Here is a 49,090-nt window from a genome sequence, read left to right as displayed (position 1 = left end):
TGACCTTATAGGTCTTTAACTGCTCTTGCGACAAAGTGATCCATCCTTTTTTCATATTTTCAGTTTAATAGAATGTGACATTTTATCAAGTGAATCTAAAGGTGACATTATCACAAGTTAACAACAAATATACATGCGTTAGATTTGACCCGATGATAAATATATGTTAAACTGATAAATGACTGACAGTCAGTCACAAGGAGGAGTTATGACTTTAACATCAAAAAAAGATTTGTTGCTTAATGCTGCAATATCATTAATACAAAAGAACGGTTTTGAAAAAACTTCTGTTTCTCAAATCGTAAATGAAGCCGGTGTGGCTCAAGGAACTTTTTATCTTTATTTTAAAAGCAAGAACTCATTAGTTTCGGCTATAGCAAAGATGATCTTCGAAGAGCAATTATCAAATATTAAGGATGCTTACTCAGAATTAGACAAGGATCTGAACAAACTGTTGAAAACAATGATACACACCACATTTGACATAACAGAAAAATACAAGGATATGATCAGCTTTCTTTATTCAGGATTTGCTTATGACAAAACTTTTGATACATGGGAAGAAATTTATAGGCCTTACTATACCTGGGTCGAAGAAATTCTGTCGGATTTCCAATCAGAAAATTGGATACATAGCAAATGCAGTGTCAGTAATTTGGCCAATTTCGTAATAGGCTTGATAGAACACGGAGCCGAAAATTTCTTTATGACAACTTTAGGTTCAAACAGCGTAGAAACGGTTAAAAATGATCTTTTGATTTTTCTAACAGATTCATTGAATGTCAATGCATCAAAATAATAAGGAGTTATTTATGTTTACAACTAAATTTTCAAACGAAAATAAAATTTTAAAGTTTTCAACCTACAGTACTTTGTTTTTTGCAATATCAGGAATACTTATAGGAGCCTATTCCGGCTCTCATATAATAATCTTTGACGGACTATATTCTTTAATCAGTGTAGCTTTATCACTTATGTCCCTGTTTGCAACAAAATTTATGTTTAAAAAAGATAATAAACGATATCCATTCGGCAAAGATATCGCCGAACCTCTTACAATAATAATCAAATACTCAATATTGATTATTTTAGTAGGATATTCATTTATTTCAGCATTGTCGACGATATTTTCAGGCGGCAGCGAAATATCTTTGGGCCCTGCACTCGTTTATTCGGTTATCGGAAGTTTCATCTGTCTATTTGTATACGTAGCTTTGCGATTCATATCAAAAAAAAGCAACTCAGCATTGGTAAAAGCGGAATCAACTCAGTGGTTCATGGATACACTGATAAGTTTTGGAGTTCTGGCTGGATTCTTGATTTCTCTTGTAATATTATATTATTTTGATTCTTTAACGTGGTTGATTCCATATTTTGATTCTATAATGGTCATTATAATGTCAATATATTTTGTAAAAACACCTATTTTAGAAATCAAAAAATCATTAAGAGAGGTGTTTGAAATGACCCCAGAGGGTACTATCTCAGATGAAATTAACAACAAGGTAAAAATCATGGAAAGCCAATACAATATAGACGAGTCATTTGTCAGGATAGCAAAAGTAGGAAGAACACTCTGGGTCGAAATCGATTTTGTGGTGAATGGTTCAACGAAAATCAAAAGCATTTCCGATCAAGACAAACTAAGACAAGAAATATCCGACTGTATCAATCCCAGGTATAAAGGCAATTGGCTTACAGTCTCATTTACAAACAATAGAAAGTGGGCGGTCTGATTATTTTTATCGAGTACCAACCAAAATTGAAAGGATGCACAATAATATGACAAAACGAATTCCATTGATGGTTCTAATAATATTATTTTTGATTTTTATTGCCGGGTGTTCCAAGACAACGGTAAAAAATAAAAATGACCAAAACAACGATTTTCTGATTCAAAACGAAATAATGAATTCAAACATGAAGACAGATGACAATATAAGAAAAAAAATTGCAGATTCCGACTATACTCCTGAAAACCCACTAGTCATTTTGAATCCATACGAAGTATCTCCATTAACAGCAGTAGTCGGCTTTAAAACTCTCGAACCTGTTGAAATTATCCTAACTATTCCTGGAGATGTGGAAGAGGACACTTTGACTTTTAAATTCCCCGAAGATACGAAACATTATATTCCTGTCTTTGGTTTGTATCCTGGCAGAAAAAATCAAATAAAAATTCAAACTTTATCAAACGGGAGTTTGATTTCTACCAATACGATTGAAATTCAAACAGATGGTTTGCCTGTTGAATTGGAAAATGCCGTAACTGTAACAGACTCATCTGATACTTCCTATGGTGGATTAACATTAGTATCAGGTGGTTTCTACAGAAATCTATACGCTTTTGATTCTTTGGGCAATATCAGATGGTATCTAAATACTGAAACGGATGCTCATGGCTACTTCCCAATGGAGAATGGCAGGTTTATGCTCATAAGTGGCTATTCTATGATAGAAACTGAAACCAGAGATTACGCACGATATATTTATGATATGGATCTTTTGGGAAGACTTCACAAGGTTTACGATATACCCACCGGTATCCATCATGAAATTATTGAAAAAAACAAAAACGGAAACCTTTTGATGCTTGGCAACTCTCTTGATGGTCACGTGGAAGATACTATCTTGGAAGTAAATCGATCTACAGGTGAAATTTTAAAAGAATTGAATCTGGAATCGCTGATTTTTGACACTAAATACAACGATCGATACGACTGGGCCCATATGAATTCCATCTCATATGATAGAAGTGAAAATACCCTGATAGTTTCCGCCAGAGACTTAAGTTCTTTAATCAAAATCGATTGGGCTACAGATGAAATCTTGTGGATACTATCCGATCCACAAATCTGGAAAGAAACAGCTTATATCGATCATGTTTTGAATCTTGAAGGCAGTTCCTTCTGGCACTACGAACAACATGCAGCTTTTGAGTTGGAGGAAGATCTGGATAGTGATCCGGAAACCTTGGACTTGATGCTCTTTGACAATAGGGTCATACGAAATGAAACAATGCAAATTACCATCAAAGAGGATTCTGGCAGATCGTCGGTCACTCAATATGCAATAAATGAAAATAACGGAACTGTAAAACAAGTCAAACGTTTCCCGAACAGCAGTGCTTTCATCACCTCAAATTTTGAATACTTTTCTGATAGAGATTTACTGATCGCCTACCATGGGAGTCTTAAGGAAACACCTGAGAGTCCAATTAATACCATGTGGGGAGAAATCTATGAATACAACTATTCGAGTGGTGAATTGGTCCATTCATTCAAACTAAAATACGGATTTTACAGAGCGCATAAATTATCACCAAACCTTTTGGATTTGGTTGTTCCCATTGAAAGACCGTCAAAATAAAAATGACCAATCGATTTTAAATCGATTGGTCATTTTTCATTTTACTTCCTTACTTCTATAATCTTTTATTGCCGCTTTGATTGCCTGTTCCGCTAAAACGCTACAATGAACCTTTTCCTGAGGCAAACCACCCAGTTCATCAACAACCATGCTATTTGTTAATTTTTCAGCTTCTTCAAGGGTTTTTCCCATAATCATCTCTGTGGCAATGCTACTTGTTGCTACAGCTGCTCCACAACCAAAAGTTTTAAACTTCACGTCAACAATCACATCATTCTCTATCTTAAGAAACATTTTCATGATATCGCCGCAGGCAGGGCTCCCAACTTCACCTACTCCGTCAGCATCTGCAAGTTCTCCAACATTTCGTGGATTTTGAAATTGATCTATTACTTTATCTGTATACATAATATTCCTCCTTTAAGAATTGTATAGAGGGGACATATCCCTCAATCTTTGAATGATCGCCGGTAATTTTTCCAGTACAAAATCTACTTCTTCTCTAGTAGTATCTTTCCCAATTGAAAATCTAAGGGAACCGTGGGCAATTTCATGGCTTAATCCGATTGCCAACAAAACATGTGAAGGATCCAGAGCTCCAGATGTACACGCAGAACCGCTTGAAGCAGCTATTCCAATCAGATCCAAACTTAAAAGAATAGATTCACCTTCGATATATCTAATACTTACATTTACATTGCCCGGCAGTCTTTCTGTCGGGTGACCGTTAAGTCTTACTTCATCAATATTTTCCAAAATATTTTTAATCATGTAATCCCGTAATTCGATAGCCTTTTCAGCTGATTCTTTCAGATTTTCTGTAACGAGTTCACAAGCTTTGGCAAATCCGACTATTGCAGGGGTATTCTCAGTTCCTGCTCTTTTTTTTCTTTCTTGACCTCCGCCGTGAATTAAATTGTCAATTTTTACCCCTTTACGAATATACAGAGCTCCAATACCCTTTGGCCCATATATCTTATGTCCGGAGATGGACATCATGTCCACGTTTAAATCTTTTACATCTATTTCGATGCTTCCGAAGGCTTGCACCGCATCAGTGTGAAAATATACATCGTTCTCTCTGGCGATTTCACCAATTTTCTTAATAGGCTGGATCGTTCCTATCTCATTGTTTGCATACATGACAGTTATCAGAATAGTGCTTTCCTTTATGCTATTTCTTACATCCTCAGGATCAACCATCCCATATTCATCTACCGGTAAATATGAAACTTCAAATCCATGTTTTTCAAGATATTTACACGTATGAAGTACGGCATGATGTTCGATTGAAGTGGTTATGATATGATTCCCTTTATTTTTGTTGGCAAAAGCCGTACCTATTATAGCCCAGTTGTCCGCTTCAGTCCCACCGCTTGTGAAAAATATCTCTTTAGGTTCCGCATTTAAAACACGAGCCACCGTATCCCTTGATTCATCTATTGATTTTCTGGCTTCTCTACCGAAAGAGTACACACTTGAAGGATTGCCAAAGTTATTTTCAATCTGTGGGATCATAACTTCAAGTACCCTTTTGTCAATTGGGGTCGTTGCAGCATAATCAAAATATCTTCTTTGCAAATATATCAACTCCTTTGTCCGATTTTGCTATTTTTGTTTTTATTTAATAAATCACCTAAAGTAATATTGTCTATCACTTGATTTATACTATCATTGACCTGTTCCCATATATCCTTAGTCACACAAAATCCAGATTTGTCACAATTGTAATTTTCACTTCCGCCAACACAAGATGAAAATTCTATGGGTCCCTCCAAAGCTCGGATCACATCTCCTACAGTGATTTTATCAGGATCTTTTGACAACCTATATCCTCCTTTTGGGCCCCTATGACTTGTCACAAGTCTTTCTTTTTTTAAAGTGGCAAACATTTGTTCAAGGTAAGCATCGGAATAGTCCATCTTTTGAGCTATATCCTTGATTGAAATGGTTCCGTTCTCGTAATTTAAAGCTAATTGATACATGGCCATTACACCATATCTGCCTTTTGTGGATAGTCTCATGTTAAAACCTCCATTTTCTATACCCTACTATTCCACTCGGAATATCTTTATATTAACACACAACCTTTTTTTATGTCAATACTTCATATCAATCAAATTTGAAAATAATTTCTGGATTTTCTCAAAAAATAAAAAAAGGTGCAGACGCACCCTTAATCGTAATTAGTTTTCTTATTAGCCTTTACCAGCTCAATTTGACTTTCAAACAATTGATTTTGTAGATCCAAAATAGTTTTTCTGCTTTCCTCGATATCGTATTTATACTGTTTGATCTTCTTATTGTACTGATTTAAATTCTCCCTGGCGTTATCCAGTTCTTCTTTTAATTTATCGTTTTCCAAGGAAAGCTCTTTGTAAATTTCGTTATTTCGGTCGGCGTATTCCTTATAAATCTTTATCTGTTCTTTTAGCTCGTCAACACTTTCCTGATTTCCTACCTTTTGTATCAACTCTTGATTCTTCAAATTCAAATTTTTGATCTCTTCTGACAAATTTAAAGAACATAGAAGCAATGCCAAATTTTTGTTCATCAGAGGATCGGATTTTTTTATGTCGGCCAGCATCTCATTAACAGTTTTGCAAATTTCGTCCATGTGCTCTTGTGTCAATTCACCCACAAGAGAATATTCTGCTCCTTCTACTCTGGCTATAACCTTGTTTTTTATTTCCATTGTCATCCCTGCCTTAAATGAACTTTTTAAGTATTATACATCATTTTTCAAAGATTCTCTTGTTTCTACCATCTTTTGAATCTGCAAGCATAATTCTTCCATTTCCTCTTGATTCAATAATAAACCTTTTTCCCACTGATTGTAAACCGTCTTACCTAAAAACCTGAATTTATCTTTAATATCTAACTCTATCTTCTGTATTTCAATCTTTTTTCTTCCCGCATCTAAAATTTCTTCCGACTTTTCTCCAATTATCTTGGCCGCCTCTTCAGCTTTTTTACCGAAATCATCCAGTATGCCCATTTAGAAACCTCCTCCGCCTGAGCCACCGCCACCGCCTCCACCGCCGCCGGAGCTAAATCCTCCACCGCCGCCGGTTGAAGATGAATGCTGTGTGGTGGCCGATTGAACTGCACTTCTTGTAACATTGGTCAAAGAAGTATTCAACGAGTTCACAGCCATAATACCGCCATAACCATATGAACCTCGAATAAAAGTAAGACCGGGATCATTAAAGTCTGATTCTTTCAAAACAATTTGCATAGTGTTGATAACTTTATCGGCAATCCCCAATGAAACCGCATATACGAGATAATGTTCCCATAATATTATAGAAGGAACGACGGCATCATCCAACTTGCTGAAATCAGTAAGAAATTCGCTGAATGCTTTCCATTTGACATAATCTTCGTTTCCTGTTTTAGTTCTTTTTTTGATCCTGGCAGAAAATATCATCACGCCGATAGCCAACGGAATATTGATAAGTGCGATGTAAACTCCTAAAACTGCAATAAATATGCTTATACCTAAACCAAAAAATCCAAGTAAAATCCCAAGTATGACCCCGGTATTGGCTTTTTTGTCAAAAAAGTCGTATTTTAAAGCATCTCCTTCTATAATGGTTCTCCATATGTCATAGTCATCGTAGAACTCAAGAGCGTTTTTTCGGTCTTTTGAGTATTCCTCAATATCGTCGAATGTAGTTGATTTTCCATCTCCAATTTTATTGATCAGCCAGTATTTAAGATGTTGTTCCTCACGTGTGAGGCTCCTGTTTATGTTATTGGAATTATCAACAATAGTGTAAACATCCTCTTCTTTTGAACCAAACAAGAACTTTTTCTTTTGAATTTTTTTTACTTCAAGAACAAAGACTTTTTTTCGAATAGCATTTAAAATTGTTGCTGTCAAATCTCTAGGAGAAATCCGTTTAAAATAATAGTTATAGCTCATAACTGCCGGTCCGTAATCAGCCGGCAATTCCCTATAATATTTCCCCTTGAATTCAGATTTCTTTTCTCTGTCAAATTTCAAGTAAATCCATATGGTTCCAAAAATCATGGCCAGAAAGATAAATATCGCCAAACCAGTAAACATGGCATATGTTCTTTCAATTTTATCTCTCTCAGCGTTAGCTTCGTCTGCTTTGATTTTTTCTACTCTCAATATTTCATCGAGTGCATTGACATTTGTAGTCTTGGCCACTTCTTTTAAAATTTGTTTTTCAAACACGAGTCTGGCATCCAGCATTTCACCAGGATACATTTTTTCGATCTGCAATCTCACATGCGTGTCATCTACGATTTCGGAGACACCTTCCAATGGTCCATGTGCAAAAATTCTTAATTCTTCACTTGCCTCAGGCAAATAAATATTGATATCAACATCATTAAGAACATCTTCCCACCCTGGACCTATGAAATTCCAGTAAATTTCAGCTACATCATTATGTTCCACAACTACATTTTTGAGGGTATACTCTATCAGGATACTTTTGTAATCGTCATACGTAGGAGAAAATATTTTCAACTCTGCTTTGTTACCATCTATGTTCCCCTCATAAACTCCGGAATCACCCGCATTACCGGAGCCTGGAGAAATCGCTTCGAGTTCAATTAAATTGTCCTCGACGATAAAACCGTGGGGTTCTTTGAGCACAAATACTCTTAAACCAGTCATTTCATGGGCATTGTACAATGGAGAGTTGCCTTCTATATCATCCAATGATCCGACAAATGTTTTATCCCCTCCAGGGGCGTACTCCAAATTCCAAAATTGACCGTTAAAGCTACCGTCATAGGTCAACATTTCCCTTACATGCATGGATCCATCATCTTGAATAAATGCATCGATTTTATAACCCGCAATATCAAAATCCACATCGGATACAGCCCCTTTTACCGGGCATGGAAATAGGATCAGAGTTACAACTATCAAGGATAAAAAAATTCTGAGTCTTTTCATGATTCTATCAAAAGGTGACATTTGGCGTCTCTCTGGCGCTATCTTCAACTTCGAAGAATTTTTCTTCCGTAAATCTAAAAATTCCTGCTACTATATTACTTGGAAACATTTGAACCTTATTGTTATACATCAATACGGTGTCATTATAAAATTGTCTGGCAAAACTGATTTTATCCTCAGTATTTGATAATTCTTCCTGCAAATTCATAAAGTTCTGGTTTGCCTTCAAATCAGGATAACTTTCTGCCAAAGCAAACAACCTTGATAATGCGGAAGTAAGTTGATTATTGCTTTCCATCTCTTCTGCAGGAGTTGAAGCCTGAGTAAACCTGTTTCTTGCATTAATTACGGCTTCTAATGTTTCTTTCTCGTGAGCCGCATAGCCTTTTACAGTATTTACCAGGTTAGGGATCAAATCAAATCTTCTCTTTAACTGCACATCGATTTGAGCCCATGAATCCTTGACCCGATTTCTCAAAGAAACAAGAGAATTGTAAATTCCCGCTACAGCCAATGCTATGACTGCCAATACACCTAACAAAATAATCCATTCCATTAAAATCACTCCTTAATCAAAATATGGTTCATGATTTATATCTACATAAAACTCATGCATCATTTCCAGTTGTTTTTTTGTTACTCTGGGAATTGAAAGTTCCGGCAGTTCATCCAATCCAAAATATCCCACATCAAGAGTTTCCGAGCCAGGTTTTTCGACCCCACCGATTTTTTCGCACAACATGAATATTGTATACAAATAATACAACGTTTTTGGGTGATCGTGTTTTGCCTTGTCCAAAACTCCCAGCAACTTTACTGGCTTGACATCAATTCCGGCTTCCTCCCAGGTTTCTTTGACTGCAACCTCTCCTGGAGTAAAACCAACGTCGCAAAAACCACCGGGGAGTGTCCATTTCCCGTCTACCTTTTCCTTTACCATCAAAAACTTTCCTTGATCGTTAAAAACCACTGATCTTAAATCCACCTTGGGGGTAACATATAAAGTCTCACTGTGAAATGCCATACTGATGATTTCCGGGTTATGAGAACTCAATGTCGAAATAATGTTAACCGTGGCATCCATAATCTGCATGTATCGTTCTTTTTCATAATCGCTATCAACGAAGTGAAGGCCTGTTTTAGCCTGAGCTTGAATTAATTTTGCCAATTCAAAAATGTCGTCTTTCATTACTATCTCCCTATTTCTGTAATATATTCGAAAATCTATAATAATAATCGTCTATTATCTCGTGTATCAATGCAATAATATACGAAGAATTGTATATTTTTCTTTTTTGCATCTTGTATCTGATCCCAGGCACACCTGAAGTGTATTGCTTGTACAATGGATATGCCATTGAAAACTCTTCAATTCCGATCTTTCTAGGTTTGGGAATACTGCAGGATTTTTCGTGAAATTTAGCGTTGCTTATTTCTACTGAATCTCCTAATGCTGTAGCATAAAACCAATATTCACTGTCATAGTTTATTGAAAACAATTTAAAATCTTGATCGTTATTCTCAAGAAAATCTAAAATTTTCATCCACTCTTCTCGGTATAATTTCATAATAATGCCTCCTACTATCTGATCACGGCTTTTCTCAGGTATAGTAAATCAGTTGTTTCGACGACTCCCAAATCAGGAGAAATTACGTAAAAAAGCAAGTAAGTCTTTTTGTCAGCAAAATATTTTCCATACATCCTCGAATAAAATTCCATAATTTCGAAATCTTCGCCATTCTTCTTTTGAGGAATTCCATATTGTAGATAAGCAGGCTGAAAACCGCGAAAATCATGTTGAGGACCATTGCTCACAATCATACTGTCTATTCTTTCCCAAATTTCCCCTTCACGGAACTCACTACTTACACTATTTTCCAATAGTTCAAACTTCATGTTTATAGAATGACAACCTATACTGTTCATCACTAGCTTCTCGAGATCATAACGTGCGATTTTTTCAATTTTGTTTAAATCTATCGAACCACCACTCATTAATACCCTTGATTTGTCACCGTTTTCCTTTATTATATAACATCCGTAAAAAGAATTGTAATATTTACTTTCAGAATCGAAAAATAAAGAACTGTTTCCTTTAAAAGCTCCAAAATTAAACTTGACGACCAGACTTATATCTTCACCCACATACCTGCCGATTCCCTGTGCGTTGAAAGTGGAAACAAAGGGGTACCAGTCCCTTTCGAAAGTAGAAAGACCTCCCGGTAAAGAAACATCCATATTTTCGTCGGCTATAATTTCTTCGTATGCATTTTTGAATCCTAATACCGTCAAGCTTAAAAGATAGACACCTTTTATTAATATCAATAACACTATCAACGACCCTAAAACCATCCTAAAATGTGATTTTTTCATTAAAATAGTCCGTAAAGATCCTCCTTTGTTGAAACCTCTATCGTTATGTAGTCCTCATGCTCAAGAAGAACTCTATTTCCCCTTCTCTGTTTTGCACTCATTTCCTCATATTTTACAACGCCGATTGTTTTTTGAAGTTCTTTTGCAAAATTTACAGTGTGCATTGTACCGCCTACAATGTCAGTTTCTATTACCAGCAAACTTTTTGCCAAAGAAGCTTGCAATCTGTCTCTTGCAACAAATTTAAAATTCTCAGCTTTTTCATTTGGGGCATATTCCGAAATCAATGTTCCCCCACTGTCTAAAATGGTTTGAGAGAGCTGAAAGTTTGCTTCCGGATATATATTGTTTATTCCACTGGGAAGAACTGCAATTGTTATTCCCTCGCCAGACAACGCTCCAACGTGCCCTTTAGCGTCACATCCAAGAGCCAGCCCGCTTAAAACCGCTACTTGATTTTGCGCTAGAAAAAATCCAAAATCGTATGCCGATCTCTCACCTTCTTTTGTAGGGTTTCTTGTCCCAATCAGTGCCACCATTTTTTTTTGATCCAATACTTTTCTATTTCCTTTGATGTACAATAATGGTGGCTTATTGGCTAGCATGGAAAATGAACCAGGATATGTTTCATCCAAAAAAGAAACTACGTCAATGTCACTTGTTCTACAATCTTTCAAGGTTCTCTCCGTCTTCCTTACGGCATCCTCAACCGCGTGGGTTTTAATGGAAATTTTTTTCATGAGTTGGATAAATCGTAAAATGTCTTTCAACTCTGTATTTTCAAAATCGCCAAAAAAATCGTAAGCGTGACGAATGGTTGCACTTCCTACTCCATTAAGATTGTTTAATATCAATATTTTTTCCGTTATATTCATTGTTGGATCCTCCGATTATATATTAAAAAAGAACCTGACGGTTCTTTTCAAGTTGTTACATGGAAAAATGACCAGCAACAAAATAATCTTCGGGAATACCAAAATCCTTGCCACTTTCTTCAAGCAATGTCCACTTTCCCTGAAGACTGTAGGCAGACATTATTTGTTCCATATAAAACATCATTATTCCCGCTTCCAAAAGGTCATATTCATGGTTCAAATTTTCGTCCATTCTAATAGTTAAGTATATTTTTTTGTTTCTCAAAAGGAATCTCCATGGCTGTCTATTCAAAGTGGAGGGAGCCATTCTCACATAATAGAATACATTCTCAAGTCCCATGTTCTTCAAGTCATCCCATGATGGATTTTTGCCCCAATCTTCGACAAATACTATTTCCTCAGCTTTTAATCTGGAAGTAACATTGTCATCCACCTGCTTAAGATCTGCTTTTGAATAATTGGCTCCTGTATCGATAGGATTAATAACTCTCTTATCCCATTTTTTATATCCTATAGCTATCAAAGCTGCAGCTTCCCGGGGATCTTCAATGCCTAATGCAGTTTTAACCAATTCTCCGTCTTGTGGAATATTGAGCCAGCAGCTGTCTATTTCTTCTTCAGCGAGTAAGACCATCAGACTTTCCGCATAATAACCGGTTTGGATTTGATGATTTTCAATGTTGTTGCTCATAAAAAGTGCATAATGGGGAGCCTTTACCATGTGCCCGTTGTAACCAGCCATGCCATTCAACACATCGTATGCCCAATCACCATCTTCAAGAAGGTATACTTCCAGTTCGGTATTCTGAACTATATCATCTCTGTGATCTTTATTCAGTAAAATTTTTCTCAATTCATCGATAGGCACTTTTTTTTCTTTGAATTCCCTAACTGATTTTCTTTCGGATAAAATTTTTCTTAATGTCATAACCAAACACCCTCTCAATATTTTATCTAAAATCCCTACATTTTTTATACCCTTTTATTTTTTTATAAATCAAAATTCATCACTGGTTAAACATTACATTTTCTTTTTCAAACAAAACTTTTATCAATGAAACCAATCCTACGGTTACAAGCACTGAAACTACTATGTTTGCCAACAATCCAATGGCCGGCATCTCAAAATTCAAAACGCTTTTTAAAGCCAGGATACTTCCGTAAACAGGTATGGCGTACTCCAGCATTTCCGGTGTTTGTGTAGAATACATGTTACTAAATGCAGCTATCATTACGACAAAGTATATGGGCATCAAGTATGTTCCGGCCTCTTTGACATTCTTTGCAATAACGGAAGCCACGCTGATCAGTCCGACAAAGATTCCTTCCATGGATAATAGGATCAATAATATCATTATGTAGTCCAATATACTATAGTTGACATAATTACCTATGTCTATACCCATTTCACCACCTAAAGATCCTGCCAGCAAAGGCAACGCAACAATTATCCCGATGAATGAAGACAGTGCACTTAAAAAAGCCAGAATCCCCAAACTGATTACCTTTCCAAAAGCTATGACTTCTCTGCTTACCGGAGTCATCAACAAGGTAGACATGGTTCCACGTTCCTTTTCACCGGCTATTGAATCAGGTCCCAGTGACATCGCTCCAGCAAATAGAAAAATCGTTATCATCATCGGCAGCAGCATTGACAAAAACTTTCCCGAAGCCTTTTTGTCATCTACCACTGTAGGATCCGGATTTGAGCCGTCTATTTCAAAAACGTTGGCATAAGCCATACTTCCCATTCTTTCACCCAATAGAATGTTCTCGTATTGATTAAGCAGGCTACTTACAATGTAGTACGCCGAAGAAGAATAATCTTCGCTGGGATTATGATAAGTATTTAAGAAAGGCATCTCCATGGACTTGTAATTTGTTACCTTATCGTGAAATTTCGGATCAAATTCCAATAGAACATCTGCCGTGCCGTTTTTGATTTGTTCTTTTACTGATTCGATCTCATCAAATTCAATTTCGTTTAATAGCGTTTCAGATCCTTTCAACATATCCAAAATCTCATCAGGCGCATTTACAGTATAAATAACTGATTTGTGTTCTTCAACATCACTTATCATGCTGCTGGCACCCAATCCAATTATCCCATACAAAACTACAAGCATTACCGGTGGCAAGATCAAGGTCGTAAAAATCAGTCTTCGATCTGTAAATAATCTCCTAAGTTCTTTTTTAACGATAACTCCTATCATTTCAAACATACTTTTCCCTCCCTTCCATATTTTTTGCATACAAGGAAAAAAAAGCTTCTTCAAGCGAAACTTTATCTGTTTCGTTGCAGATTTTTTCAACAGAGCCTTCAATTGTAATTTTACCATCGATTATAATTGCCAATTTATCGCAAAGCTTTTCAGCTACGTCCATTATATGTGTCGAAATAATGATCGTCTTGCCAATTCTTTTCATTTCCAGGAGATAATCCGTTACGCTTTTAGCGGTTATTATATCCAGTCCATTTGTTGGTTCATCAAAAATTATCACTTTTGGATCATGAACCAAACTGACCGCTATAGACAGCTTTTGTTTCATCCCGGTTGAAAGCTCGCCAATAGCCATATTCTCAAATTCATCAATTCCGAATCTGGCAAAAAGTTCTTTTTTTCTAGCCAAAATTTCTCTTTTATGCATACCATACAACCTACCAAAAAATTCAATCGTATATGCAGGTGTAAAATGAGTATCAAGTTTTAATTCGTTTGTTAAAAAACACAACTCTTTTCTCACATTTTCCGGTTGTTCTGATACACCGAATCCGCTGACTTTTATTATACCCGAAGTGGGTTTTATAAGAGTCGATATGCATCTCAAAGTTGTAGTTTTCCCTGCTCCGTTTGGGCCTAGAAGGCCAAATATTTGCCCTTCTTCCGCTTTAAATGAAATACCATCAACAGCCACTTTTTCCTTTTGAGCAGTTTTTTCTTTTTTCATATCCCTTTTGCTTAACTTAAATACTTTTCTTAAGTCTGCAACTTCGATCACTAAATATCATCCCCTTCCACATCAATGATAACAAATTCACATTCTTTGGTAAACGAAATTGCTTTTCTTAATCAAATTTTAATTTAACATATAAAAAAAGGCTTCGCAAAAAGCCTTAAATTATCGAATAAATCATCCAACATATTATTATTAGCATTAATGAAGTTACATACATGATCTTTATGGTTTGATCGATATTTTCTATAACTACCGATTTAACCGGGTCCCCTATGGTGGGTTTATGGACAGAAACACCAAAGTACTCGTGAGTTCCTCCAAGCTGTATTCCCAAAGCGCCGGCTACAGCACTTTCCGACCAGGCCGAGTTTGGACTTTTATGATTCGAATGATCCCTCTTCAATATCTTCCATGAATTTTTGTAATCAAATCCAAGAATGAAAGCAGCTATGACCATTAAAGCTCCACATAATCTTGCGGATAAAAAATTGAATACATCATCTGTTTTAGCAGAAAATCTGCCGAGAAAATTATATTTTTCATTTCGATATCCCACCATTGAATCCAAGGTACTCACAGCCTTGTATGCCATGGCACCCACGGGACCCAAAAGAAGCGCAAAAATCATTGGTGACACGATTCCGTCGGTAGTGTTTTCCGCCACAGTTTCCACCGTAGCCTTAATAATCTCTTCTTGGCTTAGATTAGTAGTATCTCTTCCAACAATATACCCTACTCGCTCCCTGCCCTTATCCAAACTTTCCGCTAACCATTTCTTTACCTGCATTCCTTCATACTTCAATGATTTTACTGATAAAGCAGTATATACAATAAATACCTTTATTATGAATCCTAAAACAGGGGCAATTAAAGTTGAAATTTTAATGACAGCCCATGAAATCAGCACGGTCACCAAAACGGTATCGATCGTTAATGCAATCCCTGCCGTCAGCAGATCTTTATCCGTGCGGAAGAATTTTCTAATAAGTTTTTCTTCAAACTCTATAAATTTCCCTATCAACCTTACGGGATGATAAAACCAGTAAGGATCGCCAAGAATCAAGTCGATAATCAAGGCTATGGTCAATATTTCGATATTATCCTTAATCAATATTTTTCCCGTCCCCATATAATTCGTTTAAATAGGCATCAGCCTTTTCGAGTTCACCGGCCAATAAATCATTTTCAGTTTCAGTTTTTATCCCAATTCTAAAATACTTGTTGTCCAAATAATGGTAGTTTGAACAATCTCGTATCAAGATCTTGCTTTTTTTCAAAAAATCCTGCAATTCATTTACTCCGTAGGCATCAGTCATTATTTTAACCAAAAGATAATTACCTGAAGATGGAAAAACCTTGAATCCAACTTCTTCAAGTTTTTTCGCCATCGCTTCTCTTCTTATAGCATTTTTTTCAGAAGAAATTTTTACAAAGTCAGTTAACCGAGTCAAAGCTCTTGATGCACCGACCCCTTGTGCCGATACAGCCCATGGCGTCTGAAATTCCTTGTATCTAAAAATCCTCGACTCGCTTCCCAATATGTAACCAAGCCTGACGCCTGGAATGGCAAACATTTTAGTTAAAGAACCCGCCACAATCAAGCAATCATATTCAAAGATCAAATTTCTTTTGGTGCTGTCTTCACAATAATCTATGAATGCTTCATCAAGAACCACAAGAGATCTTGATTCTTCTGCCTGTTTCAAAATTGTGATCAAGCTATCCTCATCTATCATGCTTCCCAGGGGATTTGAAGGGCTGCATATAAAGACCATGGAGTTATCAGACATCTCTGCACAAATTGTAGAAATATCGTAAGTTATCTTGTCACTAACCATCATGGGAATGTTGACTATTTCTGCTTCAATATTTTTTGAAAGTCGCTCATATTCCACAAAAGCTGGTTGTAAGATAATGGTCTTTTGGGGCTTTTCCTTGTCAACTATTAATTGAAGAGCTCCGATACCACCATTTGTAGGTAAAATATTGCCTGCAGGAAATTTAAGGAATTCAGAAAAATTTTCTGTTGTCTCGGCCATCTTCACGTCAGGATAGAAACCAATTTCATTTATTGAATCACATATGCACTGCCTCATTAAAGGGGGAACCCCATCCGGATTAAGATTAGCAGAAAAATCATTCCATTCAAAAGGAGATCCGCCTTCTTGCCATACATTACCGCCATGTTTAAAAATATTCAAATTGTGTCACCTCACAGTAGTTTTGTTGCCAAATCCGGATTTGTCAAAAACATAAGATGTGGGTATCCTGCAACTGTATTTCCCTTATGAACACCACAGTTCCAAGTAATTGGCTGATGATTCTCTCTGGTTTTTTTCATACAATAATTTGCGGGAATCGTCTCACGCCCCTTGCAAATTTTTGAGTGATGAAACTCGTGCCCCTTGGTATTGAAAATTTCGCCGTTTATTTCGATTTCAACTTCAACATATCCAAAATTTTGCAACCTTTCAGTCATCTCGACTTCAAAGGGCAGGTATCCTGTAAATTCAGATCTGGTTCCATTGTATTCTATCATGTTTTTTGACAAATAAATATACCCGCCGCATTCTGCGTAGCATTTACCGCCCTGCTGCAGATAATCATAAATACTTTTTCTCATAGATACATTTTTTTGTAGTTGTTCGGCGAAAATTTCAGGAAATCCACCGCCTAAATAAAGAGAATCAATTTCAGTGGGCATTTCAGAGTCTTCCAACGGAGAAAATTCTATTAAATCTGCGCCACAATCCTGCAAAAAATCCAAGTTGACTTGATAGTAAAACGAGAAGGCCTTGTCCTTGGCTATGGCAATCTTTTTTCCAGAAAAATGGCTCTTGTATCTTTCTATTATATCCAAATAAGAAACTTCTGCACTAGCTCCTTCAGGTGCAGTCTTTGACAACTCCAAAAGCCCTTCCAAATCCACGGTCTTTTCAATCGATTTTGCCAGCATGTCAATATTGTCAAAAAATTCGTCAACCTCTTCAACGGGGATAAGACCCAAATGTCTACTGTTCAACTTGATTTGGGTGTTTTTTTCCAAATAACCATAACATTTGATGCCTGTCTTAGATTCAACCGCTTCCTTTATAAGTTCGTAGTGTTTTTGACCTGAGACTCGATTGACCAAAACACCTGAAATTTTTACTTTTTCATCCATTAACTTAAATCCTAAAACAGTAGCAGCTGCACTGTTCGATACTCCACTGCCGTCAATTGCCAACACAACAGGAGTGTCGGTTGCTATGGCTGTTTGGGCACTACCACCTCTTGGATCATTCAATCCTAAAGAATCATATAAGCCCATAACTCCTTCTATTACTGCCATGTCAAAATCTACAGATCTCTTATCGATCAAAAATCTCAATTGATCATCATTTAAAAGGTAACTGTCCAAATTATACGAAGGATTTCCAGTAATTACTTTGTGGAATCCGGTATCTATATAGTCAGGGCCTACTTTATATGGAGCTATTTTTAATCCTCTATTTTTTAATGCGGACATTATCCCCATGGAGAAGGTCGTCTTTCCCACGTTGCTTGATGTTCCAGCTATCATTATTCGATTCATGTTAGATTCCTTTCCTTATTTTTTCAGGTCTGGAAAAAACCAATACTTCAAGCCCTAATTTTAGGGCTGGGCGTACTTTTTCCAAAGTGCCTCCAGTAACCCCGCTGTCTTTTGTGACAAGATATTTTATGCCGAAGTCCAAAAACATTGATTCATTCATCTGTTGACTGAAGGGTCCCTGCATGCCTATTATCTGATTTGCCTTAAACCCCAATGACTCACATTTTTTTATTACATCCGAAGTCGGTAAAACTCTAATGAATGTTCTCTCAATCATTCCACTTTGATTAAAATAATCAATATTATTGCTACCTATGGTCAACATTATATTCCCGGTTTTATCAGAAAGATATTGAGCAATATTCCTGTACGAGTCAAATCTCAGCAGTTCGTCCTGTCCAAAACTCTCCAGTACTGCTTTTCTCTCAAGCAATTTATACTTTATAGATAATTCGTCACAGCAGAATTTAATATTTTTAGTTATTTCTTCAGCATAGGGATGTGTTGCATCTACAACCTCTTTTATTTTGTTGCCGATCAAAACACGCTTGATTTCTTCACTGTTCATTCTACCACAAATTACAGTTAGACCGTCAAGCTTTTCGTAAAGAGCTGCACCATAATCAGTTGCAACAGAAACGAGGATGGATTCCCCTTTACTTAATCTAGAATAAACATAATCCCTTCCTTCTTTAGTACCGGCAAAAACTGCAATCATACAGAATAACCTCTTGGAGTTATCATGTAACCTTCATGCTCGTAAGTTGAATCATTTCCGATAAAAACTGTAGTAAACATATCTACCTCTGCTTCATGCAACTTTTCCAACGTGGTTATCTTGGTTTGTTGACCCTCTCTAAATGCATTTTTAACTATACCTACAACTGTATCGGGTCTTTTGTAATCCAATAATATCTCTTGTGTCTTATTTAAATAATCCGGTCTTGATTTACTTTTAGGATTATATATGACCACTGAAAAATCTCCCTCTCCGGCGCAGTGGATCCTCTTTTCAATTTTATTCCATTCGGTTAAACAATCAGAGAGCGATATAGTTACATAATCGTGCATCAAAGGCGCTCCTAAAATCGCTCCTCCTGCATTGGATGATGTAACTCCCGGAATGATTCTTACGTCAAATTGCTTGATATCATGTTCTTTGGATAAAATTTCAAGTATCAAACCTGCCATTCCGTAAACACCCGGGTCTCCGCTGCTAACTACAGATACTTCCTTGTTCTCCATGGATATTTGGATAGCCCTTTTGCAGCGGTCGACTTCTTTTTTCATTCCATTTTCAACAACTTCTTTTCCACCAAGAAAATTTTCGATTAACTTGATATATGTTTTATAACCAACGATTACATCTGATTTATTTATTGCTTCTATAGCCTGACCCGTCATGTTTTCCTTGTAACCAGGGCCTATACCAATTACATTTATCTTGAACATCAGAATTCCCTCCATATGGATAATGTGATATTATCTATTATTGTTTTTTGAACCAGCATTTCTCCGCCTTGGGATCCTAAAAATCCGCAAGGTTCAGCTACCGCACCGGTCCCTATAGTATTTTTAACGAACTGGGATTGCGTAAATTTCAGTTCAGTTTTTTCAAGTTCTTCTATTTCGTAAATTTTCAGCGGGACACCATAATACTCTGATGCTCCAATGATTCCCTTTTCGTTCGATTTTACAGAAACAGTTGAAATCATCTTCAAAGCTCTTATATCCAGATTATTTGAATCAAACACACTCTCTATAGCTTCTTTGATATTTTCAAATTCCACACCTTTTCTACATCCCATGCCCAAAACAAGATTTTTGGGTATGAGTTTAGCGTATGGCTTATCCAGATCCAGATTTTTCAAATTGCTGACGACGAGGTAACCTTCAGCTTCGTAAGTTTCAGGAAAATTTTCATCAAATAAAATATTCCATTCGTCCACAACTTTTATACCTAAACCATTTACAAACATGGCAGTGATTACCTTGGCACAAGTTAAATCATCTATTATCAGATCATTTCTTATTGCTATGGTATCTACGCATGGTTTGTTCGATACATCCGATGCCGTAGTTATTATGGGGTTCGCATTGATTTTATTTGCTAACAGTCTCGCCATGTCATTCGCTCCACCTATGTGACCCGACAACAGGCTGATAATATTCGTACCTTTTTCGTCCATTACTAAAATTGCCGGGTCTCTGTCTTTAGAATCTATCAAACTGGCTATGGATCTCACTACTATCCCTGTAGACATTATGAAGATTATCGCTGAATATTCAGAAAATATATTTTGGATCAAGTTCCTAAAATTTTCAAAAGCAATACCTGAGGAAAATTTAAATTTTTTTTGATAATATACATCAACATCTAAATCTTCTAAAACATTGGATACTTTGAATGCCAGTTCTGCTCCTTGACGGGTTAGAGAGACAACAGCAATTCGTCTATTGATGTTCATTGAGTTTTTATACCTTCTCTGAACATATGCGTAAAATTCTTGTCATACAATAAAGACAAATCATATTCATCCCCCAAAAAATTCCCCACAAGTATTTGTGCTGTTTTTGTGATATTTGCTTCCCTTACCTTTTGAGCTATGTCTGCTAGTGTGCCGATAACTATGCGTTCATCATTCCAACTTGCTTTTTCTACAACCGCAGCCGGAGTTTCTATTGGATAGTGTACCGTCAATTTCTGAACTACGTCAGAAATATTTTGGACTGATAAAAATATGGCCATAGAGGCACCATGAGAAGCTAGCTTCTCCAAGGATTCGTCCTCAGGAACAGGTGTTCTGCCTTCCATTCTGGTGCATATTACCGTCTGAGTCACTCCGGGGAGTGTGAATTCTTTCTTCAAAGCAGCAGCTGCTGCAGTGAATGAACTGACTCCGGGAATTACATCAAAACTGATGCCAATGTCTTCCAGAATATCCATCTGCTCCCTAATAGCACCGTAAATCGAGGGATCTCCGGTATGTACACGAGCGACAAGCTTGCCATTGAACACGCCTTTTTTCATAACTTCTATAACTTCTTCCAAAGTCATGGATGCACTGTTGTGTATTTCTGCACTTTCTTTAGCACAACTTAAAATCATAGGATTGACCAAAGAACCGGCATATATTATTACATCGCTTTCCTCTATGATTTTTTTACCTTTAACCGTAATCAAATCTGGGTCTCCAGGCCCGGCTCCTATAAAATACACATTTTTCTTCATTACACTTCCACCTCTCTGTTTTTAGTTTTCTTACCTGTGACGATGGATATCGGATTTAACCCTTCCATCATCGTTTTGCCACCGATCTCCCGACCTTTTGATAGACAAACATTTACGATTTCACACTGAAATCCATTTTCTTTCAACAGTTTTATAAATTCCACGGAATTTTCCAATACTATAAAATTCCCCACGATCCTGCCGTCTTCATCGAGGTGTTTTGTGCTCCATTCAATTATTTTGTTTAAATTACCTTTGCTGCCACCAACTATTACGCAATTTACCTTTGACAAATTTTCCAACCCACTCGGTGCCATATCCTGTATTACCTTTACATTTTTCACCTTGAATTTTTCAATATTTTTCTCGATAATTTCTACTGCTTTCGAGTTTTGTTCTATAGCATAAACCTTACCTGCCGGACACAAAAGTGCTGCCTCTATTGTTATTGAACCTGTACCGGCACCAATGTCTACAATAGTATCTCCATCGTTTATTTTTATTTTTGACAAGGTTATAGTCCTGATTTCTTCCTTTGTCATCGGGACATCTCCTCTAATAAACATATCGTCGGGAATTCCCCCGATATAATTAAGTTTCATTGATCAACACCACCAAGTTTAAGTTTTCAAACTCCATATCTTTCGCATCTTCCAAATTCAAATATCTGATATTTTCATTTTCATAGGATAAATTTTCGCCTACTATCATCTTTTTATTTGAGACTTTGCTACTTAAGACTTTTTTTGCGATAATTCCCGGTGTGTGCACCGCATCAGTTAAAAAAACCGTCTTGTGTGATTTAATAATTTTTTCCATGGGTACGTCTGATTTTCCATGCAGACTTACAATCAATGCATCGTGCCAAAGCATACCAAGTTTGGAAAAAAGGTATGTCATGGAAGAAATTCCAGGTAGAATCTCAAAATAGATTTCCGGGCATTTTTTCATTAAAAAATTAGTCAAGCTATAAAATCCTGGATCACCTGAAACAAGTACCGATATCATTTTTTTTTGGCTGTACTTTTTAATAAACGAAACTGCACCATCCAATCCATCCTCAACAAAAATTAGATCTTTTAGACCATTTTGCTCCAAATCTTCTAGATGTCTTTTCCCGCCGATTAAAGCATCAGACTTATTTATCAGCTCAAGGGTTTCTGGCAAAATAAATTTCGGATTTCCGGGACCCATTCCCAGGATAAAGACCGGATATTTATTTTTCATCAGACACACCTCTCTTTCAGGGAATTCGCCTCATCATTTATTGCAAGTATTCCGAACTCATTTGAAAAAACAACCAGACCTAACCTGATTCCATCACCCAATTTAAATCTGACATGGTGTTCGATTCTTTCAGCTATGTTTTTCATAACAGTTTCAAGCAATCCCTCGCCTTTCAGATGAGTCAATGCATCATCACAAGCAGCACAATCTAGAATTTTTGCAGTCAAATCTCTTGAACCGCCACATAGCGACGCATAGGCAGCCAATATTTCCATTCTTGCATCGGAATTGTGCGAATGGGTATTCATTATCCCCCCTGCCAGCTTTACCATCTTTCCAATATGTCCTACGAGAACTATTTTTTTAAATTTTAATTCAGAAGCTTTCTTGAGAACTTCTCCAAAATTATTTCCGATTTTGATGCTTTTGTTAAAATCAATACTTAAATTATCTTTTGCAAATTGCTTGCCATAATTGCCTGGAAAGACAAAAATTTCTTCAGAACCATTTTCTTTTATGACATTCATCTCCAAAAACAGAGAATCGATCAATGCCTTTTCACTCATTGGCTCAACTATCCCGGTTGTTCCCAAAATTGAAATGCCCCCCAGGATACCTATTCTTGGATTGAATGTCTTTTTTCCGATTTCTTCACCTTCAAGTGCATAAATTTCAATCTCGATGCCTCCATCATAGCCCAGCATACTACAAGCCTTTTTAACTTCGCTGGTTATCATTTGTCTCGGAATGCTATTTATGGCATGTTCACCTTTAGGTTGGTCAAAACCATTCTTTGTGACCAAGCCTATGCCCGTTCCACCTTTGATCTTTAGAGTATTGTCATTATTTCTTTTTGCGATTGCAGATATGGTCATACCATGGGTTGCGTCCGGGTCATCTCCACCATCTTTTACTACACCACAAGCTGCATGGTCTTTTGATATCGAGGCATCAACTATGTTCAGATCCAACTCCCATCCCTTAGGTGTGCTAATGCTTATATTTGAAACGGTTTCTTGCGTGATCAGCATTATTACAGCTGCTTTAGAAGCTGCAGCCGCACATGAGCCGGTTGTGTACCCGTATCTCAGATTTTTTCCATTTTTATTTATAAATCGTTCCATTTATCACCTCTCGTTGTCAACAAGATAAAGTATTGCATTTAAAACTGCAACTGCAACTGTACTTCCACCCTTTCTACCACTAACTACTACTGATGGTACCTCCATAGTGGAAAATTCATTTTTTGATTCTTCAGCACCTACAAATCCTACAGGGACAGCTACAACAAAATCAGGATCGGTCAAACCATTTTTTATGTGTTCAGCCAATGTGTATAAGGCTGTAGGTGCATTACCTATAAGAAACGCTTTTATATTTGGATCTTTACAAGCCTTTTCCATGGATACTATGCTTCTGGTAACTCCCCTTTCACCAGCCTCCTTTATTACGTCGTTATCTGCTACAAAGTTCACTATTTCGCAATTGAGTCTTTTTAAGGTCCGGGGATTAACACCGGCTTTTATCATGTTTGTATCTGCATATATTTTTATTCCCTTTGCCAACGATTTTTTAGCTTTTTCAATAGGATTTTTTATGAATTCGATCAAGTCACCGTATTGGAAATCCGCCGTTGTGTGTATTACTCGTTTTACCACCATTAATTCTTCATGTGAAAATTTTTTCAACACCTCAGAATTCATTTCGTCTTCTATGATGTCAAAACTTCTATCCTCTATCTCCATGGGTTTTTTTACATAAGACAATTATATTCCTCCCTCTATCACAAGTTCTCTTTCTTCAATGGCATCTTTTAAATGCTTTAAGTACAAATTTCTGATTTTTGGTAATTCTCCAAGCCCTTTAACAAATCCCCTAACTCTATATCCTTGTTTTTCCAGAATATTTTTCCAAGAATCTTCATCATCTCCAAGCATGTCTTCTTGTATGTGATCGCCCGCAACAAACATCAAGGGAGCCAGTTTGACAGTTTTGCAACCATGTTTTTCAAGTTTGTCTAAAACTGTTTCCAATGCTGGATATCCTTCCACCGTAGCTATGTGCACATTATCAAACCCTTTTTCATTCAAAATGAAATTAAGAGCCGGATAGGCCGAATTTCCATTGTGATCAGATCCATGACCCATAAAGACTACAGAAGATCCATCATCAAAATCATACTCATCATTTAAAATATCTATAATTTCAAAATAATCTTCCGTTGAACTCAGCAAAGGCCTGCCAATTGTGATTTTTGAAAATTTTTCAGCCGAATCCCTGCAATCAAAAACGACCCTTTCATATTCTGCTCCATTTATTATATGAGTTGGAACTACATCGATATGGGTAAATCCATCGTCGTAAAACCGCTGCAAGGCTTCAGATACTGTATCTGTATGGATACCATCTCTTTTTTTAAGTTTATTAATTATCATTTTTGAAGTAAATGCTCTTCTAACCGAATAATTCGGATATGATTCCTTGATGACGCACTCAAGTACATCAATATTTTTTTCTCTAGTTTCTTTATAACTAGTTCCAAAACTGACTGCTAAAATTCCTCTTTTACTCATACTTTGTTTCCTTTCGTCAACTTATTGATTGTTTTTTATGATTATCAAAGTGAAATAGCTCATATTTTCATTGAGCAACCCTTTAGCGACTGATTCATATTCTCCGCCACAATCGGTAACCGCATAAACTTTATCTTCGATACTCCTGTCTTTTACAACCTGATTAATAATACTTGTCGCAGAACTTGCTTTCATAATCACCAAATCTTGAAACCGGTCTAGAGCATCTTCCAATTCTTCTTTGCTTTTGATATCGGTCAACACAGCAAAACTTTCATTGCCTTGGGAAACTGGAATGTTCAACAAGGCTGCACTGGCACAGAAAGACGTAATTCCCGGTATGGTGACTGGCTTTACTCCGTTTTCTTCAAGATATGGGATCATATACGAATATGTACTATAAATCATGGGGTCTCCCAAGGTGAGGAATGCGGCATTTTCACCACCTTCAAGGATCAAAGCTATTTGTTTTGCGTTTGATTTCCATTTTTCATTCAACTGACCGTTATTTTCCCGCAAATTTATCATTGGAAATTCCAAATTCACTATTCTTGACGTGGAGTTCAAATATTCTTTGGCTATTTCATAGGCTTTGCTGCTCCTGCCTTTTGCCGTTACCGGTACGATCACCACATCTATATCATTCAAAGTTTTTACGGCTTTCATTGTCAATAGATCAGGATCTCCTGGTCCTACACCTATTCCGTATAACGTACCCTTTGTCATCTCCCACCATCCTTTATATTAGTTCAAATACTTTATAACTGGATTCGATCGTATATTTGATTTCTTCCGTGGAATGGGCTGCCGATAAAAACAATCCTTCAAACTGTGAAGGTGGCAACAAAATATTCCTTTTAAGCATTCCCTTAAAATATTTTTCAAACAGCTTCGTGTCTGAGTTCATTACATCTTCAAATGAGTTTACCGGGCCATCATTCATAAATACAGCCAGCATTCCTCCCACCCTGTTTACTGTAACTTTCTTTCCTGATTTTTGGGCACTTTCAGCCAACCCCTTTTCCAAATCTTTGGCCATGTTTTCGATTTGCTTGAATATTTGCGTGTTGTTTTTCAAATGATTCAACAAGTTGTAACCCATATGTACTGCAAGGGGATTTCCCGACAAAGTGCCTGCCTGGTATACCCCGCCCATGGGCGAGATTTCTTTCATTATTTCTCGTTTTCCACCATACGCTCCCACCGGCAAGCCACCACCTATGATTTTACCGAAACATACTAAATCAGGTTTTATTCCATAATAACCGGCAGCTCCTTCCAATCCTAGACGGAATCCTGTGATTACTTCATCAAATATCAGCAAAGCACCGTGATCAATTGTTAACTTTCGTAGTGTTTTTAAAAATTTTTCATCTGCACCGATCACTCCCATATTTCCTGCGACCGGCTCGATGATCACACCCGCAATTTTATTACCGAAATTATCAAATATCCTTTCCAAATCTGCAATGTCATTAAATCGGCCTACTAAGGTGTCTTTTGTTATACCCTCTGTAAGTCCTTTGCTTGTTGGCATGTTGAAAGTCAGTGCACCGGAACCACTTTTTACTAGAAGGCCGTCGTAGTGACCGTGGTAACAACCTTCAAATTTCAAAATTTTCTCTTTTCCCGTGTAGCCTCGCGCCAATCTTATAGCGCTCATAGTTGCTTCAGTACCTGAATTTACCATCCTGACCATTTCTGCTGACGGATACAACTCAGTGATCAGTTCTGCAAGCTTTAGTTCTTTTTCCGTCGATAATCCATACGTTATTCCCTTTTGAAATACTTCTTCAACTCCTTCGTGGACAATTTTGCTTCCATGACCCAATATCAAAGGACCCCAGCTCGATATGTAATCAATAAATTCATTGTTATCCAAATCTACTATCTTGCTTCCGAAGGCTTCTTTTGCGAAAATCGGATTCATTCCCACACTGCCAAATGCTCTAACAGGGCTATTCACGCCGCCTGGTATGTAGTTTTTTGATTTTTCATATATTGATTTAGAGTTGGTAAATTTCATAAGTCTTGTCCTTTCTTTTTAAAGATTCGGCTATTTCCTTTGCGAAATACGTTATGATCATATCTGCTCCAGCACGTTTTATGGACAACAGAGACTCGAAAACTATATCGCTGTTCAACAATCCGTTTTCAATCGCCATTTTTAACATGGAGTATTCTCCGCTAACACTGTACGCAACTACTGGAATAGAAAAATTTTCTCTTACTTTCGCTACAACATCCAAATAGGCCAAGGCCGGCTTGACTATGACAATGTCAGCTCCTTCTTCAATATCCAGAGCAACTTCCGTCAAAGCTTCCTTTTGATTTGCCGTATCCATCTGATAAGTTTTCCTATCTCCGAAACAAGGAGCAGAATCCGCCGCTTCCCTGAAAGGACCATAATATGATGATGCATACTTTGCACTGTATGCCATGATTGGAATATCAGTGTACCCGTTATCGTCTAATTCTTTTCTGATTTCTTTGATCCTTCCATCCATCATATCAGAAGGCGCTACCATGTCGGCTCCCGCTTTGACGTGACTCAATGCAGTTTTAGCAAGCAGTTTTACTGTCTGATCATTTAAAACCTTTCCTTTGTTGTCGATCAAACCACAATGACCATGTGATGTATATTCACATAGGCAAACATCAGTCAGAATATAAATCTTGTCTCCGAAATTCTCCTTAATGGTCTTGACAGCTCTTTGTGTTATTCCATCGTCATCGTATGCTTGGGATCCAATTTCATCTTTTGTCCCGGGAATCCCAAACAAAATAATTTTGTTGATGCCAATATCAATGAGTGCTTTACACTCCTTGACCAGTTCATCCAATGAATATCTGTATTGACCCGGCATGGATTTGATTTCTTTTTTGTTTTCCTCCAACTCGTCAACAAACAATGGGTATATCAAATCATCAATCTTTAAAAAATTTTCTTTTGCCATTCTTCGGATGATCTCATTACTTCTAAGTCTCCTTGGTCTTCTGCTGATTTCCATTATAACCCTCCATCCGTGCAAATCGCCTCTATCAAGCCGTCAACATCGTATGAGCTGGCCTGGCAGTATGAAAAAGAGCCATATTCATTCAAAGTTTCTGAAGTAATTGGACCTATAGAATATAATTTGGATTTTTTCAGCAAATCCATATTTTCACCGAGGATATGTGCAAGATTTTTTACTGTCGATGAGCTGGTGAATGTTATGCAGTCAATTTGGTCATCTGAAAGCAAATCTTGGATTTTTATGTTGTTTATTTCATTATCCCTTATGGTTTCGTATATTTTCACTTCGTCTACTATGCAAATGGAATAAAGACTCTCGAACAATACTTCTCTAGAACTTAACCCTCTGGGCAATAATACTCTATCACTCGGTTTTAAAATTACCTTAAGTTCTTCAAACAATGATTCAGCTACAAAATTCTTAGGTATCAAATCTGCTTTGATGTGCATTTTTTTTAGTTCATCAGCTGTCGCATTCCCTATGGCTGCAATCTTAACATTTCCGATTTTTCTTAAGTCATAGCCTTCTTCAAACAATTTTTTGAAGAAAATATTAACTGAATTTTGACTTGTGAAAATCATCCAATCGTAAGATTCAATGTTCACGATGGATTCTTTTGTTTTTTTGTCGGTATCAAGTTCTTTGATCTTGATCATAGGAAACTCTATCACCTCGCCGCCCAGATCTTGAATTTTCTTAGACAGAGTACTGGTTTGTGCTCGAGCCCTTGTAACCATTATTCTCTTTCCGCTCAATGGTCTGTTTTCGAAAAAATTCAACTTTTCTTTCAATTCAACGACTTTTCCAACAACTATCAATACGGGAGAAGATATTTTGTTTTCTCTCGCTACATCACAGATGGTCTCCAGCGTTCCTGTTACGGTTTTTTGCTTACAGGTTGTAGCCCAGTTGATTAGTGCTACCGGTGTTTTTGAGTCCATCCCATTATTTTTCAAGTTGGATGTAATATTTTCCAATTGTGCCATTCCCATAAGGAATACCAATGTTCCTTGAAGTTTTGCCAACGTCTCCCAATCATGTTCTCTATCTTCTTCTTTCAAATGCCCGGTAATTACATGGAATCCTGAAGCATAATCTCTGTGTGTGATTGGTATTCCTCCGTATGCAAGGCCACCAATAGCCGATGTGATTCCCGGGATGACTTCGAATTCTATATTTCTATCCCTAAGATATTCACCTTCTTCTCCGCCCCTTCCAAATACATAAGGATCTCCGCCTTTGAGTCTGGTTACTATTCTTCCTTCCGCTGCCTTTTGAAAAATAATCTCATTGATTTCATCCTGAGTCTTAGTATGATTACTGGATTGTTTCCCAACATAAATGAATTCGCAATCTTCTTTTGCATATTTCAACAGGTTGCCGCCTGCCAATCTGTCGTAAACGATAACGTCGGCTATTTTTACCGATTCCATCCCTTTTACGGTTATCAATCCTTCGTCTCCAGGTCCTGCACCCGTTATATAAACCTTGCCTTTTTTCATATTTCCAACTCCTTCTTGACCTGAATTGCCAAATCGACTCCTAATTTAAATGCATCTTGGATCTCACCTGTAATATTTTTACGTACAAGTCGACTTCCATCTTCTTTTCCAAAGATACACTCTAATGTCAGTTTGCCGCCTTCCACGCTACAACATGCACCTATAGGAACATGGCAACCACCTTTTGTTTCGATCAAAAATCCCCTCTCAGCTTCTATTTGGATCCTTGATTCCTTGTCTTCCAAACTCATTAAAATATCATGCAAAGTTAAATCGTCACTTCTGATTTCGAGCCCCAAAGCCCCTTGAGCCGGTGATGGTATCATCTTATCAGTGTCGAATTCATATAACGTCCCTCTCAGTTCACTTGTTAATCCAAGCCTGTTCAAACCGGCCTTTGCCATGATAATTCCATCATAATCATTTTCTTTCATTTTTTTGATCCTGGTCTCTACATTTCCTCGAATAGGCATTATCTGAAGATCTTCTCTTAATTTAAGCAATTGGTAAGACCTTCGCTTGCTTCCTGTGCCTATTTTTGCTCCTATCGGCAAATCATCGAGAGTCTTGTAACCATGATTCATGATCAAAACATCTCTTGGATCTTCACGCTTGGGAACTGCAGAAAAGAAAAGTCCTTCAGGTTGTTTTCCCGGCATGTCTTTCATACTGTGAACTGCAAGATCTATTTTTTTAGCGAGAAGGGCCTCTTCGATTTCTTTTACGAAAATCCCCTTCTCACCCAATTTATCAAGACTGACATCTTGGATTTTATCTCCGGTAGTTTTAATAATAATAATTTCATACTCCAAATCTTTATGAATACATTTAAGGTCTTCCATTACTTTTTTTGTCTGAGTCACAGCCAATTTGCTACCCCTGGTGCCTACTTTAATATTCATTATCAATCTCCTCACTCATTAATTTATCCCTGAATATTTTCAATTTTTCCATTTCTGTATTTAACAAAGTATTCAAGTGCATTTTTCTCGTTTTGCCTTCTTTGTAATTTTCAATAATATACTTTCTAATTTTTGAATGCTCTTTCAATTTGATCAATAAATCATTGTCAAGGCTGCTTTCCAAGTACTCGAGAATTTTTTTTGCTGCTCCGGGTGATCCTCCATTAGTGGATACGGATATTGTTAGATCGTCTTTTGTCATGTAAGCCTGATTATAAAAATCTGAATTACGCTGATTCGAAGTATTGTTGCATAAAATTTTTTTTAGACTACAATCCATTCTAATTTTTTCATTGATTCTTATTTCAGAAGTTGCAGCAAAAACCAAATAAGCCCCATTCAAATACGATTCTTTGTATTCTTTTTTGATCAAAGAAAGCTTTTCTGGATACCGTTTTTTTAATTCTTCAAAGTCTGGATGGATGTCTTTTGATAAGACTTTTACATAGGCTCCTTCCTTAAGCAATTTTTTTGATTTTCTCAATCCGACACTTCCACCACCAACTATCAAAATTTCTTTTTCCTTTACATCAATCATCACAGGATATCCCATCTCACCCACCGTTGCCTTCTGAAAATCGCTCTAAAGCGTTTCTTAAGTCTTGATACTCATCTAAAACTACCGGTTTTTTTAATTTTAATACGGGCTTTCTGAAATGTTCTTTCAAACCCAACATCACGAAATTGCCTATTTCTTCTCTTTGGCTTTCTGTTAATTCTGTGTTTTGCTCCAGGTATGATAGAGTATTGTTTCTGACCTCTTCACATTTCCTATTTATATAATTCAAAAGCGGATCCAGCCTTGAGGTGTTTTTCCAGTGTATGAATTTTTCGGCTTCTTTCTTAATATCGGAAGTGCATTCACTAACTACTCGTCTTCTGTACTCAAGATTTTCGTCGACCACCTGTTTCAAATCATCAATATCAAATAATGTAATGTTTTTCATGTCTTTAATCGACTGATCCACATCTCTGGGCATTGCAAGATCCAAAATAGTGAGTTCATTTTTTATATCAGACATATCCTCTGCTTTAAAAATTATATGTGGCGAAGCGGTAGCAGTAATTAAAACTTCCGTTTCTTTTAAAATATCATGTCTGTTTGCGTACTCTATTGGAAAAACACCTTCAATCCCTTTAATTGCATTCAATAATCTTTCATGCCTTCTATTTGTCATGAATACTCTGTTGGGCTCCTCATTCAAAACATGCTTCAAAGCCAGTTTACCCATGTTTCCTGCTCCAATGATAAGTACGTCTTTATTCTTGATTCCGCAAGAATTATTTTTTATCAACTGTATTCCCGTATAGCATGTAGACAATGGATTTTCCGAAAATCTAAATTTGGTTCTAATGAATTTGGAGTAAGTTACGGCCTCTCTAAAAAGTTTATTTAAAATTTTGGAACTGAATCCATTCTCCATTGAAAATTCAATGGCGTCCTTAACCTGACCTAAAATCTGATCTTCTCCCAAAACCATTGAGTCAAAACCTGTTGCAACACCCAAAAGATGCTCAGCAGCCTCCTGCTCCTCTTTGATATAAAGGTACCTTTTTATCACTTCATTTCCCAAGCTGTTTTCATACAAGTTCAAAGCAGCTTTGATAGCGTTTTTCAAATCCTTTGATGCTAAATATACTTCACTTCTATTACATGTGGATATGATAACGGATTCGTTGACACCTTCGGACTTCAAGTATTCTAATGAATCGATCTTTTTAGAGACCGTTTCAAAGGACACTTTTTCTCTAATCTCTATGGGGGCTGCCTTGTAATCCATTCCAATTATTGCTATTTTCATTGATTTCACTCCAATATTTATAAAGCTCGTATTCCTCTTTAAAAGCCGGAACTTTCATATTTTGATGAATCTTGATCAGCCAGGGTTGTTCCAGGCCGCATTCCTTGAGTTTATCATCATTAAGAAAAACTTCCGACGGATCACCCTCTAAAACATTGCTTCCATCCTTCAAAACATAAATATAATCTGTAACCTTATATATAAAGTCCATGTCGTGACTGCTGATTATAACTTTTTTACCTTCGCTTTTCAGATTGTGAATTATATTTATGATTTTCTCTCTCATTGACGGATCAAGGCCGGCAGAAGGTTCGTCAAACAAAATGATTTCACAATCCATGGCCATTGCACCTGCTATAGAAACCCTTTTTTTCTGACCATAACTTAAAAAGTGCACGGGTTTCTTTTGAACTTCCAACAAGTCCGTATCTTCAAGTGCATCAAGAACACGATTCTTGACAATGTCTTCCGGAATGTCTGAATTTCTCAATGCAAAAGCAATGTCATCGTACACGTTCGAAAAGAAAATCTGTTTGTCAGGATCCTGAAATACAATCCCTATTTTTTTTCTATAATTTTTCAGGTAATTTCTATCATAGGAAATTTGGGAATCCTTATACAGGATTTCACCTGTGCCAGGCTTTAGTATTCCCATAATATTAAGAAAAAGAGTCGATTTTCCGGCACCATTTTCTCCTATGATTCCGATCACATTTCCGTTGTTGAAATCGAGCGTCATGTTTTTTAATGCGACGCTCCCGTCTTTATAAACATAACTTAAACCTTTAACCTTTATCATTTTTCCCTCTCAAACATGGAAATCACCATTAAAATTTTTTGTTTCCAAAACTACTCGCCAATCTTTATAACCCCCAAGAATCTTATTGAACATCATTGCAGCCAGCAAAGATATCGATTTTCGAGATTTCCTTAAATCAGCAAATCCATTCTTTAGTATCAAAGCGTTGTAGCTTTCATAAAATGATTTTATGAAAATATTTATGAACCTATACATTAAAACAATCAATTCAATCAATACAGAGGGAAGTCTTAACTTTTTCATTATCACCACCATCTGATTGACCGGTATGGTAAGTGCAGTAAAATATGCTATGGATAGAGTTGCAAGGCACCTTGTAAATATCAACCATGACAAAGACAAGGAAGTTTTAACAACACCAAAGTAAAACCCAAAAATTTCTCCACTGATCAAAAAATTTTTTTGATCAGTGGAAATCGAAACCAACAGTGTAAGGATACTTAAAATTAAAAATGATCCTGGAATCATGAAAAGTTTCAGATAAACTCTAAAATCGACTTTTCCCATTATTATCACAATGATCGAAGTACCTAGGGCTATCAAGAGATGAAGTGTTGAAATGTCGAATACAAGTGCAATTCCAAGCAGTGTTCCAGCAAAAGCACCTTTCTTTAACGGGTTTGCATCAGTCAATCCATTTGAGTATGCATGTCGGTCCATGCTAAGCATTTTTCTTGCTGGCCTTCCTGTATCCCAAATAATATGCTATAACAGAGGCTCCTATTGCGGCCTGCAAGGCAAACAGAAAACTTTCTATTTCGCCGCTTGCCGGCTCTATCAAAGGTTCGAACCACGGTTCATAGCTAGGGGCGATTTGCTGAATGACACCCTCTGCCTCACCATCGGCACCAGAAAATTCAGCGTCGGGCAATAGTTTCAAGGGAACTACCACCAAAGCCACCAGTAATAGCAGAATAAATATTTTAGTAGATTTCTTCATATAAAATCCCTTCTTTCTCATTGTCTTTAATTTTGTTGAATATCAGCGCACTCAATAGTCCCTCACCCATAGCTATGGGGATTTGAGTCAAGGCAAAAATAGCCATGAATTTCAAGGATGAACCTATTATCCCTGACAATGGATCCGGAAACGCAAACCCTAGTTGTAAAGAAGTGATAACATATGTGGCCAGATTTCCTGTGGCGGTTGCTATGAATACCGAAAGATACAAATTCACTTTAAATTTTCTGAGGAGCAGGAATAAACCGTACGTTATAAAAGGTCCTGCCACCGCCATAGAAAATGCATTTGCTCCAATAGTTGTCAATCCGCCATGTGCCAATAACAGAGCCTGAAATAAAAGTACAATAACTCCTAGAACCGACATTACGGAAGGCCCAAATAAGATGGCACCCAAACCGGTTCCCGTAGGATGGGAACAACTCCCCGTGACTGATGGAAGCTTAAGAGCCGAAAGTAGAAATACAAACGCACCTGCCAGCGCTACCAGTAATTTTTTTTCAGGTTCGTCTTTGAATATTGCATTCAGCCTTCTCAACCCCAAAATAAAAAACGGCAAGGTTGCAACCAACCAAAACAAAGCCCATTTCACCGGCAAAAATCCTTCCATAATATGCATAGCTTTTACTCCGTCCTGATATAAAAGGACACTTGCGAACATTAACAATACGAAAATCTGTTTTTTCTTTTTGATCATTTTTCTCATCCTCTCTTTTTTTCTTGGAGGAAACATAAAAAGACCCGGCTCCATGCCGGGTCTTGGTTAAACAGAATTATGTATCCCATTTAATGCAAATCTCTTCCCTCCGAAGCTTTACAAATCTTGGATACAGGCAGGTCTCCTGGCTCGGAATCATCCTAATCCTAAACTCCTTCCCACAACGTCAAGTTGCAGTGGATGCGTTCAGTTTCGTTATCCTCACAGTAGCGGGGGCTGCTGAGGTATTTCACCTCATTCCCTATTAATCTTTAAGAACCTCTATCTCTATTAAATTATGTAATTAGGTTACCATAAAGGCATTTAATTATCAATACCTTTTTAACTATGAATTTTTTGCTTGTTAATATTTGTCAGAGTGGGCAATTCTGCTTGCAGCAGCTGCAGCTATCGCACATACTAAATCATCCATGAAAGTATTGACCCTGCTTCCAACTTTTGTGTCCAATTTTTTTACGATGCCGATTTTTTCCTTGTCAAGATACCCGTAGTTTGTCAAACCGATGGTCCCATATAGGTTAACTATGGACAACGGCAGTATTTCATCGATTCCGTACAGGGATTCATCAGTTTCAACTATTTCCTGCAAAGGTTGAGGCAAAAGCTTTTTTTCGGCTATCTCGTCTAAAGATATGCCTGTTAATATGGCATGTATAGTTTCACGCTTCGAAACAACCGCCTTGATATTTTCCAGACTTTCTTCCAATGTAAGATCCGGGTGATAATCCTTTTGTAAAAAAACTACTATTTCTGCAATATCCTCAAGATGTACACCTCTTTTTTCCATCGATTCCACAGTCATGTGGTACAATTTTTCCATATCGTATCGTCCCATCGTTGCATGTACCCCTTTCCATTTTGAATTTTGATAGTACACTTCTACAGGATTTCATCTCCCATATCTCGCATCGCATCTATGGTTTCCTGGATCAATTCTTTGATGTCCAAACCAAGCATCTCAGCTCCTTGACTGATGACCTCTCTTGAACAACCTTTGGCAAACCCAGGCGTTTTGAATTTTTTCATAACCGACTTTACCTCCAAGTCACTCAAGCTCTTAGAAGGTCTCATAATGGCTGTAGCTCCTATCAAACCTGATAATTCATCGGTCGCAAACAAAACTTTTTCCATTTCAAGCTCGGGTTTAACGTCGGTGACGATTCCATAACCGTGACTGACAATTGCTCTAATGAGTTTTTCATCGATTTCATTTTCCTGCAATATTTCTGCAGTTTTTTTACAGTGGTCCTGAGGATATTTTTCAAAATCCAAATCATGCAATAGTCCAACAACTCTCCAGAACTCTTCATTTTCAGGATCCTTTTTTTGGGCATAATAACCCAATATTCCTGAAACTATTTTTGCGTGCTTAAGCAGAAAAGAATCCTGATTGTATTTTTCCAACAACTTTTGAGCTTCTTCCATCGTAGGTATGTAACCCAAATCTACCACCTCTTTTTCTCTATATTATAGAGCTTATTCAGCGGTTTTACAAACACAAACTTCTTACAAAAGCTTCAGGATTTCACTTTTCAATTCCAACAATTTGTGAGACAAAAGTCTTTTGTCCTTGTCATCCTTGTGGAAATCCACGACTATCTCCTTTTGAATTTTTGCCGGTATTTTTGATAAAACATAAATCCTATCCGATAAATAAATTGCTTCATCTATATCGTGGGTTATAAAAAGCACTGTATTCCCCAAAATATCCTTCATTTCCAGAAGCCATTTTTGCATCTGGCCTCTAGTCACCGAATCAAGTGAACCAAACGCTTCATCAAAAAGCATTATATCCTCTGCAGTCATCAATGTTCGCATAAAACTCGCTCTTTGGCGCATTCCACCTGATAGTTGGTATGGGTATTTATTTTCATAACCTTGCAAACCCACAACTGGAAGATATTTTTGTATTTTCATATTTATATCTTCTTTGGCAACTTTTTTAATTTTCAAGGGCAAAGCTATATTGTCATAGACGGTTTTCCAGGGTAACAGCAGATCCTTTTGCTGCATGTACCCTATGCTACCTTTAACTTTAACAATTCCTTCATCTACACCATACAATCCGGCTATAATATTAAACAACGTGCTTTTTCCGCTTCCGCTTGAACCCAATACTGAAACGACCTCGTTTTTATTTACATGAAGTGAAATATCTTCAAAAACAGTCATCGGACCAAAGGTTTTTTTGACGTTGTTTAGAACTATGACTTCTTCAGGCTTATTTGTGGAGGAATTCGTTTGTGTAGGCATTATCAACTTCCAACTCCCTCTCGAGAAGACCATTTTCCATCAGAAAATCCGAATAATCTTTCCAGATGGATCCTTTCATGTCCCCCCATTTTTCTACACCTTTCATGTATTGTCCTGCCAGGAATTTTTGGCTTTCAATTACCAAGGTTCTATCAAGTTCCGGTGCTTTTTTCAGTAATATCTCTGCTGCATCCTCAGGGTTGTCGATGGCATACATGTATCCTTTTTCAGCAGCTCTTAAAAATGCCTCTATTTTTTCAGGATCTTCATCGATCAATGTATTATTGGTTATAAGTATTGGTGTATAGTAGTTCAATCTTTCGTCAAGATCCTTCAACGGCATATAATCCAAGTCAACGCCTCTTAATTCGGCTTCGATACCTGTCCAACCTTCAAAAATCCATACTATATCGATTTCTTTTTCTGTAGCGGCAAAAAAATCATCCGTACCAATATTTACATTTTTCAGAGCTTCATGATCTGCTCCAGCACTTTCCATAACCGCCTTCAGTATCGCTTCTTCAGAAGGTGATCCCCAGCCTCCGTACACCTTTCCTTCGAAATCTTTAACTGTAGTTATATTCTCAGATTTTCTTGAAGCAAATCCTGAAGTATTTTCCTGAATTATTGTTGCAATAGCCTTTACCGGAAGAGGCTCTTTGCCCGTGAGCGCAAATGTCACATCCTCTTGATAGCTAACTGCAAAATCACCCTGCCCTGCTGCCACTAAAGTTGTAGAGGAACCTTCCATGGGTTGAACGATCTCTACGTCCAGTCCTTCTTCTTCAAAATATCCCTTCTCCAGTGCCACGTAAAGACCGGTATGATTCGTGTTTGGAGTCCAATCCAATATGACGGTAGTTTTTTCATTTTTTGTTCCGTCACATCCAGCAAACGCAATTAGTCCTAAGACCAGCAATAACAATGTAAAAGTAATTTTAAAATTTTTCATTATTCTTCATCCCTTTCATTTTGCCAAACTAAAATTTTTTTACTCATTAACTCAATCAATGTAATGAGTAATATACTCAATCCTACAATTACAACAATGGAGGCAAAAACCCTATCAAGGGCATATGCATTTTTAGCTCTCAACATATAAACTCCTATACCTCTATCTCCACCGAGCCATTCACCTATGACCGCCGACATGATCATATATGTAGCACCTATTTTCAGCCCAGAGAAAAAATAGACCATGGAAAAAGGCAATTTCAAATGATATAAAGTTTGAATTTTGCTTGCTTTCATCGATTTGAAAAGTTTAAGGTAGTCATCATCAATGCTGTCCATACCATCCACCAAATTTATGGCTATAGGGAAAAAACACACGATCACCACCGTAACGATTTTAGGCATCATTCCAAAACCGAACCAAATAATAAAAAGCGGCGCCAGGGCTATTATGGGTATGGTTTGCGAGATCACCAAAATCGGGTATAGTAACTTTTTAATAAAATTGAAACTATCCATAAAAATCGATATAAGAAATGCAAGGATTATGGAAATCGCAAATCCCGCAAGTGATTCATAAACTGTAACGATCAAGTGATAATAGATTAAATCCCAGTCTTTTACAAGAGCAAGACCGATATCGATGGGTGAAGGTAAAATGTACATCGGTGTTTGTCTGATCACTACCAATGCCTGCCAAATAATCAAAATACCGAAAATTCCAATTGCAGGATAGATTTTATCTGTATTTATAAATTTTTTCATCTATGGTGACCCCATTTTTTTTCGAGTCTATTTTTACTACAGCAAGAACTCTATCTGCTCCCAAATCATAGCAAATTTCTTGCGCTTCTTTTACGATATTCATGAGAACTTCATAATCACCTTCCATGGTAGTCTCCATTGGACCAACTACATAAATCACTCCTTTTTCCTTGATCATATCGATCACCTTGTCAACTACTGGATATATTTCTTCTTCAGGAACCACTGGAATGATTTGAAGGCTGACATTAACATTTTTCATAATTATTATTCCTCCTATTTTGATTGAGATAATATTTTCGTAAGATTATCATATATTTGACTTTTGATCTCTTCTTCATCCATATTCAACAATATGGAAATTTCTCTGACTACCTTCTTGATTTCACTGGGATATCCCCTTTTCCCGTTAATCCACTTCAATGCATCAGGACCATCTGTTTCAGTCAAAATTTTATCTTTAGGTAACGATTTGACCAGATCCCGCGTAATTTTAGAGTTATATACATCCACTCCAATTGTAAAATAGCAACCTCTATCCACTAGCTTTTCAAATACATCCCTAGGTCCGCTATACCAGTGAATTATCGGATTTTTGATTTCATATCTCATCAGATATTCGAGAATCTCCGACTCCGCTCCTTTAGTATGCATGTTGGGACTTTTTTCGTATCTTTGACACCTTGAAAGCATATATTCAAACACTTTACGCTGATATGAATAAAATTTGTTGTTTGTGATCCAGTAAAAATCCAGTCCGATTTCCCCAATCAACTGTGATTCCATTATGCATGAATCAAAAACATCCAAATCATCGACGAATTTGTGAGCTTCCCAGGGGTGGATGCCGAATGCGGGTATTATGAGATCCTTGCCTTCGGCAAATTTCTTTGAGTATTCATAAGATCCGGGATTCATAGAACATGCAACAGACATGATTTTATCTTTTTCCATTTTATTTATGGCATCACCTATTTTGTCTTCGAACTGCTCCAAGTGGGTATGTGCGTCTACATACATCAAAAATCACCTCTTTTTTGATTTAAACAGAAAAAAAGCACCATAATATCTACAGTGCTTGGGATTTTTAAATAAGCTTTCCTCCGGCAGTTCTAACCGCGTCAGGTTCAAAGGGTTAAAGATAAACTTCTCTCAGCCAAAAGGCACCCCTAGCACATATATTTACTTGTGAACCGATTATATCATATGTAATTTAAATAAACAACCTGAATTGAAAATTTTCAATCGATTTTCAATAAAACATCAAAGTACATTCTCCATCCATTGACAGGGTTATTTAAAAGTCGTAGAATTAGTTGAATTTTAAACAATGGAGGCATAAACAATGTTCAAACCAAAACTTTTATCTATGATCAAAACCAAAAATCCGTCACTTAACAAGAAACAAATCAAAGATGACATTATCGCCGGGATAATCGTAGCCATAATAGCGCTGCCCTTGTCGATCGCTTTAGGGATTTCTTCCGGAGTCGATCCTGAAAAAGGCCTGGTCACTGCAGTTATTGCCGGGTTCTTAATTTCATTTTTTGGTGGCAGCAGAGTTCAAATCGGTGGTCCTACCGGAGCTTTTGTAATAATTGTTTACGGAATAATCCAAGAATACGGCATACAGGGACTTACTATTTCTACAATTATGGCTGGACTGATAATGATAGCTTTTGGCCTTTTAAAGTTTGGAAATTTGATAAGATACATCCCATACCCCATCACCATCGGGTTTACTTCAGGAATTGCCGTTGTGCTGTTTTCAACTCAAATAAAAGATTTTTTAGGTCTTAATATCTCAGAAGTTCCCGCCGACTTTTTTGAAAAATGGCATGTCTATATTGAAAATGCAAGTTCAGCGGGCATACCGACTATTTTTGTCGGAGTTCTCTCGATCTTGATAATAGTATTATGGCCGAGAGTCAACAAAACAATACCCGGATCCCTCGTTGCTCTTATCTTCGGTACACTGATAGTATCTATTTTCAAGCTTGATGTTTTAACTATAGGGAGTCTTTTTGGTGAAATCTCCAACAAGATATCTTTTGTTGAATTTTCTTCTATCGACCTTTCTGTCAATACACTAAAAAACCTTTTTCCTCCCGCAATGACCATTGCATTTTTGGCCAGTATAGAATCCTTGTTATCCGCCATGGTCGCTGACGGGATGATCGGAAAAAGACATCGATCCAACACAGAGCTTATAGCACAGGGTATAGCAAATATCGGTTCTGCAATTTTCGGTGGGATCCCCGCTACCGGTGCCATAGCCAGAACTGCAGCCAATGTCAAAAACGGCGGCAGAACTCCAATAGCAGGCATAGTACACTCTCTGGTACTTTTTCTTATAATGATCATGTTTATGCCTCTCGCCTCTTTGATCCCAATGACCACCTTAAGTGCGATATTGATGGTCGTTTCCTACAACATGAGTGAGTGGCGATCTTTTAAAGAACTTTTGAAATCTACCAAAAGCGACGCTTCTGTTCTTCTTTTGACATTTACTCTTACGGTCGTATTTGATCTCATCATTGCAATTGAAATCGGAATGCTCGTAGCCATGGGATTATTTATCAAGAGAATGGCTGACAGCACGGCGATTGAAAATACAAGTAGATCTTATCTGGACCTTTTTGAGGAAAACTATCATGAATCCATGGAAGATGTTTCAGATTATCACAAGCACATGGATAGTCAAATCCTGCTGTATGAAATAAACGGACCTCTATTTTTCGGAGCTGCCAATACTTTTGTAGATGTACTTGATGAGTTAAATATAGAAACAAAATTTTTGATCCTTCAACTTAAAGATGTCCCCATAATGGATGCAACTGCACTTAATTCGCTTCGAAGAATCAATCATCGTTGCATTGAAATGAACATAGATTTATTCTATTGTGAATTGAAACCACAACCACATCGACTTCTTGTCAATTCTGGATATATAGAATCTGTGGGGGAAGGTAAATTCTTTAATACCGTTCAAAACGCTATCCTGACGGCCGGCAAAATGTTGTCAAATTGATATTATACCACTCCTTTTTAACTTGTTATTGACACCTTTGAATGCGAGTATTATAATATGACTAACAAGTCACATGACCACCAGGACACATCGTAAATCAGGAGGGATTATAATGATCAATGTTAACGGCCTGTACCATGCTTATGAAAAAGGAGGTCCTTTTGCTGTAAAAAACGCTGCTTTTAAAGTTGAAAAAGGAGAGATATTTGGCTTTTTAGGACCTTCCGGTGCTGGTAAATCAACTACACAAGGCATACTCACCGGTTTGTTGCCGTTGCAAAAGGGAGAAGTAACTGTTGCCGGATGCGACATGAAAAAACCTAAAAGAGAAATTTTCAACAAAATCGGTGTTTCTTTTGAGCAGTCAAATGTTTACGGCAAACTCACCGCAAGGGAAAATTTGAATTTTTATTCTAAATTGTTCGATGTAAACACCGTTGATGCAGGAACACTTTTAAAGTTGGTCGGTCTTGATCATGTAGCAGATAAAAAGGCCGGTGAATTTTCAAAAGGAATGAAACATCGACTTACATTTGTCAGAAGCATGTTAAACAAACCTGAATTATGGTTTTTGGATGAACCCACCACCGGCTTGGATCCTGCAATTGCCAGCCAAATCAAAGATATAATCAAGGAAGAAAACAACAAGGGAACAACTGTATTCCTTACTACTCACAATATGTTCGTAGCTGATGAACTTTGCGACAGGGTTGCTTTTATAATTGATGGTGAAATCAAACTGATAGATTCACCTAGAAATTTGAAATTAAAGTATGGTGAAAAAATGGTTTCGGTCGAACATAATGAAGACGGAAAATTAGTCAAAGAACAACTATCTTTGATCATCAAAGAAGATCAAGATAGGCTAAAGACCATCATCAGCAGAGGCAACATTGAAATCATGCACACGAAAGAAGCAACTCTTGAAGAAATATTCATAAAGGTAACTGGCAGGGGGTTGAAATAGAATGTCAAAACTCTGGACAACTTTTTTAAAAGATGCAAAACTTTCCTTCAACGGCCTATACTTTTACATAGAAATAGGTTTGGCATTTATATTTGTTGCTGTTATGCTCTTTGTTGTTCCTGAAAATTTTGAGTCTGGACAAAAGATAAATGCATTCGTAAATTTAGATGAACCAATAAAATCTCAAATCGAGGAGCAAATCACTTCCGAAGATGATTCTCTTCTGTATGATTCAAGAACTGCTTTGGAGGATTCTCTGGAGAAAGATAGATCTGCTGTAGGGATCGAAATCAAATCAAATGGATCTGGTGAAATCATTTACGATTTTGTGCTTCAAGGCTACGAAAATGATAGAATCAAATCACTCTTAAAATCAACGGTGGAAGGTGAATTCTTATCGTCGATTCCAGGATTCGAAAGCTCCGTGAGCTATGATGTTTTGGAACCTGATTCCCAAAGATTGACTGACCGTGCAAATATTCTTCCCATATATCTAACTATAAACGTAGGACTTATGGGTTTGTTTATAATTGCTGCCTATATATTTCTCGACAAAGATGAAGGTGTCATTAAGGCGTATGCAGTTGCACCAGTTAAAATATGGCAATACCTTGCAGCCAAAATGCTGATAATGTTGTTGATGGGACTTATCACTTCTATTATTCCGGTATTAATGCTTGCTGGCACTGACGTTAATTTCCTATTGCTCATAGTAATGGTTTCCAGCTTCAACTTATTCGGATCTGCTTTGGGATTGTTTGTATCCAGTTTCTTTGACAGCATGGTCAAAGCCATGGGCGGTTTATATGCTGCTGTAATGCTAATGGTCCTTCCTTCCCTGTCTTACTTTGCACCATCTTTCAACCCTGCTTGGATAAAAGTTTTTCCTTCTTATCCAATGATGTTTGCCTTTAGAGAACTTCTATTGAAAAATGGCGACACTGGCTATATTTGGATGCAAACGGTATTGTTTTTGATCTTGGCATTGTTGGTTTTTTTCGCTGCCAACCTAAGATTCAAAAAGACTCTGACTGTTTAGTTCGGGAGGTTGAAATGAAAAAAATATTGACGATAATCGGAAGAGATATAAAGAGCGGTACAAGGGACTGGTTAATAATTTACTTGAGCATAGCACCAATTTTGTTTGCACTGGTAATAAAAGGTTTAATGCCCGGTGTGGAGTCTACCACTTTAAACGTGGTTATGCAACATGATACTCCTGCTGATATTTCTGAATATATGGAATCCTACTTCGATGTCGAATACGTTTCCGACTTGGAAGCAATGAATGATCGCATACTTAGATTGGATGATGTTTATGGGGTTGTTTATGATTCAAACAATGAAGGTTTTGAAACTATAATGCAAGGCAACGAATCCGCAGATGCCCATATAGCTTTGGGGTTGATTCTGGATCAATACGGATTAAGTGAAGATACGGTTCTGCCCGTCACTGTAGAATTTTCTGATGTTGGCTGGGAAATGTCACCCTTAAAACTTTATGGCGCCAATATTATAATATTATTTACGACAGTTTTAGGCGGTATGATGATCCTTTTAAATCTGGTTGAGGAAAAGATGAACAACACATTAAGTGCGGTGAATGTTTCTCCAATCACCAGAACAGAATTCATTATCGGAAAAGGTTCCTTGGGTGTGTTACTAGCGCTGCTGGGTTCCATAGCTGTTATTCTAATCCTTGATTTTGGTAGTATAAACTACCTAATGCTATTGACAAGTTTGTTGGCTATTTCATTTATCAGTGCTATCGTCGGTTTTGGTATAGGCGTTGTCAATGATGAACCCATAGCCGCAATTGCCAGCATGAAAGTCACCTTCGTTCCGGTATTGGCTTCTATCTTTGGATCCATGTACTTGCCGGAAAAATGGCACTTTATCTTGTTTTGGTCTCCCTTTTATTGGGCATACAACAGTATAAGAGATATTCTGCTTAAGACTGCGCAGTGGAATCAAATACTTCTAAACAGTTTTATTATCCTTGTGCTTACCGCTATTCTATTTTTTACTCTGAGAAAGCGAATAGCACACGGATTAAAATAAGGAGGGTTATTAATGGATGGTTTGGCTTTACTAGGTTTGTTTTTGATAATTTATTCTTTTGCTGTGGTTGCACTGACTGTAAAAAAACCAAAATCGATTTGGGAGATGGCCAAGATCAGAATGTTCAGAAAAATACTGGGTGAAAAAGGTACTGTTATATTCTTTTACATCTTTTCGATTGTCGCTTTTGCCGCTGGCATATGGCTGATGGTTTTCAGGAAGTAAATTTTTTCAAAAAAGGGCATGAGCCCTTTTTTTATGTTATAATGCTCTTTGATAAAATTCCAGATAAAGGTGAAATATGAATATAAAAAATCTTTTTACAAAAAAAACAAACGTTTTTATTTTAGCAGTGTTTTGTACTCTTTTATGGGGCAGCGCTTTTCCTGCTGTGAAAATCGGCTATGAATTATTTGAAATTTCTCAATCGGATATTTTTGGGAAAATCGCTTTTGCAGGTTATAGATTTACACTTTCCGGAATAATGGTTATGATTTTTGATTTTCTCATAAACAAGAAGTTGTCTACCCCTTCAAAAAAAGAATTGCCCAAAATTTTTGTTTTGGGGTTATTGTTGACCAGCATAAATTACACCTTGTTTTATGTCGGATTGGCCAACACAACCGGGGTGAATGGTGCAATACTCAATTCAACGGGAACTTTTTTTTCTGTTATTCTGGCGCATTTCTTCTTTCGAGACGACAAACTCACATTTTTAAAGTTTGTAGGCGTTGGCATTGGATTTTCAGGTGTTGCTTTAGTAAATTTGACCGACAGCATGATATCCACAAGTTTCAACTTCCTGGGTGACGGATTTATAATAATTTCAGCTTTAATCGGCTCAATCGGATTCATATATTCCAAAAAACTCAGTAGTAATATGAGTACTGTAACTCTAACCGGTTTCCAATTATTTTTTGGCGGTTTGACAATGATGATAATTGCATGGCTAAACGGCTCTTATTTGACAGGCTTCAGCCCTCGTGCATCTTTACTGCTTGTCTATCTGGCTTTTTTAACGGCTTCTGCCTTCACAATATGGACTACTCTTTTTAAGTATAATAATGTTAGCAGAATAACGATCTACAAATTTTTGATCCCTATATTTGGTGCGGTTCTATCAGCATTATTCTTGAAAGAAAAATTGTTCAGCTGGGTAAACTTGACCGCTCTTTTTCTGGTAAGCATAGGAATTTATGTAGTTAATTCTGTCAAGCCGATAAAAAACAAAAATGCAGGAGCCTGAATCATCAGTATGGGTCCTTATCATATTGTAATGACAAAAAAACCGTGATAATATCGTAGTAACAAAGAATATCATATGGAAGGAAAATGAATATGAATAGAACTGAACTCTTGGGTCGTTGGACCAAGGAAAAGTCAGAAGAACTATATGGCATAAAAAATTGGGGTGCAGGATATTTTTCCATTTCGGATAAAGGTGAGGTTTTGGTCAACCCTTATCCCAAAAACAAGGAATCAGCTGCAAGTTTGATGGATATAATATCCGGTATAAGAGAACGTGGTCTGGATATGCCCGTATTACTCAGATTTGAAAATTTATTGGATGCTCAAATTTCTTATCTGAATGAATCATTCAAAAAAGCCATGGATAACCTGAACTACAAAGGCAAATACAGGGGTGTTTATCCTGTCAAGGTTAATCAGCAACAACAAGTTATTGAAGAGGTCACTAAATTTGGTCAGAGGTACCATCACGGGCTGGAGGTTGGAAGCAAACCGGAGCTTATTGCAGCGCTTTCGCTCTTAAAGGACAAGGAAGCTGCACTTATATGCAATGGCTATAAGGATGAAGAATTTATCGACCTTTGTCTTTTTGCGGTGAAGATGGGTTACAAATGTTTTTTTGTTATAGAGGTACCCAATGAATTGGATCTTTTATTGGAGAGATCCAAAGCTCTAGATATAAAACCGTATATCGGGATCAGGATCAAGCTGGCTGCAAAAGCGGGCGGACACTGGACTGATTCAGGAGGAGACAGAAGCATATTCGGGCTAAACGTTTCTCAAGTTATTACAATGGTCGACAAGTTGCGCGATTATGGCATGCTGGATTGCCTGAAATTGATGCACTATCACCTAGGTTCTCAAATCCCCAATATAAGAGACATTAGATCAGCTGTCCTTGAAGCGACTAGAGTCTACGCAGAGTTGGTCAAGGAAGGCGCGCCCATGGGATATTTGGATCTGGGTGGTGGTTTGGCTGTAGATTATGATGGTTCTAACACCAATTATACGAATAGCAGAAATTACTCCGTCGAAGAATATTGCACTGATATAGTTGAAGCTGTTATGTCAATTTTAGATCCGAGTGATATTCCGCACCCAATTATTGTCACAGAATCAGGTAGAACCACAGTGGCATACTACTCAGTCCTTCTTTTCAACGTTCTTGATGTGGAGAAATTGGAGAATTATGATTTACCCGACAAACTTGATGAAGCAACTCCGGATCAAATCAAGTATCTATTTGAAGCATACAAAGGGTTGACCTTAAAGAATATTCAAGAGTGCTACAATGATGCTCTCTACTACAGAGACCAAATTCGTGAGATGTTTAAACACGGGTCCATCAGTCTTAGAGAGAGATCTTTTTCTGAGAAAATATTTTGGAGTCTGATCAGTAAAATCGCGAAAGAGAAACAAAAACTTAAAAATGCTCCACCGGATCTGGAAGATTTGGAAAGTGCGATTGCAGATATTTATTACTGTAATTTTTCAGTATTTCAATCTATTCCCGATAGTTGGGCCATAGATCAACTATTTCCCATCATGCCGTTACATCGTCTGAATGAACTGCCGAAAAGAGATGCGATCATCGCTGATATAACCTGCGACTGTGACGGAAAAATCGACAGATTTATCGATCTTCACGATGTAAGAAGCACTTTACCTTTACACGACATGGAAAATGGAGATAATTACTACCTTGGTGTTTTTCTTGTGGGCGCTTACCAGGAAACCCTCGGAGACCTCCACAATCTTTTTGGCGACACGAACGTTGTGAGTGTAAGGATCTACCCTGATGGAAACTACGATTTTGTGAAGGAAATACAGGGTGATACAGTGGCTGATGTGCTTTCTTACGTAGAGTTCGATCCTAAAGACATGCTTGAAAGGTTTAGGGAAACTGCTGAAGATGCCGTTAGAGAAGGTTTGATAGATCCTAGTGATAGAAGAGAAATAATGAAAGCCTATGATCTGGGCCTAAGAGGATACACCTATTATGAAAGATAACTTAAAAGAGATTTTTTAATCTCTTTTTTGTTTATCTTTTACTTAATGTGGTATAAATGATAAGAGTTTTAATGTCACTTAAAATGACAAAATATTTTAAAACTGGAGGACTATATGGAAAATCAAAAGACGTTAAAAAATTTAATGGAAGCATTCGCCGGTGAATCACAAGCAAATAGAAAGTATCTGGCATATTCTCAAAAAGCGGAATCTGACGGAAAGAAAAATGCTGCGAAACTTTTCAAGGCAGCCAGTGATGCCGAAACTTTACATGCCCTAAAACACTTTGAAGTGGCTGGTAAAATCAAGGGAACTGCAGAAAACCTTCAAGACGCGGTAAACGGTGAAAATCACGAATATCAAAGCATGTACCCTGAATTTCTGGAAGATGCCAAAGCTGAAGGCAACAAGGAGGCAATCAGAACATTTACTTATGCATTAAAGGCTGAAGAAGTCCATGCCAGACTTTATCAAGAAGCATTGGAAAACATCGATGATGAAAAAGAAGTATTCTATTACTTGTGCCCGGTATGCGGCAACATCGAAAAATCTCGACCTGACAAATGTTTCATTTGCGGAGTTCCAGGGGAAAAATTTATCAAATATTAATATTGAGAGCGGCATTCAAATTAGAATGCCGCTTCTTTTAAGTTTATTGCCAACCTTTTGTTTAGATTTATATAATCGATCCCAACCAAACTGTCGTAAACTAAAATTTCCACACCTGCTTCAGCTGCAATAACAAGATTTTTTGAAAACTCGGGGTCTGTATGCATATAGTCATCGGATAGAGCACCCTTTTTCATAGAATAGAGCCACTTCATCCATCAAATAGAGCCATGATTTTCTTGGCAGGGCCATCACAGATGTGACAGCCCAAGCCTGTTATTTAATACCG

General features: G+C 37.2%; 56 protein-coding genes and 2 riboswitches. Of the genes, 11 read left to right on the top strand and 45 right to left on the bottom strand.

Annotated elements, in window-relative coordinates:
- Positions 1–208: 208 nt before the first annotated feature.
- The 3 genes from IWB18_RS08590 to IWB18_RS08580 are packed head-to-tail and all read left to right on the top strand — an operon-like array spanning position 209 to position 3,369.
- Positions 209–799, top strand: a complete 591-nt coding sequence (locus tag IWB18_RS08590; RefSeq protein ID WP_195683214.1) for a TetR family transcriptional regulator — start codon at positions 209–211, stop codon at positions 797–799.
- A 13-nt stretch (positions 800–812) separates the two neighbouring features.
- Positions 813–1,736 carry a cation diffusion facilitator family transporter gene (locus IWB18_RS08585; RefSeq protein WP_195683213.1) on the top strand — a complete coding sequence of 308 codons (924 nt, stop codon included), beginning with the start codon at positions 813–815 and terminating at the stop codon, positions 1,734–1,736.
- 46 nt (positions 1,737–1,782) lie between these two features.
- Positions 1,783–3,369: an aryl-sulfate sulfotransferase gene (locus IWB18_RS08580; protein ID WP_195683212.1), complete on the top strand. Its 1,587-nt coding sequence runs from the start codon at positions 1,783–1,785 to the stop codon at positions 3,367–3,369.
- A gap of 36 nt (positions 3,370–3,405) precedes the next feature.
- Here IWB18_RS08580 and nifU read toward each other — a convergent pair whose 3' ends face one another.
- The 44 genes from nifU to IWB18_RS08360 all read right to left on the bottom strand — a co-directional run bounded on the left by nifU (position 3,406) and on the right by IWB18_RS08360 (position 39,895).
- Entirely contained in the window at positions 3,406–3,780 is a 375-nt protein-coding gene (nifU, locus tag IWB18_RS08575) for a Fe-S cluster assembly scaffold protein NifU (RefSeq protein WP_332310681.1), read from the bottom strand.
- Positions 3,781–3,789: 9 nt separating this feature from the next.
- Complete coding sequence (gene nifS, locus IWB18_RS08570; RefSeq protein ID WP_195683210.1) at positions 3,790–4,950, bottom strand: cysteine desulfurase NifS; 1,161 nt, start codon at positions 4,948–4,950, stop codon at positions 3,790–3,792.
- Positions 4,951–4,955: 5 nt separating this feature from the next.
- The gene (locus IWB18_RS08565) at positions 4,956–5,393 is read right to left on the bottom strand and encodes an RrF2 family transcriptional regulator (protein ID WP_195683209.1); all 438 of its coding nucleotides are present in this window, start codon (positions 5,391–5,393) and stop codon (positions 4,956–4,958) included.
- 152 nt (positions 5,394–5,545) lie between these two features.
- The gene (zapA, locus tag IWB18_RS08560) at positions 5,546–6,064 is read right to left on the bottom strand and encodes a cell division protein ZapA (RefSeq protein WP_195683208.1); all 519 of its coding nucleotides are present in this window, start codon (positions 6,062–6,064) and stop codon (positions 5,546–5,548) included.
- A 33-nt stretch (positions 6,065–6,097) separates the two neighbouring features.
- Positions 6,098–6,367: a hypothetical protein gene (locus tag IWB18_RS08555; RefSeq protein ID WP_195683207.1), complete on the bottom strand. Its 270-nt coding sequence runs from the start codon at positions 6,365–6,367 to the stop codon at positions 6,098–6,100.
- Positions 6,368–8,308 (bottom strand): DUF2207 domain-containing protein, encoded by a 1,941-nt coding sequence (locus IWB18_RS08550; RefSeq protein WP_195683206.1) that lies wholly within the window; start codon positions 8,306–8,308, stop codon positions 6,368–6,370.
- 7 nt (positions 8,309–8,315) lie between these two features.
- Positions 8,316–8,864, bottom strand: a complete 549-nt coding sequence (locus IWB18_RS08545) for a LemA family protein (protein ID WP_207740793.1) — start codon at positions 8,862–8,864, stop codon at positions 8,316–8,318.
- A 12-nt stretch (positions 8,865–8,876) separates the two neighbouring features.
- The gene (locus IWB18_RS08540) at positions 8,877–9,497 is read right to left on the bottom strand and encodes an NUDIX hydrolase (protein ID WP_195683205.1); all 621 of its coding nucleotides are present in this window, start codon (positions 9,495–9,497) and stop codon (positions 8,877–8,879) included.
- Positions 9,498–9,507: 10 nt separating this feature from the next.
- A complete protein-coding gene (locus IWB18_RS08535; RefSeq protein WP_195683204.1) occupies positions 9,508–9,876 on the bottom strand; it encodes a hypothetical protein in 369 nt (122 codons plus the stop codon).
- Between the two features lie 14 nt (positions 9,877–9,890).
- Positions 9,891–10,682: a hypothetical protein gene (locus IWB18_RS08530; RefSeq protein WP_195683203.1), complete on the bottom strand. Its 792-nt coding sequence runs from the start codon at positions 10,680–10,682 to the stop codon at positions 9,891–9,893.
- On the bottom strand, positions 10,682–11,557 hold the full coding sequence (locus tag IWB18_RS08525) for a DNA-processing protein DprA (protein ID WP_195683202.1): 876 nt from the start codon (positions 11,555–11,557) through the stop codon (positions 10,682–10,684). The genes IWB18_RS08530 and IWB18_RS08525 overlap by 1 nt, the downstream gene beginning before the upstream one ends.
- A gap of 55 nt (positions 11,558–11,612) precedes the next feature.
- A complete protein-coding gene (locus IWB18_RS08520) occupies positions 11,613–12,485 on the bottom strand; it encodes a nitroreductase family protein (protein ID WP_195683201.1) in 873 nt (290 codons plus the stop codon).
- Positions 12,486–12,564: 79 nt separating this feature from the next.
- Complete coding sequence (locus IWB18_RS08515) at positions 12,565–13,779, bottom strand: ABC transporter permease subunit (protein WP_195683200.1); 1,215 nt, start codon at positions 13,777–13,779, stop codon at positions 12,565–12,567.
- Positions 13,772–14,506, bottom strand: a complete 735-nt coding sequence (locus tag IWB18_RS08510; protein ID WP_207740792.1) for an ABC transporter ATP-binding protein — start codon at positions 14,504–14,506, stop codon at positions 13,772–13,774. Before IWB18_RS08510 ends, IWB18_RS08515 begins: the two co-directional genes overlap by 8 nt.
- A gap of 166 nt (positions 14,507–14,672) precedes the next feature.
- Positions 14,673–15,626, bottom strand: coding sequence for an adenosylcobinamide-phosphate synthase CbiB (gene cbiB / locus IWB18_RS08505; RefSeq protein WP_225877814.1), 954 nt, complete (start codon positions 15,624–15,626; stop codon positions 14,673–14,675).
- A complete protein-coding gene (locus tag IWB18_RS08500) occupies positions 15,619–16,716 on the bottom strand; it encodes a pyridoxal phosphate-dependent aminotransferase (RefSeq protein ID WP_195683198.1) in 1,098 nt (365 codons plus the stop codon). The genes cbiB and IWB18_RS08500 overlap by 8 nt, the downstream gene beginning before the upstream one ends.
- Positions 16,717–16,727: 11 nt before the next feature.
- A complete protein-coding gene (locus tag IWB18_RS08495) occupies positions 16,728–18,089 on the bottom strand; it encodes a cobyrinate a,c-diamide synthase (protein WP_195683197.1) in 1,362 nt (453 codons plus the stop codon).
- A 1-nt stretch (position 18,090) separates the two neighbouring features.
- Positions 18,091–18,807: a precorrin-6A reductase gene (gene cobK / locus IWB18_RS08490; protein WP_195683196.1), complete on the bottom strand. Its 717-nt coding sequence runs from the start codon at positions 18,805–18,807 to the stop codon at positions 18,091–18,093.
- A complete protein-coding gene (gene cobJ / locus IWB18_RS08485) occupies positions 18,804–19,541 on the bottom strand; it encodes a precorrin-3B C(17)-methyltransferase (RefSeq protein WP_195683195.1) in 738 nt (245 codons plus the stop codon). Before cobJ ends, cobK begins: the two co-directional genes overlap by 4 nt.
- Positions 19,541–20,557, bottom strand: coding sequence for a cobalt-precorrin 5A hydrolase (gene cbiG, locus IWB18_RS08480; RefSeq protein ID WP_195683194.1), 1,017 nt, complete (start codon positions 20,555–20,557; stop codon positions 19,541–19,543). The genes cobJ and cbiG overlap by 1 nt, the downstream gene beginning before the upstream one ends.
- Positions 20,554–21,321 (bottom strand): precorrin-4 C(11)-methyltransferase, encoded by a 768-nt coding sequence (gene cobM / locus IWB18_RS08475; RefSeq protein ID WP_195683193.1) that lies wholly within the window; start codon positions 21,319–21,321, stop codon positions 20,554–20,556. The genes cbiG and cobM overlap by 4 nt, the downstream gene beginning before the upstream one ends.
- Positions 21,321–21,923 (bottom strand): precorrin-6Y C5,15-methyltransferase (decarboxylating) subunit CbiT, encoded by a 603-nt coding sequence (gene cbiT, locus IWB18_RS08470; RefSeq protein WP_195683192.1) that lies wholly within the window; start codon positions 21,921–21,923, stop codon positions 21,321–21,323. The genes cobM and cbiT overlap by 1 nt, the downstream gene beginning before the upstream one ends.
- Positions 21,913–22,548: a precorrin-6y C5,15-methyltransferase (decarboxylating) subunit CbiE gene (gene cbiE / locus IWB18_RS08465; protein WP_195683191.1), complete on the bottom strand. Its 636-nt coding sequence runs from the start codon at positions 22,546–22,548 to the stop codon at positions 21,913–21,915. The genes cbiT and cbiE overlap by 11 nt, the downstream gene beginning before the upstream one ends.
- Complete coding sequence (gene cbiD, locus IWB18_RS08460) at positions 22,548–23,672, bottom strand: cobalt-precorrin-5B (C(1))-methyltransferase CbiD (RefSeq protein ID WP_195683190.1); 1,125 nt, start codon at positions 23,670–23,672, stop codon at positions 22,548–22,550. The genes cbiE and cbiD overlap by 1 nt, the downstream gene beginning before the upstream one ends.
- A 3-nt stretch (positions 23,673–23,675) precedes the next feature.
- Positions 23,676–24,314 carry a precorrin-8X methylmutase gene (locus tag IWB18_RS08455; protein WP_195683189.1) on the bottom strand — a complete coding sequence of 213 codons (639 nt, stop codon included), beginning with the start codon at positions 24,312–24,314 and terminating at the stop codon, positions 23,676–23,678.
- Entirely contained in the window at positions 24,315–25,121 is an 807-nt protein-coding gene (locus IWB18_RS08450) for a sirohydrochlorin cobaltochelatase (RefSeq protein ID WP_195683188.1), read from the bottom strand.
- Between the two features lie 21 nt (positions 25,122–25,142).
- On the bottom strand, positions 25,143–25,847 hold the full coding sequence (cobI, locus tag IWB18_RS08445) for a precorrin-2 C(20)-methyltransferase (RefSeq protein WP_195683187.1): 705 nt from the start codon (positions 25,845–25,847) through the stop codon (positions 25,143–25,145).
- A 13-nt stretch (positions 25,848–25,860) separates the two neighbouring features.
- Complete coding sequence (gene hemL, locus IWB18_RS08440) at positions 25,861–27,147, bottom strand: glutamate-1-semialdehyde 2,1-aminomutase (RefSeq protein ID WP_195683186.1); 1,287 nt, start codon at positions 27,145–27,147, stop codon at positions 25,861–25,863.
- Positions 27,128–28,132, bottom strand: coding sequence for a porphobilinogen synthase (gene hemB, locus IWB18_RS08435; protein ID WP_195683185.1), 1,005 nt, complete (start codon positions 28,130–28,132; stop codon positions 27,128–27,130). The genes hemL and hemB overlap by 20 nt, the downstream gene beginning before the upstream one ends.
- Complete coding sequence (gene cobA / locus IWB18_RS08430; protein ID WP_195683184.1) at positions 28,132–29,640, bottom strand: uroporphyrinogen-III C-methyltransferase; 1,509 nt, start codon at positions 29,638–29,640, stop codon at positions 28,132–28,134. Before cobA ends, hemB begins: the two co-directional genes overlap by 1 nt.
- Complete coding sequence (hemC, locus tag IWB18_RS08425; RefSeq protein WP_195683183.1) at positions 29,637–30,542, bottom strand: hydroxymethylbilane synthase; 906 nt, start codon at positions 30,540–30,542, stop codon at positions 29,637–29,639. Before hemC ends, cobA begins: the two co-directional genes overlap by 4 nt.
- On the bottom strand, positions 30,532–31,140 hold the full coding sequence (locus IWB18_RS08420) for a precorrin-2 dehydrogenase/sirohydrochlorin ferrochelatase family protein (RefSeq protein WP_195683182.1): 609 nt from the start codon (positions 31,138–31,140) through the stop codon (positions 30,532–30,534). Before IWB18_RS08420 ends, hemC begins: the two co-directional genes overlap by 11 nt.
- Positions 31,141–31,156: 16 nt before the next feature.
- Positions 31,157–32,404, bottom strand: coding sequence for a glutamyl-tRNA reductase (gene hemA, locus IWB18_RS08415; RefSeq protein WP_195683181.1), 1,248 nt, complete (start codon positions 32,402–32,404; stop codon positions 31,157–31,159).
- Positions 32,352–33,203, bottom strand: a complete 852-nt coding sequence (locus IWB18_RS08410; protein ID WP_195683180.1) for an energy-coupling factor ABC transporter ATP-binding protein — start codon at positions 33,201–33,203, stop codon at positions 32,352–32,354. The genes hemA and IWB18_RS08410 overlap by 53 nt, the downstream gene beginning before the upstream one ends.
- 9 nt (positions 33,204–33,212) lie before the next feature.
- Positions 33,213–33,884, bottom strand: coding sequence for a CbiQ family ECF transporter T component (locus IWB18_RS08405; protein ID WP_195683179.1), 672 nt, complete (start codon positions 33,882–33,884; stop codon positions 33,213–33,215).
- Position 33,885: 1 nt separating this feature from the next.
- Positions 33,886–34,164 carry an energy-coupling factor ABC transporter substrate-binding protein gene (locus IWB18_RS08400; RefSeq protein ID WP_195683178.1) on the bottom strand — a complete coding sequence of 93 codons (279 nt, stop codon included), beginning with the start codon at positions 34,162–34,164 and terminating at the stop codon, positions 33,886–33,888.
- Entirely contained in the window at positions 34,148–34,879 is a 732-nt protein-coding gene (locus IWB18_RS08395; RefSeq protein ID WP_195683217.1) for an energy-coupling factor ABC transporter permease, read from the bottom strand. The genes IWB18_RS08400 and IWB18_RS08395 overlap by 17 nt, the downstream gene beginning before the upstream one ends.
- 121 nt (positions 34,880–35,000) lie before the next feature.
- Positions 35,001–35,181, bottom strand: a riboswitch (cobalamin riboswitch).
- A gap of 65 nt (positions 35,182–35,246) precedes the next feature.
- Positions 35,247–35,723 carry a phosphatidylglycerophosphatase A family protein gene (locus tag IWB18_RS08390; protein WP_207740789.1) on the bottom strand — a complete coding sequence of 159 codons (477 nt, stop codon included), beginning with the start codon at positions 35,721–35,723 and terminating at the stop codon, positions 35,247–35,249.
- Between the two features lie 59 nt (positions 35,724–35,782).
- The gene (locus IWB18_RS08385; RefSeq protein ID WP_195683176.1) at positions 35,783–36,346 is read right to left on the bottom strand and encodes an HDIG domain-containing metalloprotein; all 564 of its coding nucleotides are present in this window, start codon (positions 36,344–36,346) and stop codon (positions 35,783–35,785) included.
- Between the two features lie 63 nt (positions 36,347–36,409).
- Positions 36,410–37,156 (bottom strand): ABC transporter ATP-binding protein, encoded by a 747-nt coding sequence (locus IWB18_RS08380; RefSeq protein WP_195683216.1) that lies wholly within the window; start codon positions 37,154–37,156, stop codon positions 36,410–36,412.
- The gene (locus IWB18_RS08375) at positions 37,125–38,108 is read right to left on the bottom strand and encodes an ABC transporter substrate-binding protein (protein WP_195683175.1); all 984 of its coding nucleotides are present in this window, start codon (positions 38,106–38,108) and stop codon (positions 37,125–37,127) included. Before IWB18_RS08375 ends, IWB18_RS08380 begins: the two co-directional genes overlap by 32 nt.
- Complete coding sequence (locus IWB18_RS08370) at positions 38,108–38,875, bottom strand: ABC transporter permease (RefSeq protein ID WP_195683174.1); 768 nt, start codon at positions 38,873–38,875, stop codon at positions 38,108–38,110. The genes IWB18_RS08375 and IWB18_RS08370 overlap by 1 nt, the downstream gene beginning before the upstream one ends.
- Positions 38,850–39,137: a thiamine-binding protein gene (locus IWB18_RS08365; protein WP_195683173.1), complete on the bottom strand. Its 288-nt coding sequence runs from the start codon at positions 39,135–39,137 to the stop codon at positions 38,850–38,852. Before IWB18_RS08365 ends, IWB18_RS08370 begins: the two co-directional genes overlap by 26 nt.
- A gap of 14 nt (positions 39,138–39,151) precedes the next feature.
- Positions 39,152–39,895 (bottom strand): TatD family hydrolase, encoded by a 744-nt coding sequence (locus IWB18_RS08360; protein ID WP_195683215.1) that lies wholly within the window; start codon positions 39,893–39,895, stop codon positions 39,152–39,154.
- A gap of 61 nt (positions 39,896–39,956) precedes the next feature.
- Positions 39,957–40,056: riboswitch (TPP riboswitch) on the bottom strand.
- 164 nt (positions 40,057–40,220) lie between these two features.
- On the opposite strand from IWB18_RS08360, the gene IWB18_RS08355 reads away from it, so the two are divergent.
- From IWB18_RS08355 to IWB18_RS08320, 8 genes are all read left to right on the top strand, one after another.
- Positions 40,221–41,906 carry a SulP family inorganic anion transporter gene (locus tag IWB18_RS08355; RefSeq protein ID WP_195683172.1) on the top strand — a complete coding sequence of 562 codons (1,686 nt, stop codon included), beginning with the start codon at positions 40,221–40,223 and terminating at the stop codon, positions 41,904–41,906.
- A 112-nt stretch (positions 41,907–42,018) separates the two neighbouring features.
- Complete coding sequence (locus IWB18_RS08350) at positions 42,019–42,873, top strand: ABC transporter ATP-binding protein (RefSeq protein WP_195683171.1); 855 nt, start codon at positions 42,019–42,021, stop codon at positions 42,871–42,873.
- Position 42,874: 1 nt separating this feature from the next.
- Positions 42,875–43,912 carry an ABC transporter permease gene (locus IWB18_RS08345; protein WP_195683170.1) on the top strand — a complete coding sequence of 346 codons (1,038 nt, stop codon included), beginning with the start codon at positions 42,875–42,877 and terminating at the stop codon, positions 43,910–43,912.
- Positions 43,913–43,926: 14 nt separating this feature from the next.
- Positions 43,927–44,934 (top strand): ABC transporter permease, encoded by a 1,008-nt coding sequence (locus IWB18_RS08340; protein ID WP_195683169.1) that lies wholly within the window; start codon positions 43,927–43,929, stop codon positions 44,932–44,934.
- 12 nt (positions 44,935–44,946) lie between these two features.
- Complete coding sequence (locus IWB18_RS08335) at positions 44,947–45,159, top strand: hypothetical protein (protein WP_195683168.1); 213 nt, start codon at positions 44,947–44,949, stop codon at positions 45,157–45,159.
- A gap of 76 nt (positions 45,160–45,235) precedes the next feature.
- Positions 45,236–46,180 carry a DMT family transporter gene (locus IWB18_RS08330; protein ID WP_195683167.1) on the top strand — a complete coding sequence of 315 codons (945 nt, stop codon included), beginning with the start codon at positions 45,236–45,238 and terminating at the stop codon, positions 46,178–46,180.
- Positions 46,181–46,272: 92 nt separating this feature from the next.
- Positions 46,273–48,192, top strand: coding sequence for a biosynthetic arginine decarboxylase (speA, locus tag IWB18_RS08325; protein ID WP_195683166.1), 1,920 nt, complete (start codon positions 46,273–46,275; stop codon positions 48,190–48,192).
- 114 nt (positions 48,193–48,306) lie between these two features.
- Positions 48,307–48,801, top strand: a complete 495-nt coding sequence (locus tag IWB18_RS08320) for a rubrerythrin family protein (protein ID WP_195683165.1) — start codon at positions 48,307–48,309, stop codon at positions 48,799–48,801.
- Between the two features lie 20 nt (positions 48,802–48,821).
- On the opposite strand, the gene IWB18_RS08315 is transcribed toward IWB18_RS08320, so the two are convergent.
- Positions 48,822–48,998, bottom strand: coding sequence for a hypothetical protein (locus IWB18_RS08315; protein WP_195683164.1), 177 nt, complete (start codon positions 48,996–48,998; stop codon positions 48,822–48,824).
- Between the last annotated feature and the right edge of the window lie 92 nt (positions 48,999–49,090).

Source organism: Alkalibacter mobilis (assembly GCF_015594845.1).
Lineage (GTDB): Bacteria > Bacillota > Clostridia > Eubacteriales > Alkalibacteraceae > Alkalibacter > Alkalibacter mobilis.
Note: the sequence above shows the minus strand (reverse complement) of the source record. Positions and strands in the feature narration are given on the sequence as shown.

What these genes read in the sequence shown, in the direction of transcription:
- hemB (WP_195683185.1), bottom strand. Translation starts at nt 28,132, where the DNA reads ATGGAAATCAGCAGAAGACCAAGGAGACTTAGAAGTAATGAGATCATC.
- IWB18_RS08520 (WP_195683201.1), bottom strand. Translation starts at nt 12,485, where the DNA reads ATGACATTAAGAAAAATTTTATCCGAAAGAAAATCAGTTAGGGAATTC.
- IWB18_RS08550 (WP_195683206.1), bottom strand. Translation starts at nt 8,308, where the DNA reads ATGAAAAGACTCAGAATTTTTTTATCCTTGATAGTTGTAACTCTGATC.
- hemA (WP_195683181.1), bottom strand. Translation starts at nt 32,404, where the DNA reads ATGAAAATAGCAATAATTGGAATGGATTACAAGGCAGCCCCCATAGAG.
- zapA (WP_195683208.1), bottom strand. Translation starts at nt 6,064, where the DNA reads ATGGAAATAAAAAACAAGGTTATAGCCAGAGTAGAAGGAGCAGAATAT.
- speA (WP_195683166.1), top strand. Translation starts at nt 46,273, where the DNA reads ATGAATAGAACTGAACTCTTGGGTCGTTGGACCAAGGAAAAGTCAGAA.
- IWB18_RS08320 (WP_195683165.1), top strand. Translation starts at nt 48,307, where the DNA reads ATGGAAAATCAAAAGACGTTAAAAAATTTAATGGAAGCATTCGCCGGT.
- cbiE (WP_195683191.1), bottom strand. Translation starts at nt 22,548, where the DNA reads ATGAAAAATAAATATCCGGTCTTTATCCTGGGAATGGGTCCCGGAAAT.
- IWB18_RS08390 (WP_207740789.1), bottom strand. Translation starts at nt 35,723, where the DNA reads ATGGAAAAATTGTACCACATGACTGTGGAATCGATGGAAAAAAGAGGT.
- hemL (WP_195683186.1), bottom strand. Translation starts at nt 27,147, where the DNA reads ATGAAATTTACCAACTCTAAATCAATATATGAAAAATCAAAAAACTAC.
- IWB18_RS08495 (WP_195683197.1), bottom strand. Translation starts at nt 18,089, where the DNA reads ATGAATCGAATAATGATAGCTGGAACATCAAGCAACGTGGGAAAGACG.
- IWB18_RS08400 (WP_195683178.1), bottom strand. Translation starts at nt 34,164, where the DNA reads ATGAAGAAATCTACTAAAATATTTATTCTGCTATTACTGGTGGCTTTG.
- IWB18_RS08540 (WP_195683205.1), bottom strand. Translation starts at nt 9,497, where the DNA reads ATGAAAGACGACATTTTTGAATTGGCAAAATTAATTCAAGCTCAGGCT.
- IWB18_RS08360 (WP_195683215.1), bottom strand. Translation starts at nt 39,895, where the DNA reads ATGTATGTAGACGCACATACCCACTTGGAGCAGTTCGAAGACAAAATA.
- IWB18_RS08525 (WP_195683202.1), bottom strand. Translation starts at nt 11,557, where the DNA reads ATGAATATAACGGAAAAAATATTGATATTAAACAATCTTAATGGAGTA.
- IWB18_RS08365 (WP_195683173.1), bottom strand. Translation starts at nt 39,137, where the DNA reads ATGAAAAATGTTAATGTCAGCCTTCAAATCATTCCAGTGGTTCCTGAA.
- IWB18_RS08555 (WP_195683207.1), bottom strand. Translation starts at nt 6,367, where the DNA reads ATGGGCATACTGGATGATTTCGGTAAAAAAGCTGAAGAGGCGGCCAAG.
- IWB18_RS08585 (WP_195683213.1), top strand. Translation starts at nt 813, where the DNA reads ATGTTTACAACTAAATTTTCAAACGAAAATAAAATTTTAAAGTTTTCA.
- IWB18_RS08420 (WP_195683182.1), bottom strand. Translation starts at nt 31,140, where the DNA reads ATGATTGATGTAAAGGAAAAAGAAATTTTGATAGTTGGTGGTGGAAGT.
- cobJ (WP_195683195.1), bottom strand. Translation starts at nt 19,541, where the DNA reads ATGTTCAAGATAAATGTAATTGGTATAGGCCCTGGTTACAAGGAAAAC.
- IWB18_RS08530 (WP_195683203.1), bottom strand. Translation starts at nt 10,682, where the DNA reads ATGAAAAAATCACATTTTAGGATGGTTTTAGGGTCGTTGATAGTGTTA.
- IWB18_RS08515 (WP_195683200.1), bottom strand. Translation starts at nt 13,779, where the DNA reads ATGTTTGAAATGATAGGAGTTATCGTTAAAAAAGAACTTAGGAGATTA.
- IWB18_RS08375 (WP_195683175.1), bottom strand. Translation starts at nt 38,108, where the DNA reads ATGAAAAATTTTAAAATTACTTTTACATTGTTATTGCTGGTCTTAGGA.
- IWB18_RS08510 (WP_207740792.1), bottom strand. Translation starts at nt 14,506, where the DNA reads ATGAAAAAAGAAAAAACTGCTCAAAAGGAAAAAGTGGCTGTTGATGGT.
- IWB18_RS08345 (WP_195683170.1), top strand. Translation starts at nt 42,875, where the DNA reads ATGTCAAAACTCTGGACAACTTTTTTAAAAGATGCAAAACTTTCCTTC.
- IWB18_RS08370 (WP_195683174.1), bottom strand. Translation starts at nt 38,875, where the DNA reads ATGAAAAAATTTATAAATACAGATAAAATCTATCCTGCAATTGGAATT.
- IWB18_RS08335 (WP_195683168.1), top strand. Translation starts at nt 44,947, where the DNA reads ATGGATGGTTTGGCTTTACTAGGTTTGTTTTTGATAATTTATTCTTTT.
- hemC (WP_195683183.1), bottom strand. Translation starts at nt 30,542, where the DNA reads ATGAATATTAAAGTAGGCACCAGGGGTAGCAAATTGGCTGTGACTCAG.
- IWB18_RS08330 (WP_195683167.1), top strand. Translation starts at nt 45,236, where the DNA reads ATGAATATAAAAAATCTTTTTACAAAAAAAACAAACGTTTTTATTTTA.
- cbiT (WP_195683192.1), bottom strand. Translation starts at nt 21,923, where the DNA reads ATGAAACTTAATTATATCGGGGGAATTCCCGACGATATGTTTATTAGA.
- cobK (WP_195683196.1), bottom strand. Translation starts at nt 18,807, where the DNA reads ATGATTGCAGTTTTTGCCGGTACTAAAGAAGGAAGGGATTATGTTTAT.
- IWB18_RS08545 (WP_207740793.1), bottom strand. Translation starts at nt 8,864, where the DNA reads ATGGAATGGATTATTTTGTTAGGTGTATTGGCAGTCATAGCATTGGCT.
- IWB18_RS08565 (WP_195683209.1), bottom strand. Translation starts at nt 5,393, where the DNA reads ATGAGACTATCCACAAAAGGCAGATATGGTGTAATGGCCATGTATCAA.
- IWB18_RS08380 (WP_195683216.1), bottom strand. Translation starts at nt 37,156, where the DNA reads ATGCCTACACAAACGAATTCCTCCACAAATAAGCCTGAAGAAGTCATA.
- cobM (WP_195683193.1), bottom strand. Translation starts at nt 21,321, where the DNA reads ATGAAGAAAAATGTGTATTTTATAGGAGCCGGGCCTGGAGACCCAGAT.
- cbiG (WP_195683194.1), bottom strand. Translation starts at nt 20,557, where the DNA reads ATGAACATCAATAGACGAATTGCTGTTGTCTCTCTAACCCGTCAAGGA.
- IWB18_RS08450 (WP_195683188.1), bottom strand. Translation starts at nt 25,121, where the DNA reads ATGAGTAAAAGAGGAATTTTAGCAGTCAGTTTTGGAACTAGTTATAAA.
- cobA (WP_195683184.1), bottom strand. Translation starts at nt 29,640, where the DNA reads ATGAAAAAAGGCAAGGTTTATATAACGGGTGCAGGACCTGGAGACGAA.
- IWB18_RS08350 (WP_195683171.1), top strand. Translation starts at nt 42,019, where the DNA reads ATGATCAATGTTAACGGCCTGTACCATGCTTATGAAAAAGGAGGTCCT.
- IWB18_RS08410 (WP_195683180.1), bottom strand. Translation starts at nt 33,203, where the DNA reads ATGATAAAGGTTAAAGGTTTAAGTTATGTTTATAAAGACGGGAGCGTC.
- cbiD (WP_195683190.1), bottom strand. Translation starts at nt 23,672, where the DNA reads ATGGAACGATTTATAAATAAAAATGGAAAAAATCTGAGATACGGGTAC.
- IWB18_RS08340 (WP_195683169.1), top strand. Translation starts at nt 43,927, where the DNA reads ATGAAAAAAATATTGACGATAATCGGAAGAGATATAAAGAGCGGTACA.
- IWB18_RS08535 (WP_195683204.1), bottom strand. Translation starts at nt 9,876, where the DNA reads ATGAAATTATACCGAGAAGAGTGGATGAAAATTTTAGATTTTCTTGAG.
- IWB18_RS08315 (WP_195683164.1), bottom strand. Translation starts at nt 48,998, where the DNA reads ATGAAAAAGGGTGCTCTATCCGATGACTATATGCATACAGACCCCGAG.
- IWB18_RS08355 (WP_195683172.1), top strand. Translation starts at nt 40,221, where the DNA reads ATGTTCAAACCAAAACTTTTATCTATGATCAAAACCAAAAATCCGTCA.
- IWB18_RS08405 (WP_195683179.1), bottom strand. Translation starts at nt 33,884, where the DNA reads ATGGACCGACATGCATACTCAAATGGATTGACTGATGCAAACCCGTTA.
- IWB18_RS08590 (WP_195683214.1), top strand. Translation starts at nt 209, where the DNA reads ATGACTTTAACATCAAAAAAAGATTTGTTGCTTAATGCTGCAATATCA.
- IWB18_RS08580 (WP_195683212.1), top strand. Translation starts at nt 1,783, where the DNA reads ATGACAAAACGAATTCCATTGATGGTTCTAATAATATTATTTTTGATT.
- cobI (WP_195683187.1), bottom strand. Translation starts at nt 25,847, where the DNA reads ATGACAAAGGGTACGTTATACGGAATAGGTGTAGGACCAGGAGATCCT.